This is a genomic window from Amycolatopsis sp. NPDC034160 (genome assembly GCF_055575355.1).
This window is the reverse complement of record NZ_JBVISU010000034.1, coordinates 1-51,897: the sequence shown is the minus strand read 5'-3', so window position 1 is coordinate 51,897 and position 51,897 is coordinate 1. Positions and strand designations below refer to the sequence as shown.

Sequence of the window (51,897 nt, the reverse complement as noted above, 5' to 3'; positions counted from 1 at the left end):
CCAAGGCTGAGGTGACCAAGGCTGAGGTGACCAAGGCTGAGGTGACCAAGGCTGAGGTGACCAAGGCTGAGGTGACCAAGGCTGAGGTGACCAAGGCTGAGGTGACCAAGGTCTTTTGATCTTTTGGAGTCGCGCGTTTTGGCCGTCAGGCCCCGGAAACGCGGCTGCGGGCCGCCTTCATGTTAACGGGCCGTGCCTCGACAAGGCACGGCCCGTAGACGCGTTTCCGGCCGCGCGATAAACAAACTAGTCCTCTTTGGACGGTCGGGCCTCCGGCGGGAGTACACCCCAGTCGATCAGCTGCTCGGTGAGCTCGCCGGGGGTCATGTCGTAGATGATCGCCAGCGAACGCAGGTCTTCCGTGCGGATGGAGAGCACCTTGCCGTTGTAGTCGCCGCGCTGGCTCTGGATGGTGGCGGCGTAGCGGGCGAGCGGCCCGACCTTTTCCGCCGGGAGCTGCTGGAGACGCTCCAGGTTGATGACGATCTTCGTGGCGGGTTCGGCGCCCGAGGGCACCCGGCCCTCCGGCAGCAGTTCGACCACCGGCACGCCGTAGAAATCGGCCAGCTCGGCGAGCTTCTGCACGGTCACGGCGCGGTCGCCACGCTCGTACGAACCGACGACGACGGCCTTCCACCGGCCTCCGGACTTCTGCTCGACCCCGTGCAGGGACAGGCCCTGCTGCTGGCGGATCCCGCGGAGCTTGGCCCCGAGCGCCTTGGCGTAATCGCCCATCTGGTGGTTCTCCGTTTCCTCACCCCCAACCGGTCGGCGTGACCGGTCCAGGGGACTCTAGAGTCGAATACTCAGAGTAATGGTTACGCATAGTTGTCACCAGGTCAAGCGGGTGCTTTCGCGAGGCCTTCGTCACCTGGGGCGCGCCACCCGTAAGAAGGAGGGCCCGCTCCTGCTAGTGTCGGTTCGATTTCCTCGCCAAGCAGGAAGTCGAGGTCTTTAAGGACCCGTCCAGAGAGGCGGGGAAGGAGGTCCGCCTTGTCGTCACGTCCACGTGGCGCGGCGGAACCGGCGGGAGAGCGTGAGCTGCTCTCGTCCGGCGATGTCGCGCGCACGATAGCCCGAATGGCCCATCAGGTCATCGAGAAGACCGCTCTCGGTGCCGGTGGCTCGACTCCACCCGTGTTGCTGGGCATCCCGACCAGGGGTACCCCGCTCGCCCTGCGGCTCGCGGACAAGATCGCCGAGTTCTCCGGCATCCGTCCGCCGACCGGCGCGCTGGACATCACGCTCTACCGTGATGATCTCCGCCGCCGCCCGCCCCGCGCGCTCGAACATTCGCAGCTGCCGCCGACCGGTATCGACGACGCGGTGGTGATCCTGGTCGACGACGTGCTGTTCTCCGGCCGCACCATCCGTGCCGCCCTCGACGCCCTGCGCGACCACGGCCGCCCGCGCGCGGTCCAGCTGGCCGTGCTGGTCGACCGCGGCCACCGCGAACTGCCGATCCGCGCCGACTACGTGGGCAAGAACGTGCCCACCTCGCGTGCCGAGGGAATCGAGGTCCTGCTGTCCGAAGTGGACGGACGGGACACGGTTCTGTTGCGGGCGCAATCAGAAGGAGACCGATCGTGAAGCACCTGCTCGCCACCGACGGGCTCGACCCGGCGCTCGCGACAGCCGTGCTGGACACCGCGGAGGAGCTCAAGCACACCCTGCTCGGCCGCGAGGTCCGCAAGCTCCCGACCCTGCGGGGCCGCACCGTCATCACGCTGTTCTACGAGAACTCGACCCGCACCCGCGTCTCGTTCGAGATCGCCGGGAAATGGATGAGCGCCGACGTGATCAACGTCTCCGCGTCCAGTTCTTCGGTCAACAAAGGCGAATCGCTGCGGGACACCGCGCTGACGCTGGCCGCGGCGGGCGCCGACTGCGTCATCATCCGGCACCCGGCTTCCGGGGCGGCGCAGCGGCTTTCGGGCTGGCTCGCCGAAGCCGGGACGGCGGTCGTCAACGCCGGCGACGGCACCCACGAGCACCCGACGCAGGCGCTGCTCGACGCGGCGACGTTGCGGGAGCGGCTCGGTTCGCTGGAAGGCCGCCGCATCGCGATCGTCGGAGACGTCCTGCACAGCCGGGTCGCGCGGTCGAACATCCACCTGCTGTCGGCGCTGGGGGCGGAGGTGGTGCTCGTCGCGCCACCGACGCTCCTGCCCGCCGGGGTGGAAAGCCTGCCGGTCACCGTGTCGCACGAACTCGACGCCGAACTGCCCGCGGTCGACGCGGTCATGATGCTGCGAGTGCAAGCGGAACGGATGACAGCCGGGGGGCCAGGGCAGAGCTTTTTCCCCTCTGCGCGCGAGTATTCGATCGCCTACGGCCTCAACGAACGACGGATGAAGCTGCTGCCCGAGCACGCCGTCGTCCTGCACCCCGGTCCGATGCTGCGCGGGATGGAGATCGCTTCGGCGGTCGCCGACTCCCCGGCCTCGGCCATCACCGAACAGGTCCGCAACGGCGTCCACGTGCGCATGGCGGTCCTTTATCACTTGCTTGCCAGCGAAGGAGCCGCCGCGTGACCACCGTCCTGATCAAGGGCGCCCGACCCTACGGCGAGGGCGATCCGGTCGACGTGCTCGTCGAGGACGGGGTCATCACCGACATCGGGTCCCTCGACACCCAGGCCGACGACACCGCCGTCGAGGTGATCGAAGCGGGCGGCCAGGTGCTGCTCCCCGGTTTCGTCGACCTGCACACCCATCTGCGCGAACCCGGCCGCGAAGACACCGAGACCATCGCCACCGGTTCGGCCGCGGCCGCGCTCGGTGGCTACACCGCGGTGTTCGCCATGGCCAACACCGACCCGGTGGCCGACAACGCGGTGATCGTCGACCACGTGTGGCGGCGCGGCCAGGAGGCCGGGCTCGTCGACGTGCACCCGGTCGGCGCGGTCACCGTGGGCCTCAAGGGCGAGAAGCTCGCCGAACTGGGCACCATGTCGAAGTCCGAGGCCCAGGTGAAGGTCTTCTCCGACGACGGCCTCTGCGTCGCGGACCCGCTGCTCATGCGCCGCGCGCTGGAGTACTCGACCGCGCTGGGCGTCGTCATCGCCCAGCACGCCGAAGAGCCGCGGTTGACCGTCGGCGCGCAGGCGCACGAAGGTGAGCAGTCCGCGCGCCTGGGCTACACCGGCTGGCCCGCCTCGGCGGAGGAGTCGATCGTCGCCCGCGACTGCCTGCTGGCCCAGCACGCGAACGCGCGGCTGCACGTCTGCCACGTGTCCACCTCGGGCACGGCCGAGATCCTGAAATGGGCCAAGGAGCGCGGCACCAAGGTCTCGGCCGAGGTCACCCCGCACCATCTGCTGCTGACCGACGAGCGGCTCGCGACCTACGACCCGGTCAACAAGGTCAACCCGCCGCTGCGCACCCAGTCCGACGCCGAGAAGCTGCGCGCCGCGCTGGCCGAGGGCGTCATCGACTGCGTCGCCACCGACCACGCGCCGCACGCCGTCCAGGACAAGGACTGCGAGTGGAACTCGGCCCGCCCCGGCATGCTCGGCCTGCAGACCGCGCTGTCGATCGTGGTCGAGACCATGGTCCGCACCGGACTGCTGGACTGGCGGGGTGTCGCGCGGGTGATGAGCGAACGGCCCGCCGAGATCGGGAACCTGTCCGATCACGGCCGTCCGATCGAGGTCGGCGAACCGGCCAACCTGACGCTGATCGACCCGGACACCGAATGGACCGTACGAGGAGCAGAGTTCGCGAGTATCGCGGCCAACACCCCGTACGAAGGAATGCGGCTCCCCGGCGTGGTGACGGCGACGTTGCTGCGCGGGCGGATCACCGCGCGGGAAGGGAAGATCGCATCATGAGCGACCGGATTCTGCTGACCCTCGCGGTCTTCGTCTTCTTCCTGTTCTGCGTCTTCCTGATGTGGCGCGGCTGGCGGCGGAAGTCGCGGACTCAGAGCGTCCAGGTGCCGCCGTTCGCCGAGATCCCGGCGGAGCCCGGTGAGGCGTTGCTCGAATCGACCGGTCTCTACGTCAGCACGACGACGGCGGGGCACTGGCAGGACCGCGTGGTCACCCGCGGCGCCGGCCTGCGCACCGGCGCGGTCTGGCGGCTGCACGAAGACGGCGTCGCCATCGAACGCGGCGGCGCCCCGGACTTCTGGATCCCGCGGCCGGCGATCACCGGCGTCCGCAAGGACAAGGGGATGGCCGGAAAGGTGATGGGCATCGACGCGCTGCTCGTCATCACCTGGCTGGCCGGGGACGTCGAACTGGACACCGGATTCCGCGGCGACGACGTCGACGACTATCCACAGTGGATCGAAGCTTTGCAAGACACTCGCAACGACATCAAGGGAGGTGCCTGATGAGCACCGCTAACGGCACCCGTAGCGCGGCCGCACTGGTCCTCGAAGACGGCCGGATCTTCCGGGGCTCCGCGTACGGGGCACGGGGACGCAGTCTGGGCGAGGCGGTGTTCTGCACCGGCATGACCGGCTACCAGGAGACGCTGACCGACCCCTCCTACCACCGCCAGATCGTGGTCCAGACCGCGCCGCAGATCGGCAACACCGGCTGGAACGACGAGGACGACGAGTCGGCCCGCATCTGGGTCTCGGGTTACGTCGTCCGCGACCCGGCGCGCACCCCGTCCAACTGGCGCTCCAAGCGCACGCTGGACGAGGAACTGGAGCGCCAGGGCGTCGTCGGCATCTCCGAGGTGGACACCCGCACGCTGACCCGGCACCTGCGCGAGCAGGGCGCGATGCGATCCGGCGTCTTCTCGGGTGACGCGCTCGGCACCGACGAGGAGATGCTCGCCGAGGTGAAGGCCAGCCCGCAGATGAAGGGCGCCGACCTCGCCGGCGAGGTCACCACGAAGCAGTCGTATGTGGTCGAGGCGCAGGGGGAGACCCGCTTCCGCGTGGCCGCCCTCGACCTGGGCATCAAGTCCAACACCCCGCGCATGATGGCCGCGCGCGGCATCGAGGTGCACGTCCTGCCCTCGTCGTCCACTGTGGATGAACTGCTCGCGGTCGAGGCGGACGGTGTCTTCCTCTCCAACGGTCCCGGCGACCCGGCGACCACCGCGCATGCCACGGAGCTGACGAAAGCGGTGCTGCAGCGGGAAATCCCGCTGTTCGGCATCTGCTTCGGCAACCAGATCCTCGGCCGCGCGCTGGGGCTGGGCACCTACAAGATGCGCTACGGCCATCGGGGGATCAACATCCCGGTGATCGACGTGGCGACGAAACGCGTCGCGATCACCGCGCAGAACCATGGTTTCGCCCTCGAAGGCGAACCGGGCCAGCGGTTCGAGACGCCGTTCGGCGCCGCGCAGATCTCGCACTACTGCCCGAACGACGACACCGTCGAAGGTGTCCGCGCGTTCGACGTCCCCGCGTTCTCGGTGCAGTACCACCCCGAGGCCGCCGCCGGCCCGCACGACGCGGCCCCCCTGTTCGATGAGTTCGTCGCTTTGATGGAGAAGGCCAAGTAATGCCGAAGAGGACAGACATCCAGCACGTGCTGGTCATCGGCTCCGGGCCGATCGTGATCGGCCAGGCCGCCGAGTTCGACTACTCCGGCACCCAGGCCTGCCGTGTGCTCCGCGAAGAGGGCCTGCGGGTCTCGCTGGTGAACTCGAACCCGGCGACGATCATGACCGACCCCGAGTTCGCCGACGCCACCTACATCGAGCCGGTCACGCCGGACTTCGTCGAGAAGGTCATCGCCGTCGAACGTCCCGACGCGATCCTGGCGACCCTCGGCGGGCAAACGGCGCTCAACTGCGCCGTCGCCCTGCACGAGCGCGGTGTGCTGGAGAAGTACGGCGTCGAGCTGATCGGTGCCGACATCGACGCCATCCAGCGCGGCGAGGACCGGCAGAAGTTCAAGGACATCGTCCGCGCGATCGGCGCCGACGTGCCGCGCTCGCGGGTCTGCCACGACATGGACGAGGTCCGGGCGACCGTCGCCGAGGTCGGCCTCCCGGTGGTCATCCGGCCGTCGTTCACCATGGGCGGGCTCGGCTCGGGCATGGCGCACACCGACGCGGAACTGGAGCGCCTGGCGTCCACCGGTCTCACCGAGTCGCCGGTCACCGAGGTGCTCATCGAGGAGAGCGTCCTCGGCTGGAAGGAGTTCGAACTCGAGCTCATGCGCGACCGGCACGACAACGTGGTGGTCGTCTGCTCGATCGAGAACATCGACGCGATGGGCGTGCACACCGGCGACTCGGTCACCGTCGCGCCCGCGATGACCCTGACCGACCGCGAGTACCAGCACATGCGCGACGTCGGCATCGCGGTCCTGCGCGAGGTCGGCGTCGACACCGGCGGCTGCAACATCCAGTTCGCGATCAACCCCGAGGACGGCCGCATGGTCGTCATCGAGATGAACCCGCGCGTGTCCCGCTCCAGCGCGCTGGCGTCTAAGGCGACCGGCTTCCCGATCGCCAAGATCGCCGCGAAACTCGCCATCGGCTACACCCTCGACGAGATCCGCAACGACATCACCGGCGAGACCCCGGCGGCCTTCGAGCCGACGCTGGACTACGTCGTGGTGAAGGTGCCGCGGTTCGCCTTCGAGAAGTTCCCCGGCGCGGACCCGACGCTGACCACGACGATGAAGAGCGTCGGCGAGGCGATGTCGTTCGGCCGCAGCTTCCCCGAGGCGCTCGGCAAGGCACTGCGGTCCATCGACACCAAGGCCACCGGCTTCTGGACCCGCCCCGACCCCGAAGGCGCGACCAAGGAGTCCATTTTGGACGCCTTGCGCACGCCGCACGACGGGCGGATCTACGAGGTCGAGCGGGCGCTGCGGTTCGGTGCCACCGTCAAGCAGATCCACGAGGCGTCGGGGATCGACCCGTGGTTCATCGACCAGATCGCCCTCATCGGCGAGGTCGGCTCGGAGGTCCGCGACGCGCTCGTGCTGGATGAGCCGCTGCTGCGGCGTGCCAAGCGCACCGGTCTCTCGGATTGCCAGATCGCCGCGCTGCGGCCGGAACTGGCCGGGGAGGACGGCGTCCGCGCGCTGCGGCGCCGTCTCGGCGTGCGGCCGGTGTACAAGACCGTCGACACCTGCGCGGCCGAATTCGCGGCCAAGACGCCGTACCACTACTCGGCCTACGAGACCGATCCCGCGGCGCAGTCGGAGATCACCGCGCAGACCGACAAGCCGAAGGTGCTGATCCTCGGCTCCGGGCCGAACCGCATCGGGCAGGGCATCGAGTTCGACTACTCGTGCGTGCACGCCGCGATCGCCTTGCGCGAGGCCGGTTTCGAAGCGGTCATGGTCAACTGCAACCCCGAGACCGTCTCCACCGACTACGACACCTCGGACAGGCTCTACTTCGAGCCGCTCTCGTTCGAGGACGTGCTGGAAGTGGTCAACGCCGAACAGGAGTCGGGCACCGTCGCCGGTGTCATCGTGCAGCTGGGCGGCCAGACCCCGCTCTCGCTCGCGAAGCGCCTCGCCGACGCCGGTGTGCCGGTGATCGGTACCTCCCCGGACGCGATCCACCTCGCCGAGGACCGCGGCGCGTTCGGCGAGGTCCTCACCGACGCCGGGCTGCCCGCGCCGAAGTACGGCACGGCGACCTCGTTCGAGGGCGCCAAGCGGATCGCCGACAAGATCGGTTACCCGGTGCTGGTGCGGCCGTCCTACGTGCTCGGCGGACGCGGCATGGAGATCGTGTACGACGAGGAATCCCTCGCCGGCTACATCCACCGCGCCACCGAGGTCACCCCCGAGCACCCGGTGCTGGTGGACCGATTCCTCGACGACGCGATCGAGATCGACGTCGACGCGCTCTTCGACGGCGACGAACTGTTCCTCGGCGGCGTCATGGAACACATCGAGGAGGCCGGGATCCACTCCGGCGACTCGTCGTGCGCGCTCCCGCCGATCACGCTGGGCCGGACCGACATCGAGACGGTGCGCCGCTCGACCGAGGCCATCGCGCGCGGCGTCGGCGTCCGCGGGCTGCTGAACGTCCAGTACGCGCTCAAGGACGACGTCCTCTACGTCCTGGAGGCCAACCCGCGCGCCTCGCGGACGGTGCCGTTCGTGTCGAAGGCGACCGCGGTGCCGCTGGCGAAGGCCGCGGCGCTGATCATGACCGGGTCGTCAATCAAGGACCTGCGCGCCTCCGGCGTGCTCCCGGCCGAAGGGGACGGCGGCCACATGCCCGCCGATTCGCCGGTCGCGGTCAAGGAGGCGGTCCTGCCGTTCCACCGCTTCCGCACCCCCGAGGGGCACGGCGTCGACTCGCTGCTCGGCCCGGAGATGAAGTCCACCGGTGAGGTCATGGGCGTGGACGTCTCCTTCGGCAAGGCGTTCGCCAAGTCGCAGGCCGGCGCCTACGGTTCGCTGCCGACGTCGGGCAAGGTGTTCGTCTCCGTCGCCAACCGCGACAAGCGTTCGCTGGTGTTCCCGGTGAAGCGGCTGGCGGACCTCGGCTTCGAGATCCTCGCCACCTCCGGTACCGCGGAAGTGTTGCGGCGCAACGGAATCCCCTGCACCGTCGTGCGCAAGCACTACGAAGGTTCGGCCGAAGGGGAGCAGAACGTCGTCGACGTCATCCTCAGTGGCGAGGTGCAGATGGTGATCAACACCCCGTACGGCAACAGCGGGCCGCGTATCGACGGCTACGAGATCCGCACGGCCGCGGTGTCGCGGGACATCCCGTGCATCACCACGGTGCAGGGCGCGGCGGCGGCCGTGCACGGCATCGAGGCCGTCATCAAGGGCGACATCGGTGTGCGGTCGCTGCAAAGCCTCCAGGCGGCGCTCAAGGCCAAGGCATGAGCGAACGGTTCGGGGCGAGGCTGGCGCGAGCGGTCGCGGAAAAGGGACCGCTTTGCGCCGGGATCGACCCCCACCCCGGGTTGCTTCAGGCGTGGGGTCTTCCGGCGGACGCGGGCGGTTTGGAGAAGTTCGCCCTGACCGCCGCTGAGACGATCGCGCCTGAGGTCGCGGTGATCAAGCCCCAGTCGGCCTTTTTCGAGGCCTACGGGCCTCCTGGGGTCGCCGTTCTGGCCAAGACGATGAAGGTGTGCCGGGAAGCGGGCGCGCTCGTCCTGCTGGACGTCAAACGCGGCGACATCGGTTCGACGATGGCGGCGTACACGGCGGCGTTCCTGCCGTCCGGCGCGGAACTCGAGGCCGACGCCATCACCGTGTCGCCGTACCTCGGCTTCGGTTCGCTGGCGCCCGCGATCGACGTTGCGCAGACGCAAGGCAAGGGGCTGTTCGTCCTCGCGCGCACCTCCAACCCGGAGGCGCAGGGACTGCAGAACGCCTTGCTGCCCAACGGAAAGACCGTCGCTCAGGACATCGTCGACACCGCCGGCGCGTACAACGCCGGTGTCGGGCCGCTGGGTGACATCGGGGTCGTCGTCGGCGCCACCATCGCGCCGGGAGAGCTCGATCTGAGCGCGTTGAACGGTCCCGTCCTGGCACCCGGTTTCGGGGCCCAGGGAGCCACCGTGGCCGATTTGCGGGGTCTTTTCGGGTCAGGACTGCCGGGTGTGCTCCCGGCGTCTTCTCGCGACGTTCTCAAGCACGGACCGGACCCCGAGGCGTTGCGTGCGTCCGTTCGGCGGACACGGGATTCCCTCACCTCCCTGGAAAACGGCCAATAGCAGGCCCGGGAATCGGTCATGACCAGCCACCCCCGCATTGTGGGCCGAGGTAACGGGTGGGTACCGTCGCCACACCCACCCAGATTTGAGAACTACCGGAGGAAAACGTGGCACTTCCCCAGCTGACAGAGGAACAGCGCGCTGCGGCGCTGGAGAAGGCCGCCGCCGCCCGCCGCATCCGTGCTGAGCTGAAGGAGCGGCTGAAGCGGGGCGGTACCACTCTGGTCGACGTGTTGAAGCAGGCCGAGGAGAACGAAGTCCTCGGCAAGATGAAGGTCTCGGCTCTGCTCGAGGCTCTTCCGGGCGTCGGCAAGGTCCGTGCCCAGCAGACCATGGAACGACTGGAGATCGCACCCAGCCGTCGTCTTCGCGGCCTCGGCGACCGGCAGCGCAAGGCGCTGCTGGCCGAATTCAGCGGCGAGTGAGCGGCGACGGTCAGGACCACCCGGTGAACCCGGGCGCTGACCGCGGCGGTGAGCCGGTGGCGGGAGTTTTTTCCCGGCACCGGCTCACGGTCGTATCGGGGCCATCGGGAGTCGGGAAGTCGAGCGTGGTGGGGGAGCTGCGCAAGCTGGATCCGGAGATCTATTTCAGTGTCTCGGTGACCACCAGGAAGCCGAGGCCGGGTGAGGTCGACGGCGAGCACTACCACTTCATCGACCGAGCCGAGTTCGACCGCATGGTGGCCGAGGGCAGGCTGCTGGAGCACGCCGAGTTCACCGGCAACTGCTACGGCACCCCGCGCGAGCCCGTCGAGCGGGCTCTGGCGGCCGGGCGCAACGCGGTACTGGAGATCGAACTCCAGGGCGCGCGGCAGGTCCGCAAGGCGATGCCGGAGGCCCGGCTGGTGATGCTCATGCCGCCGTCCTGGGCGGAACTGGTCGGCAGGCTCACCGGGCGCGGCACCGAGAGCGAGGCCGCCGTCCAGGCGAGGCTGGCCGAGGCCGAGCGTGAACTGGCCGCCGCCGGGGAGTTCGACGAGCGCGTCGTCAACGCCGACGTGCGGGATGCCGCCGAGCAGTTGCTAAACTTGATAACCGGCGACCAGAACTTTGAAGATTCGGAGCACCACGAGTGACCCAGGCCATCCTGAACGAAGAACTCGAAGGCATCACCAACCCGCCCATCGACGACCTGCTCGAAAAGGTCAGCTCGAAGTACGCGTTGGCGATCTACGCGGCCAAGCGCGCTCGTCAGATCAACGACTACTACGCCCAGCTGGGCGAGGGCCTGCTGGAGTACGTCGGCCCGCTGGTCGAGCCGGGCCCGCGCGAGAAGCCGCTGTCCATCGCCCTGCGCGAGATCCACGGTGGCCTGCTCGAGCACACCGAGGGTGAGTAGGTACTCGATGGCCACGGCGGCTGTCAAGGCGACAGCAGGTCGCGGTGCCGCGCGGAACCGCCGAGAACACCGTTGAGTAAACCCAAGATCGTCCTGGGTGTGGGCGGCGGGATCGCCGCTTACAAGGCCTGTGAGGTCCTGCGCGGACTGACCGAATCCGGTCACGACGTCCGCGTGGTCCCCACCGAAGCCGCGCTGAACTTCGTCGGCGCGGCCACCTTCGAGGCGTTGTCCGGGCATCCGGTGCACACCGGCGTGTTCACGGAGGTGCCCGAGGTCCAGCACGTCCGCGTCGGCAAGGAAGCCGATCTGGTGCTGGTCGTGCCCGCCACGGCGAACCTGCTCGCCAAGGCCGCGCACGGCATCGCGGACGATCTGCTGACGAACACCCTGCTCACCGCCCGGTGCCCGGTCGCCTTCTTCCCGGCGATGCACACCGAGATGTGGGAGCACCCGGCCACCCGCGACAACGTGGCGCTGCTGCGCTCGCGCGGGCTGGTCGTCGCCGAACCCGCCGCCGGCAGGCTCACCGGGGCCGACACCGGCAAAGGCCGCCTGGCCGACCCGGCCGAGATCGTCGACCTCGCCCGGCTCCTGCTCGCCGTGCCGAACGCCCTCCCGCGCGACCTCGAAGGCGTGCGCGTGGCGATTTCGGCGGGCGGCACGCGTGAACCGCTGGATCCGGTCCGGTACCTGGGGAACCGCTCGTCGGGCAAACAGGGCTACGCGCTGGCCCGCGTCGCCGTGCAGCGCGGCGCCGAGGTCACCCTGGTCACCGCGCACACCGTCGCGTTGCCGGAACCGGCGGGCGCGAAGGTCGTCCACGTGTCGACGGCCGAGGAGATGCGCCAGGCGATGCACGCCGAGGCCGCCTCCGCCGACGTCGTCGTGATGGCGGCCGCCGTCGCCGATTTCCGGCCGTCGAACCGGGCCGAGCACAAGATCAAGAAGTCCGACGACTCGCCGGATCCCGTCGTCGAACTCGCCCGCAACGCGGACATCCTGGCCGAACTGGTGCGGAATCGGACCGAAGGCCGGTTGATCGTGGGGTTCGCCGCGGAAACAGGGGACGACAAGGGTGGCGTTCTCGATCACGCTCGGGTCAAATTGAAGCGCAAGGGTGCTGATCTGCTGGTGGTGAACGCCGTCGGCGAGGGAAAGGCGTTCGGGACCGAGGACAACTCGGGTTGGCTTCTGGGGGCCGACGGAACCGAGATCCCGATCCCGCTCGGCGCCAAGGCGGAACTCGCGTCCACATTGTGGGACGCAGTTGTGACCTTGATGAAGCGTTGACCGCGCCTTGAACGATAGTCAGTACGCTTGAGTGCAAGCTAAGGGGTGCCTAACTTTCTGGGCATCAGACGTCTAGGTGAGGAAGTGACGGCCACCGTGACCGCGTCCACGAGCAGACTGTTCACATCGGAATCGGTGACCGAAGGTCATCCCGACAAGATTTGCGACGCCATCAGCGACTCCATCCTGGACGGCCTGCTGGCGAAGGACCCCCGCAGCCGGGTGGCGGTCGAAACCCTCATCACCACCGGACAGGTGCATGTCGCCGGCGAGGTGACCACCGAGGCCTACGCGGACATCCCGACCATCGTCCGCGATGTGATCCTGAAGATCGGCTACGACTCTTCGGCCAAGGGCTTCGACGGCAACTCCTGCGGCGTCAACGTCGCCATCGGCTCCCAGTCGCCCGACATCGCGCAGGGTGTCGACACCGCGTACGAGTCCCGCGTCGAGTCCGACGAGGACGAGATCAACCGCCAGGGTGCCGGCGACCAGGGCCTGATGTTCGGCTACGCCTGCTCGGACACCCCCGAGCTGATGCCGCTGCCGATCGCGCTCGCGCACCGGCTCTCGCAGCGGCTGACCCGGGTCCGCAAGGAGGGCGTGCTGCCGTACCTGCGCCCGGACGGCAAGACCCAGGTCACCATCGAGTACGCCGGTGACCAGCCGGTGCGGCTCGACACGGTGGTCGTGTCCACCCAGCACGCCGACGGCATCGACCTCGAGCAGATGCTCGGCGTCGACGTCCGCGAGCACGTGGTCGCGCCGGAGCTCGCCGAGCTCGGCCTCGACACCTCCGACGTGCGGCTGCTGGTGAACCCGACCGGCCGCTTCGTCATCGGCGGCCCGATGGGTGACGCGGGCCTGACCGGCCGCAAGATCATCGTCGACACCTACGGCGGCATGGCCCGCCACGGTGGCGGCGCGTTCTCCGGCAAGGATCCCTCCAAGGTGGACCGCTCGGCCGCGTACGCGATGCGCTGGGTGGCGAAGAACGTCATCGCCGCCGGGCTCGCCTCACGCGCCGAGGTCCAGGTCGCGTACGCGATCGGCAAGGCGGCCCCGGTGGGCCTCTTCGTCGAGACCTTCGGCACCGAGACGGTCGACCCGTCGAAGATCCAGGCCGCCATCACGGAGGTCTTCGACCTGCGTCCGGCCGCGATCATCCGCGACCTTGACCTGCTTCGCCCGATCTACGCGCCGACGGCCGCGTACGGTCACTTCGGTCGTCCCGAGCTGAATCTCCCGTGGGAGAGCACGGCGCGGGCGGCGGACCTGAAGTCGGCCGCGGGCGCCTGATCCGTCCGCTCCTTCCGTGAAGGCCTCCTTGCCTACCCTCAAGGTAGGGAAGGAGGCCTTCACCACGTCACGGGCCTGCAGTGGCGATGGGCCTGTGCCTGCCGCGAGTACATGAAGGGGCCTTCATGTACTCGGGAAGTCGGGCAGGAGCGCGTGCGACGCGACGGACCGTTCATCGCACGCGGTGACAGGCAGTGGCGGCGGAGTCTGGTAGAGATCACCGGGTGAGCAGCAGTTCCGAACCGACCCCGCTGTGGGAGCTTCCAGAGCCGCCGAAGGCCGAGCCGTCGCGGAAGGCCAAACCGTCGCGCGCGAAAGCCGCCAGCCGCCGGGGAGCGCAGAACCCCGCGCCCGAGAACCCGGTCGCCCGTGTCGTCGTGGACATCCCGCTCACGCACCTCGACCGGACCTTCGACTATCAAATCCCGGAGAAGCTGCACGAAGCCGCCGTGCCCGGCTGCCGGGTGCGCGTCCGGTTCGCGGGCCAGCTCGTCGACGGGTATCTCGTCGAACGCGCCGACACCACGGAGTTCACCGGGAAGCTCGCGTACATCGACAGGGTGACCTCTAGCGAGCCGGTGCTGCCTCCGGCGTTGCACACGCTCTGCCGGTCGGTCGCGGACCGGTACGGCGGCACCCTCAGCGACGTCCTGCGGCTGGCCATCCCGTCCCGGCACGCGAAGGTCGAGGGTGAGCCGCCCGCCGAGCCCGCGTCGACGCCGGAGGCACCCGAAACCACGGCGTGGGAGAAGTACCAGAGCGGGCCCGCGTTCCTGGAGGCCGTCGCGGAACGGCGTCCCGCCAACGCCGTCTGGCAGGCGCTGCCGGGGGAGGACTGGCCGCGCCGCCTCGCCGAAGCCGCCGCGGTGGCGGCCGCGGCCGGACGCGGTGTGGTGATGGTCGTCCCCGACCATCGTGACCTCACGCGGTTGTACGACGCGTGCGCCGAGCTGATGGGCGCCGATGCCGTCGTCGCGCTGATCGCCGGGCTGGGTCCGGCCGAGCGCTATCGTCGCTGGCTCGCGGTGTTGCGCGGCGCGGTCCGCGTCGTCGTCGGCACGCGCGCGGCGATGTTCGCGCCGGTGGCCGATCCGGGGTTCTTCGTGGTGTGGGACGACGGTGACGACGTCCACCTCGATCAGCACGCGCCGTATCCCCACGTCCGCGACGTGCTGATGGATCGCGCGCACGCCGCGAAGGGGTCGATGCTCGTCGCCGGTTTCGCGCGGACCGCAGAGGCGCAGTTCCTGGTGGAGTCGGGGTGGGCACAGCCACTCGTGGCGGCCCGGCCCGAATTGCGGGCCGCCGCACCGCGCGTCACGCCGGTCGGCGAGGACTTCGACGTCGCCCGGGACGAAGCGGCGAAGGCGGCACGGCTCCCGTCCGTCGCGTTCGAAGCGGCGCGGCAGTCGCTGGCAGGCGGATTCCCCGTGCTGGTGCAGGTTCCGCGTCGGGGGTATGTGCCCGGGCTCGCCTGCGGCAACTGCCGGACGTCGGCGCACTGCCGTCGGTGCGCGGGTCCGCTTTCCTTGCCGGGTGGCTTGATCGACGGCTCACCGAGGCCGCCGGCCTGCCGGTGGTGCGGCGTCCCCGAGACGAACTTCCATTGCGCGGCTTGCGGTTCCGTCCGGCTGCGGGCGGTCGTCGTCGGCTCCAAGCGGACCGCGGAAGAACTGGGCCGCGCCTTCTCGGGATTCCCCGTGCGGACGTCGGGCGCGTCGGAGGTTTTGGCCTCCGTGCCCGGGAAACCGGCGCTGGTGGTGTGCACTCCCGGAGCCGAGCCGATCGCGGAAGGCGGCTACGGCGCGGCACTGCTGCTGGACGGCTGGGCGTTGCTGGGGCGGCAGGACCTGCGCGCGGGGGAGGAGACTTTGCGCCGCTGGATGGCGGCCGCGGCGCTGGTGCGGCCGGGAACCGAAGGCGGACGTGTGTTCGTCGGCGCCGAAGCGGGTCTCGCGGTCGTGCAGGCGCTGGTGCGCTGGGATCCGGGCTGGCACGCGAGTCAGGAACTGGCCGAACGGCGCGAACTCGGCTTCCCGCCCGCGATGCGGATGGCGAGTATCGAGGGCACCCCGGACGCGGTCGCCGGACTGCTCGACGACCTCGCCCTGCCGGAGACCGGCGAGGTGCTGGGTCCGGTGCCGCTCGGCGACGTCGACGAGGACGGCAACGCCGAACGTGAGCGCGCCCTGGTCCGGGTCGCGCGTCCGCACGGGAAGGCGCTCGCCGCCGCCGTCCACGCGGCCGCCGCCCGGCGGGACGCGCGCAAGGCGTCCGAGCCCATCCGAATCCAACTGGACCCCCTGGAGCTCATCTAGGCCCCGGAAAACCCGCGTTTCGTCCTCTAAATGCGGTCCTTGCACACGCAACTACCGCATTTAGAGGACGAAATGCACGGTTAGAGGGTCGTGCCAGGGATCGCGAGGACGTCGGCGCGGGGCGAAGCGCCCGGAGTGGGCGTAACGGGTGTGGTGGCCGGGCCACCGATAGCGGCGGTGAGCAGCGTGACGATCTGCGCCGAGATCGCCGCCCGCCGCGCCTCGAAATCGGCGTCGGTCAGCGCCGAGGGATCAGCGGGCGTGCCGAGTACGGGCGTGTGCAGATGCCCGCCCGCGACACCGTCCAGACCGAGGCCCGTCCGGAGCCGGTTACTGCGGTACATCGACTCATTGGACAGGTAGTTGCCACCCCCGCCGGAAGCCGCGACCTCGCCGGGCTTCGGCGCGTCCGTCCGGCAGACCGCGGTCCCGGTGCCCGGCTTCGTGCTGTCCGGCCAGACACAGAACGCCTGGTTGTACAGCACCTGATAAGCCCCGGCGGGCGCGGCGAGCATCTTTTCGTACGGCAGCGTGGTTTCGATGAACTGGACGTCGGGCTGCGGCCACCCGGCGGCCGGCGGGACCTGGCCGGTGACGGCATCGTCGAGGTTGTCCGGGAAACCGCCGCGCCACGCACCGGCCCACCGTTCGATGTCGAACCGGCCGGGACGGCCCTGGCTGATCGTCATGATCAGTTCCGGGCGGCGGAAGCGGTCCTTGAACGCCTTGCCGTAGGCCGCCTCGACGATGCCCGCGTCGAAGTAGCTCCACACCACCGGGAACGACACCGCCTGCACCAGCGCGGGACCGGTCGGGGTCTGGATCACCTTGCCGTCCAGGTGCAGCGCGGCCGCACCCGCCGGGTTCGCGATGCGGACGCCCGCGCCGTTGAGGGTGAACGGGTCGAAGCCGCTCACCAGCACTCGGCGCAACGACGGGCCGAACGGGAAGCGGGAGTCGTCGAGGCCCCGGGCACCGACGTCGAATGTCTTCAGCAGCTCCACGCGGGCGGGGGCGGACAGCGGGAAGCGCGGCGTCCACTGGCGCAGCGCCTTGCTCATCCGCAGACGCGCCCAGTACAGCGGCCGATCGTCGGCCTTGTCGATGCTGCCGAGGTCGGGACGGCGGCCCTGCGCGCGGTCGACGGCGGTCCGCCACAGCCCGTCACCGGCGGTTTCCGCGAGCTTCTCGGCGCGCGCGGCGGTCTTCGTGGCGCAGAGACGCGTCGTGAAGTCGGAGACGAGCTCGTCGAATCCGGCGAGCCGGACCAGTTCCGGGCCGACGGCGGGGCCACCTGACGGCATCGTCGCGGTGAGGCGGCGTTCCTCGACCGTGACGGCCGCCGAGTCGTCGAAACAGGCACGCGTGGTTTCCGCCTGCGCGACGCCGGGGACCGCGAGTACGGGAAGGGCGACGAGCAGCGGAAGGACCGCGCTCCATCGCCTGCCGGGAGTCTTCATGGACCGCATTCTGCTCATCGTGGCAAGACCGCACTACCGACCTTCGCAGGGCCGCGCGACACTTGTCCGAGGTGGACAGGCGGGGCAGACTCGCGCCATGGCCGCGCACAGAAGCACTCTGGGACGCATCACCGCAGTCACCGCGATCGCCACCCTGGTCGGCACAGCCGCGCCGGGTATCGCGGCCGCGGCACCACCGACACCCAAATCCCCGACCGCCGTCGGCTATCTGGGCGCGGTGTCGAGCATCGACGCGGACGCGACCGCGATCGGCACGAAGATCCTGCGCGAGGGCGGCAACGCCGTCGACGCGGCCGTCGCGACCGCAGCCGCGCTCGGCGTCACCGACCCGTTCTCCGCCGGGTTCGGCGGTGGCGGCTTCTTCGTCTACTACGACGCGCGCACCGGCAAGGTGCACACCCTCGACGGCCGCGAGACCGCGCCGTCCACCGCGAACGAGAACCTCTTCGTCGAGAACGGCAAGACGATCCCGTTCGCCGAAGCCGTCACCAGCGGACTCGGCGTCGGCGTGCCCGGTACGCCCGCCACCTGGCAGGAAGCCCTGCGGAAGTGGGGGACCAGGTCGCTGGCGAAGGCGGTCAAGCCCGCCGAAGACCTCGCCCGCAAGGGCTTCACCGTCGACCAGACCTTCACCAGCCAGATCGCCAACAATGCCGCCCGTTTCTCGGCGTTCCCGTCGACCCGGTCGCTGTATCTGCCCGGTGGCGTGCCGCCCGCGGTCGGCACGACGTTCAAGAACCCCGACCTCGCGGGCACGTACGCGCAACTCGCCGCGAAGGGCACCGACGTCCTCTATCACGGGCCGATCGGCGCGGACGTCGTCAAGACCGTGCGGACGCCGCCGGTCGACCCCGCCTCGACGCTGAAGGTGCGTCCCGGCGACATGACCGCGGCCGACCTCGCCAAGTACCGCGTCGTGGAGCGCAAGCCGACCAAGACCGAGTACCGCGGCCTCGACGTCTACGGCATGCCCGCGCCGTCGTCCGGCGGGCTGACCGTCGGCGAGGCGCTGAACATCCTCGAGAACACGAAGCTTTCGAAGCTGGAGAAGGCCGACTACCTGCACTACTTCCTAGAGTCGACCCGGTACGCCTTCGCCGACCGTAACCGGTGGATCGGCGACCCGGCGTTCGTGGACGTCCCCGCGAAGGAACTGATCAGCCAGAAGTTCGCCGACAGCCGCGCGTGCCTGATCGACCCGGCGAAGGCCGGGACGAGCCCGGTGGCGCCCGCCGACCCGCGTAAGCCGACTCCGTGTGTCGCGGGGACAAACCCCGCGCCGACGCCGTACGAGGGCGAGAACACCACGCATCTCACGGTCGCCGACCGGTGGGGCAACGTCGTCGCCTACACGCTGACCATCGAGCAGGAGGGCGGCAGCGGCATCGTCGTCCCGGGCCGCGGGTTCCTGCTCAACAACGAGCTGACCGACTTCTCGTTCACGCCGGTGACGCCGGGCGTGCCCGATCCGAACCTGCCCGGTCCGGCGAAACGGCCGCGTTCGTCGATGGCGCCGACCATCGTGCTCGATCACGGCAAGCCGCTGCTCGCGGTCGGTTCGCCCGGTGGCGCGTCGATCATCACCACGGTGCTGCAGATCCTCACCGGCCGCATCGACCGCGGGCTCAAGCTGGTCGACGCGATCGCCGAACCGCGCGCCTCGCAGCGGAACTCGGCGGCCGCGCAGGTCGAGCAGGCGTTCCTCGACCAGACCGAGGTGCTCACGGCGCTGAAGGCCAAGGGACAGGGCTTCTCGACGGCGCCCGCGGAGATCGGGGCGGCGACCGGTGTCGAACGGCTGCGGGACGGGCGCTGGCTCGCCGCCGCCGAACCCACGCGGCGAGGTGGTGGCGCGGCGGCCGTCGTGCTGCCCTGGCCCTGGCCACGCCAGTAAGGACCGACCTTAGGTGACCGGCAGTATGTCTCCCGGGAGCGCGTCAGCGCGACGGGAGACTTCACCGTCGCGCGCCTCTTTTGGCCGAAGGCCACGGCAACATTTTGCGGGGCGCCCCCTGTGCAGGGGTGACGTGATAGCGGTGTCGCGCCCTGCGGAATGTTTCCGTCAGCGCGCGACATAGAATCACCGCGATGCGCCTCGTCTTCGCCGGTACCCCCGAACCCGCCGTCCCGTCGCTGCGCGCGCTCCTCGCGTCCGAACAGCACGAGGTCGTCGCCGTCGTGACCCGTCCGGACGCGCAGGCAGGCCGCGGCCGCCGGGTCGTCCGCTCCCCGATCGGCGCGCTGGCCGACGAGCACGGGATCGAGGTGTTGACCCCGCCCAAGGCGAGCGACCCCGCGTTCCTCGCCCGGCTCGCGGAGATCGCCCCCGACGCGTGCCCCGTCGTCGCGTACGGGGCGCTGCTGCCCCAGGCCGCGCTGGACATCCCGAAGCACGGCTGGGTCAACCTGCACTTCTCGCTGCTGCCCGCGTGGCGCGGCGCCGCGCCGGTCCAGGCCGCGATCCGCGCCGGGGACGAGATCACCGGCGCCTCGACGTTCCGCATCGTCAAGGAACTCGACGCGGGCCCGGTCTTCGGGGTGATCACCGAGCGGATCGGCGAGACCGACACCGCGGGTGAAACTTTAGGCAGGCTGGCGGAGTCCGGGGCGAAGCTGCTCGTGTCCACGATGGACGGAATCGCCGACGGCACGCTGCGCGCGGTCGAGCAGGCCGGTGACGGCGTGAGCTACGCGCCCAAGGTGACCGTCGAGGACGCGCGGGTCTCGTTCGCCGACCCGGCCACCGCGGTCGACCGGCAGATCCGCGCGGTCAGCCCGGAACCCGGCGCGTGGGCGGAGTTCCGCGGCGAGCGGCTGAAACTCGGGCCGGTGACGGTCGTCGACGAACCGGGGCCCCCGCCGGGCGAACTGGTCGTGGAACGCAAGCGGGTCCTGGTCGGCACGGCGTCGAAGCCGGTGCGGCTGGGCGAAGTGCAGGCGCAGGGGAAGAAGCGGATGGCGGCCACCGATTGGGCGCGCGGTACGAGGATCGAACAAGGAGAGCGCCTGCAGTGAACGAGCGTAGGGAACGTCGGCCGTCGAGGCCGGAGCGAGGCCGCCCTGGTCCGCGTAAAGAAGGGCCCAGCCGCCCGCCGCAGATCGATCCGGCCCGGCAGGTCGCCTTCGACGTCCTGCGCGCGGTCCGGGAAGACGACGCGTACGCGAACCTGGTGCTGCCGCAACTGCTGCGCACCCGCCGGATCTCCGGCCGTGACGCGGCGCTGGCCACCGAACTGACTTACGGGACCTGCCGCGCGGTCGGCATGTTGGACGCCGTCATCGAAGCCTGCCTCGTCGACCGCCCGCTGGCCAAGGTGGACGCCGTCGTGCTCGACGGGCTGCGGCTCGGGGCGTACCAGCTGCTGCGCACCCGGATCCCCGAGCATGCCGCCGTCACGTCCACTGTGGACCTCGTCCGCGCCGAAGTCGGTTCCTGGATCGCGGGTTTCGTCAACGCCGTGCTCCGTTCGGTGTCCGAAAAGGACGAAGAGGCCTGGCTGGAGCAGCTGGCCCCGGACGAGGCCGTCGACCCCATCGGCGCGTACGCGCTGCGGACGGCGCACCCGCGCTGGGTCGCCCGGTCGTTCGCGGAAGCGCTGGGGGACAAGGGAGCCGAACTGAAGGCGGCGCTCGAGGCCGACGACGACCGGCCCGACGTGCATCTGGTCGCCCGCCCCGGTGAGATCAGCGCCGACGAGCTGGCCGCCATCACCGGCGGCGACGTCGCCCCGTATTCGCCGTACGGCGTCCGGATGCCCGCGGGCTCCGGCGACCCCGGCGACGTCGAGCCGATCAAGGAAAAGCTGGCCGCAGTCCAGGACGAGGGCAGCCAGCTGTGCGCGGTCGCCGTCACGAAGGTGCCGCTCACCGGCTCCGACGAACGCTGGCTGGACCTGTGCGCCGGCCCCGGTGGCAAGGCCGCGCTGCTGGGCGCGCTCGCGTCGATCAGTGGCGCGACCGTCGACGCCGTCGAAAAGGCGCCGCACCGCGCGAAGCTGATCGAGAACGTCGTCCAGGGCCTTCCGGTGACGGTCCACGTCGCCGATGGCCGGGAGTCCGGTCTCGAACCGGGTTACGACCGTGTCCTGGTCGACGCGCCATGCAGTGGCCTCGGCTCGTTGCGGCGTCGTCCGGAAGCGCGCTGGCGCCGTCAGCCCGGCGACATCTCGGACCTGACGAAACTGCAGGGCCAGCTGATCACCGCGGCGCTGGACCTGGTCCGCCCCGGCGGCATCGTCACCTACGTCGTCTGCTCGCCACATCTGGCCGAGACCGAAGGAGTCGTGGGGGAGACCGCGCGCCGCGCGGGCGCCGAGGTCGTCGACGCGCGGGAGTTCTTCCCGGGTGTCCCGAAACTCGGCAACGGCCCGTACGTGCAGCTGTGGCCGCACCGTCACGGCACCGACGCGATGTTCTGCGCCGTCCTGCGGAAGCCGGATTCCGCCGGGTGAGCAGGGTTCTCGGCCTGGTCGCGAGCTCGTGCGGCGGACTGGACGTCCGGTTCGCCGCACAGCTCGCGCGACCGGCCGCGGACCGCGGCTGGGAGCTCGCGATCACCCTCACCCCGACCGCGGCCCGCTGGCTGGAGAAGACCGGCGGGCTCGGTGAGCTGGAGAAGCTCACCGAGCTGCCGGTCCGCAGTACCTCCCGGCTGCCGGGCGAACCACGCCCGCATCCGGATCCCGCGGTGTTCCTGTTCGCGCCCGCGTCCGCGAACTCCGTGGCGAAACTGGCCTTGGGCATCGCCGACAACCAGGCGCTGACCCTGCTCGGCGACGTCCTCGGCACGCCGGGCATCACGATCGCGGTCGGCTATCAGATCCAGGACACCCGGGTGCACCACCCGGCGTGGCGACGGCATCTCGACACGCTCGCGTCAGCGGGTGTCACCACTGCCCGGCTGACGCCCGAAGCGCCCTGGACCTCCGTGCTCGATCTGCTCCCGGCGCCTTAGCGGGCGCAGAACCCGGTGTCCAGCGCCTTCGCGAGGTCGTCCGACGCCTTGTCCGGCAGCGGGTCCTGGTTCACGACCACGTTCACCCGCCTGCCGTGCGGGACGGCGCCCGACAGGTTCGCGAAGCCGACGATGTTCCCGCCGTGTCCCCAGAACCTGCCACCGCACGAAAGCGGCACGGACGCGATGCCGAGCCCGTATTCCGCGCCGGGAAGGCCGACAGGCGCCGGAACGGTCCGCCGCATCTCCGCCTGCTGTGCCCGCGGAAGGAGATGTCCGTCGACGAGCGCGCCGAAGAAGCGGTTCAGGTCCTCACCGGTCGAAACCAGCCCACCGGAGGCTCCGGCCGCCGACGGGTCGAATTCGGTGAAGTCGACCGGCCCCGGCGCATAGCCCCTGGCGTGGGGTGACGGCAGGCGCTCGTCGCCGCGCACCGGCAGGTACGTGTCGCGCAGACCGAGCGGTGCGGTGATCCGGCCGCGGATCTCGGCGGTGACCGGGCGCCCGGTGAGCTTCTCGATGAGCATTCCGGCGACGATGTAGTTCGTGTTGGAGTACGACCAGCTCGTGCCGGGCGCGAACAACGGCGGATGCGCGAGGCCGATCGCCACCAGTTCTTCCGGCTCCGCACCGCGGTGCCGCCACTCGTCGATATCGAGGTCACGCACGTAGTCGTAGAGACCGCTGGTGTGCTGGAGCAGCTGCCGGACGGTGATCTTCGTGCCGTCGTTGCCGTTCCCGCGCACGAGACCGGGCAGGTACCGGTCGATCGGCGTGTCCAGCCGGACCTTCCCCTCGGCCACCAGCTGCAGCACCACGACGGCGACGAAGGTCTTGGTGACGCTGGCCGCCCGGAACTTCGCACCGTGCGGGAACGGCGTCCGGGTCTCGACGTTCCCGACGCCTTCGCGTTCCGACCACGTCCGCCCGGACGCGCTCGTCACGGTCGCCTGAGCGCCGGGAACTCCGTCCTGCACCAGTGTTTTCAGTGCCTTGTCGACTTCGTCGCGTGGCTTGGCCACGGCGAGCGCCGGTGCGGCGGTCGTGGTGCCCAGCAACGCGACCAGTGCGCCGATCGCGATGATCTTCCTGCCTGGCAAGGTTTTTCGCATCAACCAAAGCTAGGGGCGCCGCGACCGGGCGGCCATGGGGCAGACCCCACGCCGAACCGGGGGCCTGCCCCACCTGTTTGTGAAGGCACTCTTCTCTACCTTGAGGGTCACGGGTCCGCGAAGTCGAGAAAGTGGGGGCCTGATTCTGGGCGCCGACGTGGCTTCAGCGTCCACAGCGGACGTTCTGTGTGGGGTCGTGAGTGGTAATGAGGGTTATTGAGGGTAAGGCGAACGTGGCGTGGTGCGTGCGATCTCGGCTCGTGCCGCGGTCTGATGTCTCCAATGCGGCATTGGGGATATGACCGGCTCTCTCAACGAGGCAACAGCGCTCGCGCCAAGAGGTCAGCGCAGGCTGTGCCCCGGCGAGACGACGCCGGTCTCGTAGGCGAACACCACCGCCTGGCTGCGATTGGCCGCGCCCAGCTTCCCGAAGATGTTGCCCACATGGGTTTTGACGGTTTCGAGGCTGATCACCAGCTGAGCCGCGATGTCCACATTGGACATCCCGGTCGCGATGAGGCGCAGCACCTCGGTCTCCCGTTTCGTCAGCGACGACGGCCGGGGCGCGAGACCCGATTCCGCCGGGCGCGCGGCGACCATCCGCCGGATCGCGTCGGGGAAGAGCAGCGTCTCCCCGGCGGCGATGGTCCGGATCGCGTGCGCGAACTCCTCCTTGCGCGCCCGCTTCAGCAGGAATCCGCTCGCCCCGGCGAGAAGCGCGTCGTAGACGTAGTCGTCGTTGTCGAACGTCGTGATCACGAGGACCTTCGGCGGTTCGGGCACTTCCGCCAGCACGCGCCGGGTCGCCTCGATCCCGTCGACGCCCGGCATACGGACGTCCATCAGGACCACGTCGGGATGTGTCCGACACACCAGGTCCACCACCTCGCCGCCGTCGCCGGCCTCGCCGACCACGGTCAGGTCGGGCTGGTTGTCCAGCAGCGACCGCAGCCCGGCGCGCAGCAGCGGTTCGTCGTCGACGATCAGGACCCGCAGTGTCATGAGCGCGACCGTAGCGGGATCGTGGTCACCAGCCGCCACAGCGGTTCCCCGTCGATGGCGGGTCCCGCGATGAGCTCGCCGCGCAGCGCCTCGACCCGTTCGGTGAGACCAGGCAGCCCGTTGCCGCCGCGACCGGAGTCGGCCGTCACCTCCCGGAGCGGGTTCACGATCTCGATCCGCAGCGCGTCGGAGAGCACCGCGACCCGCACGGTCACCGGGCCGGGATGGGCGTGCCGCAGCGCGTTCGTCAGTCCTTCTTGGACGATCCGGTACGCCTCACGGGAGAGGGTCGCGGGCAATTCGGCGGCGGGCCCGGTCAGTTCGTAGTCGATCACGGCGCCGCCGGAGCGTGCCCGTTCGGCCAGCGTCGCGACCTCGACGAGCCGTCGTTCGGGCTCGCGGGACGACCTGTCCTCACGCAACAGGCCGAGGACGTGGTCGAGGTCTTCGAGCGCCATCCTCGACGACTCCTCGATGGTGCCCAGCGCCTGCCGGGCCAGCTGCGGTTGCGACTCGACCAGCTCGGCGGCCGCGGCGGCCTGGATGGTCGACGTCGTCAGGGTGTGCCCGATGGAGTCGTGCAGTTCGCGGGCCAGCCGGTTGCGCTGCTCGAAGTGGTTCGCCCGGACTTCGGCCGCGGCGACGCGTTCGGCGGCCGACGGACCCAGCAGCGCGACGGCGCTGTACTGGAAGAGCTTGGTGAAACCGATCAGGACGTACGCGATGAGAACGAGCGTGACCAGCGCGATCGGCAGCGTCCACAGCCCGCCGGTGCCGGATTCGATCGTCACCCGCTCCCCGAAGACCTCGATCGGGCTCCCGCCGCCTCCCGCCCACACCGCGGCGAACACGAAGCCGAGCATCAGGAAGGAGCCGAGGCCGAACAGCACCCAGCCGAACGCGGTGTGCACGAGCAGCCAGCCCGCCGACCGCCACCGCTCCGCCCAGGCGAGTTTCGTATGCGGCGGGGGCTGCGCGATCCGCGTGCCCAGCATCTGGTTGGAGAACCAGATACCGACCCGCCGCATCGGCCCCGGCAGCCCGGCGAGCGCGATCAGCACGCCCATCGCGAGTACGCCGTAGAGCATCTTCACCTTCGTGTCGCCAGGAATGAGGACGGCGGGGATGAGCGCGAACGGGAACGGCACCGCCGTCATCGCCATACCGAGGAAGCCGAACGGCACGCTGCGGTAACTGCCGATCCGCACCAGGGGTTTGAAGGGGTTGACCATGACCGGAACGCTATTCGGCGACGCGTGCGCGCACCTCCCACTGCGGTGCCATTTCGCGTCATCCTCAAGACCGGGCGGCCGGTCACAGCCGGTTAGCGGACGTTAGCGGCGCCCTCCTACACTCGGGCGCGTGGCTCACCGACCTTTGATCGCACCCAGCATCCTCTCCGCGGACTTCGCCCGGCTCGGCGAAGAGATCCGCGCCGTCGCGGGTGAGGGGGAAACCCGCGCGGACTGGGTCCACGTCGACGTCATGGACGCGCACTTCGTGCCGAACCTGACCCTCGGGCTTCCCGTGGTGAAGTCGCTGCTCAAGGCCACCGACGTGCCGATCGACTGCCACCTGATGATCGAGAACCCCGACAAGTGGGCCATCGGGTACGCCGAGGCGGGCGCCTACAACGTCACCGTGCACGTCGAGGCGGCGCACGACCCCGTCGCGCTGGCGAAGAACCTCCGCGCCGCCGGGGCGAAGGCCGGTCTGTCGATCAAGCCGAACACTCCGCTCGAAGACCACCTCGAGACCCTCAAGCATTACGACACGCTGCTGGTGATGTCGGTCGAGCCCGGCTTCGGCGGCCAGTCGTTCATCGCCGATGTCCTGGAGAAGGTGCGCACCGCGCGGCGCCTGGTCGACACCGGTCACCTCAAGCTCGTCGTCGAGATCGACGGCGGGATCAACGCCGACACCATCGAGCAGGCCGCCGAGGCCGGGGTGGACTGCTTCGTCGCCGGTTCCGCCGTCTACGGCGCCGAAGACCCTGGTAAGGCCGTCGCGGCGTTGCGCGAGCAGGCGGCCCGGGTCCGCGGCTGATCCCGTCTCTTGATCCGCCATCGGGTCAGGAGAAGGAATCGGACCGGATGGGTGTTGGATGAAGGGAGCACCGTTTCCAGCGACGGTGCGACCAGGAGGAGGGCAGCAGGAGTGTTCACCGGCATTGTCGAGGAACTCGGCGAGGTCACCGCGGTCGAGCAGGTACCGAACGCCGCGCGGCTGACCGTGCGGGGGCCGCTGGTGACCAGCGACGCCGGCCACGGCGACTCCATCGCGGTGAGTGGCGTGTGCCTCACCGTGGTCGCGGTGGCGGGCGGTGAGTTTACCGTCGACGTCGTGCACGAAACCCTGCAGCGCTCCAGCCTCGCGAAGGTGAACGTCGGCGACGTCGTGAACCTGGAACGCGCGACGCCGGCGGGTGGCAGGCTCGGCGGGCACATCATGCAGGGCCACGTGGACGGCACCGGCGTCTATCTCAAGCGGGACGAGCAAGGGCTCACCACGTTCGCCCTGCCCGGAAAACTGTCACGTTACGTGGTCGAGAAGGGGTCGATCGCGGTCGACGGGGTCTCCCTCACCGTCGCTTCGGTGACCGACGAGGAGTTCTCCGTCGCCCTGATCCCGACCACCCTCGAACTGACCACCCTCGGCCGTAACCAGCCGGGTGACCTGGTGAACCTCGAGGTCGACGTGGTCGCCAAGTACGTCGAGAAGCTGGCCATGCCGCACCTGCGCACGCAGGGGGACAATGGTGGCGCGGAGGAGCGGGCGTGAGTGAGACGAGTGCGATTCCGGGGTCGGCGGATCTGACCCCCTGTGGAGGCGGGGTGGCAGTGAACGCCAATGCCATCGAGGCGGCGATCGCCGATATCAAGGCGGGCCGTCCGGTCGTCGTGGTGGACGACGAGGACCGCGAGAACGAGGGTGACCTGATCTTCGCGGCGGAGAAGGCCACGCCGGAACTGATGGCCTTCATGGTGCGCTACACCTCGGGGTACGTCTGCGTGGCGCTGACCGAGGCCGAGGCGGACCGGCTCGACCTGCCGCCGATGTACCACACGAACCAGGACCAGCGCGGCACCGCGTACAGCGTCACGGTCGACGCCGCCGAGGGCATCACCACCGGTATCTCCGCGGCCGACCGGTCGCACACCGTCCGGCTGCTCGCCGACCCGGGGTCCAAGGCGTCGGACTTCCGGCGGCCCGGCCACGTGGTCCCGCTGCGGGCCAAGCAGGGCGGCGTCCTGCGGCGCCCCGGGCACACCGAAGCCGCCGTCGACCTGGCCCGCCTCGCCGGGCTTTCCCCCTCCGGCGTGCTCTGCGAGATCGTGTCGCAGAAGGACGAAGGCGACATGGCCCGCCGTGACGAACTCGAGGTCTTCGCCGCTGACCACGACCTCAAGATGATCACCATCGCCGATCTGATCGCCTACCGGCGTCGCACCGAGAAGCAGGTCGAGCGGGTCGCCGAGGCCCGCATCCCGCTGTCGGCCGGCACGTTCCGCGCGGTCGGGTACGACAGCCTGCTCGACGGCATCGAGCACATCGCCTTCGTCTACGGCGAGATCGGCGACGGCGAGGACATCCTCGTGCGCGTGCACTCCGAATGCCTCACCGGCGACGTCTTCGGCTCGCTGCGCTGCGACTGCGGCCCACAGCTGGAGGCGGCTCTCGAAGCCGTGGCCAAGGAAGGCCGCGGCGTCGTGCTCTACATTCGCGGCCACGAGGGCCGGGGCATCGGCCTGCTGCACAAACTGCAGGCCTACCAGCTGCAGGACGCCGGCGCGGACACCGTCGACGCGAACCTGCAGCTCGGCGTCCCCGCCGACGCGCGGGACTACGGCACCGGCGCGCAGATCCTGTGCGACCTCGGCGTCCGCTCGATGCGGCTGCTGACGAACAACCCGGCCAAGCGCGTCGGGCTGGAGGGCTACGGCCTGCGGGTCAGCGGCCGGGTGTCGCTGCCGATCTCGCCGAACCCGGAAAACCTGCGTTACCTCAAGACCAAACGGGACCGGATGGGGCACGACCTGTCCCAGCTGGAACATTTCGACCAGGTCGGCGCCGAGGTCGACCAGGGCAACGGAGGTGGCACGCGGTGAGCGGCGAGGGCCGTCCGGACGTCGAACTCGACCTGTCCGACTGTAAGAACATCCGGCTCGGGATCGTGGCCACACGCTGGCACACGAAGATCACGAGCGCCCTGCTGGAGCGCGCGCTCGAGGCGGCCAAGGCGGCCGACCTGGAGGAAGAACCGACGGTCGTGCGCGTCGCGGGCGCCGTCGAACTGCCCGTCGCCGCGCAGGCACTGGCCCGTACGCACGACGCGGTCGTGGCGCTGGGCGTGGTCATCCGGGGCGGGACCCCGCACTTCGAGTACGTCTGCGACGCGGTCACCGCGGGCCTGACCAGGGTGGCGCTCGACGAGAGCACCCCGGTCGGCAACGGCGTGCTCACCTGCGACACCGAACAGCAGGCCCTCGACCGGTCCGGTCTGCCGGGCTCCGTCGAGGACAAGGGCTACGAAGCGACCGTCGCCGCGCTGGACGCCGCGCACGCGCTGCGGAACCTGCGCCAGCCGTGGACCGAGCGGGGCTTCGTGTGAGCGTCGAGGCGGATGTGATGACAGAGCCCGAGATCGTGGTGGTGCGGCCCCGCCGTGCCCTGGTGATGTGCTCGGTGCTGGCGGTGCTCCTGCTGGCGACGTTCGTGGTCGTCGCGGTGCTGCTGCGCGGCTCGGACACCGGCGTGATCTTCCAGCCGTCCGACCAGGTGGCGATGATCGGCATCGGCGTCCTGCTCGCGGCGGGCACGATGCTGTTCGCGATGGCGCGCGTGAAGGCCGACGCCGACGGCATCGAGGTCCGGAACGTGCTCATGACCAAGCGGTTCGCGTGGTCGGAGGTGCTTTCGGTGAGCTTCCCGGATGGCGCTTCGTGGGCGCGGCTGGAACTGCCGGACGACGAGTACTACTCGGTCATGGCCGCGCAGGCGGTGGACCGGGAGCGGGCGGTGGCCGCGGTGCGGACGCTGCGGCGGCTGCACAAGGCGGCTTGGAACGGCTGACGGCCTTCGGTTCTCGTGAGTGGTAATGAGGGTTCTAACCGTCATTACCACTCACGAGGCTTGACCGGCTCGCTGCCAGAGTCTTGGGCCCGAGCGAGTACATGATGGCCCCCTTCCTTGCGCCAGGCGCAAGGAAGGGGGCCATCATGTACTTGGGAAGGAGGCCTTCACGGATCGGCCGCTACCCGGGCTCACCCCCAGTAGGTACCTAAACCACCGTTGGCCAGAGCCCGAATCGCCACTCACGACCACCCCCTTCATCGCGCGCGTGCGCACCCGAAAGCGACGCTCAAAGCGACAGATCCACCACGATCGGAGCGTGGTCCGAAGGGCCCTTCCCTTTCCGCGCTTCACGGTCCACATAGGAATCCGTCACCGCACCGGCCACGACGGCGTCGGCGTACACGAGGTCGATCCGCATCCCCTTGTTGTTCGGGAAGTTCCCGGCCCGGTAGTCCCAGTAGGTGAACGGGTGGTCGTACTTCAGCGGCCGTGGGAACACGTCGGACAGCCCGAGGTCCCGCAGCGCCGCGAGCGCCTTGCGTTCCGGCTCGGTCACGTGCGTCGACTCGGCGAACAAGGCGATGTCCCATACGTCCGCGTCGGTCGGCGCGATGTTGAAGTCGCCGAGCACCGCGAACGGCAGCCCGCGCGCCTGCTCTTCGCGCACCGTCGCCTCCAGCGCCGAGAGCCAGGCCAGCTTGTAGTCGTAGTGCGGGTTTCCCAGCTCACGGCCGTTCGGCACGTACACCGACCACAGCCGCAGCCCGCCGCAGGTGGCGCCGATGGCCCGCGCGTCGGTCTTGTCCTCGAAGGTGGGCTCGCCGGTCAGCCCCCGCGTCACGTCCTCCAGCCCCACCCGCGACACGATGGCGACGCCGTTCCAGCGGCCGATGCCGTACGCGGCCGTCTCGTAGCCCAGTTCCCGTACGGCGTCGACGGGGAACGCGTCGGTGCCGGATTTGAGTTCCTGCAGGCAGAGCACATCCGGCTGTACCGAGCCGAGCCAGTCCAGGACCCTCGGCAGCCGGGGCCCGATCGAGTTCACGTTCCAGGTCGCGATCCGCATGCCCGCGAGCGTCCCACATCCCACCGACACGTCCACGCGAAAGGGCCCCTGTCGCGACGGGTCACGTCGCGACAGGGGCCCGGCCGGGGTTGGAGGTCAGACCCCGGTGGTCGAGCGGATCCAGGAGCGCGCCGAAGCGACGCTGCCGTAGTTGTTGGTGCCGCGGATGTTGGAGCCGCTCTGGTTCTGCACGGTCGAAGCGACGCCGACCTGGACGCCGTTGGAGACCTGGGGGCCGCCCGAGTCGCCCTTCCACGCCGAACCGTTGATGCCGACGCTCTGGATGGCGGGGCCGCCGTAGGCGTCGGTCGAGCTGCCGGTGACACGGACGTTGGCCACCTTCAGCGCCGAGGCGGGCGGGCCGGTGGGGGTCTCACGGCCCCAGCCGTAGAGCTGGTTGGTGCTGCCGACCGACGGGTTCGAGCCGGCCAGCGGGATCGGCGTGACACCGGCGTCCGAGGCCAGGTGCAGCAGCGAGATGTCGGCGCCGTTCGGCGAGGACACCTTGCGGTCCACGGCGATCACGCGGCCGCCCTGCAGCGCGTTGCTGCCGACGCGGACCCGCATGCCGCTGCCGTCGGAGTCGAGGCAGTGCTTGGCGGTCAGGACCCAGCGCTGGGCGATGACGCTGCCCGAGCAGTTGAAGCCGTCCCACTGGCGGCCGGGGGTGTTGACGTAGATCTGGGCGCCCCAGCTCACGGTGGGGGCGGTGCCGCCGCCCACGATGTTGGGCTGGACCCCGGTCGGGGTGCCCGCGGAGGCGACCGCGCCGGCGGTCATGGTGAGGGCTGCGGCGGCGAGGGTGGCGGCGCCCAGCGTGCGAAGACGGCTCACGGTGCAGGAGTCCTTTCGAGCGTCATGAGGACGAAGAACCGAGTGAAGTGAAACTGGGACGGAAAGTAATCACCCGGTTCACCCGCTAGGAACCAACGAACGTCTGGTCCGGTCGAATACCCGACTTAGGTCGGTATGCGTAATGAAACACGGACCGGATCGTGGTAGTCGCCACCCGTACGAGGGTTAGACCATGGGGGCTCGTAAGACTGTCGGTGGGGCACCATAGGCTTGACGGTGTGGCTGACCCGACCACCTACCGTCCCTCGCCGGGGAGCATCCCGGACGCCCCTGGCGTGTACAAATTTCGTGACGCCACGAAGAGGGTCATCTACGTCGGCAAGGCGAAAAGCCTCCGAAGCAGGCTGAACTCGTACTTCGCGGACATCACCGGCTTGCACCCGCGCACGCGCCAGATGGTGACGACGGCGGCGAGCGTCGAGTGGACCGTGGTCGGTACCGAGGTCGAGGCGCTCCAGCTCGAATACAACTGGATCAAGGAGTTCGACCCGCGGTTCAACGTCCGTTACCGCGACGACAAGAGCTACCCGGTCCTCGCCGTCACGATGAACGAGGAGTTCCCCCGGCTGCACGTCTACCGCGGCGCGCGCAAGAAGGGCGTCCGGTACTTCGGGCCGTACGCGCACGCCTGGGCCATCCGCGAGACGCTCGACCTGCTGTTGCGGGTCTTCCCGGCGCGCACCTGCACGGCCGGGGTCTTCAAACGGCACGGCCAGATCGGCAGGCCCTGCCTGCTCGGCTACATCGGCAAATGCTCCGCGCCGTGCGTCGGCAAGGTCTCCGCCGACGAACACCGCGCGATCGTCGAAGACTTCTGCGACTTCCTGGCCGGCCGTACCGACGCGTTGATCCGCCGCCTGGAACAGGAAATGGCAACCGCGTCCGAAGAGCTGGAGTTCGAGCGCGCGGCCCGGCTGCGTGACGACCTCGGCGCGCTGCGGCGCGCGATGGAGAAGCAGGCCGTCGTGCTCGGAGACGGCACCGATGCCGACGTCGTCGCCTTCGCCCATGACGAGCTCGAAGCCGCGGTCCAGGTCTTCCACGTGCGTGGCGGCCGGGTCCGCGGTCAGCGCGGCTGGGTGATCGACAAGGCCGAGGAGATGGACGTCAAGGACCTCGTCGACCACTTCCTCACGCAGTTCTACGGCGAAGAGGCCGAACGCGCGGACGATCCCGACCTCGGGTCGCCGGTGCCGCGCGAGGTGCTCGTCCCCGAACTGCCCGCCGACGCCGAAGCGGTGGGCGAATGGCTTTCCGGGCTGCGCGGTTCGCGGGTCAGCCTGCGGGTGCCGCAGCGCGGGGACAAGCGCGCGCTCGCGGAGACGGTGACCCGCAACGCCGGCGAGGCGTTCACCCAGCACAAGCTGCGCCGCGCCGGGGATCTCACCGCGCGATCCGCCGCGCTGGCGGAACTGCAGGACTACCTGGCGCTGGAAACCGCGCCGCTGCGGATCGAATGCGTCGACATCAGCCACATCCAGGGCAGCGACGTCGTCGCGTCGCTGGTGGTGTTCGAGGACGGGATCCCGCGCAAGTCCGAGTACCGGCGTTTCGCGCTGCGCGAGGCCGCGGAGGAGGGCGACGTCGCCTCGATCGCCGAGGTCGTCCGCCGACGTTTTCACCGATATCTCAAGGAAAACGCCGAGGGTGCCGCCGTCGATCCGGACCGGCCGGGCATCGACCCCGACACCGGTAAACCGCGCAAGTTCGCCTACGCGCCGAACCTGCTCGTCGTCGACGGCGCGGGTCCGCAGGCCACCGCGGCCGCGGACGTCCTCTCCGAACTGGGCATCACCGACATCGCCGTGGTCGGCCTGGCGAAGCGGCTGGAAGAGGTGTGGCTGCCCGGCGATCCCGATCCGGTGATCCTGCCGCGCACCTCCGACGCGCTGTACCTGCTGCAGCGGCTGCGCGACGAGGCACACCGCTTCGCCATCCGCTACCACCGGGAGAAGCGGTCCAAGCGGTTGCAGGTGTCCGCATTGGACGGTGTGCCGGGATTGGGGCAGGCTCGCCGTACCGCGCTGATCAAGCATTTCGGCTCGGTGAAGAGACTCCGTGAAGCACGGATCGAGGAGATCGAGGCGGTGCCCGGTTTCGGCAGGCGCACCGCGGAAGCGGTCGTCGCGGCGCTCGCAGGGGAGCCCGTGGCGACGGGGGAGTCAGGGACGACGTGATCGGGGAAAGGACCATCGTGAGTGCGCAAGAAGAAGGCCGCGGTTCCGGGATGGAGGTCGCGGTCGTCTCCGGGTTGTCCGGGGCGGGCCGCAGTACCGCCGCGAAATGCCTGGAGGACCTGGGCTGGTTCGTGGTGGACAACCTGCCGCCCGAACTGATCGCCACCATGGTCGAGCTCGGCGCGCAGGCGCGGGGCGCGATCACCAAGGTCGCCGTCGTGATGGACGTGCGGTCGCGCGCGTTCACCGACGACCTGGCGTCGGTCATCAAGGATCTCGACGCCCGTGGGTACAAGCCGCGCGTGCTGTTCCTGCAGGCCACCGACGCGGTGCTGGTGCGCCGCTTCGAGGCCGTCCGCCGCGGGCACCCGATGCAGGGTGACGGCAGGCTCGCCGACGGCATCACCGCCGAGCGCACGCTCCTGGAGCCGTTGCGGGATGAGGCCGACCTCGTGCTCGACACGTCGTCGCTTTCGGTGCACGACCTGCGCGCGAAGATCGAGGACGCGTTCGGCTCCGAGTCGAGCACCCAGACTCGCGTCACCGTGCTCTCCTTCGGCTACAAGTACGGCCTGCCGATGGACGCGGACCTGGTGATGGACGTCCGGTTCCTGCCGAACCCCTTCTGGATCCCGGAACTGCGCGACCACACCGGCCTCGAGGGCGAGGTCCGCAACTACGTGCTCAGCCAGGAAGGCGCGGACGAGTTCCTCGACCGCTACCACCAGCTGCTGCGCCTGATCGGCGCCGGCTACAAGCGCGAGGGCAAGCGGTACCTGACGCTGGCCGTCGGCTGCACCGGCGGGAAGCACCGCAGCGTCGCCATTTCGGAGGAACTCGCCCAGCGTCTGTCCAATGAGGACGGTATGGCCGTGAAGGTGGTGCACCGCGACCTTGGCCGCGAGTAGCGCACCGCGCGCGGTCGCCTTGGGTGGCGGGCACGGTCTGCACGCCACCCTCACCGCGTTGCGCCGGGTGACCTCGCAGGTCACCGCCGTGGTCACCGTCGCGGACGACGGGGGCTCGTCCGGCAGGCTGCGCCGGGAACTGGGACTGCTGCCGCCGGGCGACCTGCGGCAGGCTTTCGCCGCGTTCGCCGCCGAAGACGGCGGGACCTTGTGGGCGGAGGTATTCCAGCACCGCTTCGGCGGTGACGGCGCGCTCGCCGGGCACGCGGTCGGGAATCTGTTGCTGGCCGGGTTGTTCGAGGTGCTCGGGGATCCGGTCGCCGCGCTCGACGAGGCGAGCAGGCTCATGGGGATCTCCGGCCGGGTCCTGCCGATGTCACCCGAACCGCTGGAAATCCAAGGTGAGGTTTCGGGGCTGGACGCCGAGAATCCCGAGGCGCTCAGGCGGATCCGCGGTCAGGTGGCGGTGGCGACCACGCCCGGTCAGGTGCACCGGATCAGCCTGCACCCGACGGGTCAGGCCGACAGGCCGCCGCGAGGCTGCGCGGAGGCGATCGAAGCGGTACTCGACGCGGACGTGGTGTTCCTCGGCCCAGGGTCGTGGTTCACCAGCGTGCTGCCACATCTGCTGGTGCCGGACCTGCACGACGCGCTGGTCCGGACGAAGGCCACGAAGGTCGTCATTCTCAATCTGATCCCCCAACCGGGGGAGACAGCGGGCTTCTCTCCGGAGAAGCATCTGGACGTGCTCTTCGAACACGCCCCGGAATTGCGGGTGGACGCGGTCATCGCGGACCGTGACTCGGTGCCCTCACCAGCCCGGTTACGGGAAGCGGCCGAGAGACTCGGCGCACGGGCGTTGCTGGGGGCGGTGGCTGACCCGGTCGTGACGGGGCGGCATGATCCTGATGCGCTCGCGAGCTGTATGCGAGACGCTCTGGAGTCTCACCGGGGGAGGAGCTGAAGGTATGGAGGGGCAGCGATGGCGATGACCGCCGCCGTGAAGGACGAGCTGAGCCGGCTGGAGATCACCAAGATCGGCCCGCGCCGCGCGGAGGTCGCGTCGATGCTGCGATTCGCGGGCGGGCTGCACATCGTGGCCGGCCGCGTCGTGGTGGAGGCCGAACTGGACACCGGTTCGGTGGCGAGGCGGCTGCGTAAGGAGATCCACGAACTGTACGGACACCAGTCCGACGTCCACGTCATCTCCTCCAGCGGATTGCGTAAGGGCACGCGGTACGTCGTCCGGGTGGTCAAGGACGGCGAGGGCCTCGCCCGGCAAACCGGTCTGATCGATCAGCGGGGCCGCCCGGTGCGCGGGCTGCCCGCCGCCGTCGTGTCCGGCGGTGTCGCCGACGCCGAAGCCGCTTGGCGCGGCGCGTTCCTGGCGCACGGTTCGCTCACCGAACCCGGCCGCTCGTCGTCGCTCGAAGTCACCTGCCCCGGCCCCGAGGCCGCGCTGGCGCTCGTCGGTGCCGCCCGCCGGATGGGCATCCAGGCCAAGTCGCGCGAGGTGCGCGGAGCGGACCGGGTCGTGGTGCGCGATGGCGACGCCATCGGCGCTCTGCTGACCCGGCTCGGCGCGCACACGAGTGTGCTCGCGTGGGAAGAGCGGCGGATGCGCCGCGAGGTGCGCGCCACCGCGAACCGGCTCGCGAACTTCGACGACGCCAACCTGCGGCGTTCGGCTCGCGCGGCCGTCGCTGCGGCGGCCAGGGTCGAACGGGCGCTGGACATCCTCGGCGAGTCCGCGCCGGACCACCTGCTCGCCGCGGGCAAACTGCGGCTGTCGAACCGGCAGGCCTCGCTCGAAGAACTCGGCCAGCTGTCCGAGCCGCAGATGACCAAGGACGCCGTCGCCGGCCGCATCCGCCGCCTGTTGGCGATGGCCGACAAGAAGGCGAAGGAACAGGGCATCCCGGACACCGAATCCGCCGTGACCCCGGACATGCTGGAAGAGGACGAGGCCTGAGCACGCCTCGCGTTTAGTCCTCTGAACGCGGTAGTTGCGCGTGCATCGATCGCAACTAGAGGACTAAACGCGGTGTTCGCCGAAGACGTCGCAGGTGGCCGGGTCGCCGTCGAGCGCGGCGGTGGCCAGCAGGACGGCACCCGCGGTCCACGTGGTGCGCTCGTCCGGCCAGAACTCGTCGTCCGCGAACTGATAGCCGGTCCAGTACGAACCGTCTTCGTGCCGTAGCCGGGCAACGCACGCGAGGAGTTCGGCGGCGCGGGTGCGTTCTCCGCGGGCGGCGAGGGTCAGGCAGAGTTCGGCGGTCTCCCCGCCGGTGACCCACGGTTCGTGATGCACGCAGCGCACCCCCAGCCCGGGTTCGACGAACCGGCTCCAGCCCGAGGCCAGCCGTGCCGTGGCGTCGGGGCCGGTCACCACCGAGCCCAGAACCGGGTAGTACCAGTCCATCGCGTGCGGTTTCGCGGCGAACAGTCTCGGCTCGCCGATCAGTGCCTCGCGGAGATGGCGAGCCGAGTCCCGCCAACGCGGACGGCTCAGCCCCAGCGATGCCGCGAGGGCGATCGCCTGGGTCAGCGCGTGATGGATGCTGCTGCATCCGGTGACCAGCCGGACGCCGGGATCGGCCCGCCAGGCGATGGCGCCCGACGGTTGCTGCCGCGCGAGGACGGCCTCGATGGCCTTGTCCACCACCGGCCACATCCGCTCCAGGTACGCGTGGTCTTCGCGTAGCAGAAAGTGGTGCCGGACCCCGACCGCGACGTAGGCGGTGAAATTCGTGTCCATAGTGGACGTACTGATCCCGTCGCCGCGGTACTCGGCCGCCCACGAGCCGTCGGAACGCTGGTTCCGCGCCAGCCAGTCGTAGGCGGCTTCGGCCTCGGCGTGCAGCCCCGCGACGTCCAGTCCCATGGCGGCTTCGACGTGGTTCCACGGATCGAGGTGACCGCCGGACCGCCACGGGATCCCACCGTCCGGCCGTTGCACGGCGGCGATGGTGGCCGCGGTGACCTTCACGGCTTGCGGGCGTAGACGACGAGGCTTTTGCCGACTACCGGGTTCAGCACGCGCTCGGCGAATCTCACCGGTCGAGGACTCCGCATGATGTCCCACACCAGGAACCGGTGGTACAGCGTGCAGAGCCGATGGTCTTCGTCGGGGCCGACCGCGCATTTCAGCCACCAGTAGGGCGAGTGCAACGCGTGCGCGTGATGACCACCGGTCGGCCGCAGCCCCGCTTCCCTGAGCCTGCCGAGGAGTTCCCGGCGCCGGTAGATCCGGATGTGCCCGCCCTCGACCTCGTGGTAGGAGTCCGAGAGCAGCCAGCAGATCCGCTCCGGCCACCAGCGGGGAACGGTCGCCACCATCCGGCCACCGGGCGCCAGCACGCGGCTCACCTCCGCGAGCGCCGCCCGGTCGGCGTGGAGGTGTTCCAGCGTCTCGGCCACGATCACCCGGGTGAAGGAGCCGCTCGGGAACGGAAGCCGCAACGCGTCGGCACGGACGGCCAGCGCCGACGCCGAAGGCGGTGCCTCGCCCGCCTCCGCGAGGTTGGCGAACATGTCGCGCACGTACTTCAGCGCGGTGTCGTCGAGGTCGGCGGCGACCACGTCCGCGCCGCGTTTGTAGGCCTCGTACGCGTGCCGTCCGTCCCCGCAGCCGAGGTCGAGAACCCGGTCGCCGGGGCCGACGGGGAACCGGTCGAAATCGACGGTCAGCACTTGGCACGCTCCTGCCTGAGAAGGCGCCGGTAGTGCGCGGCGGTCTCCTCGGCGGTACGCCGCCAGCTCAACGCCCGCGCCGTTTTCAGCCCCCGGGCCGCGAGATCGGCACGCAGGTGTTCGTCGCCGAGGACCTTGCTGAGGACCTCCGCGAGCGCGGGCGCGTCACCCGGCGGCACGAGGATTCCCGCGTCACCCACGACTTCGGGAAGGGCCCCGCCGGTCGTCGCGACCACCGGGGTGCCACAGGCCATCGCTTCGACGGCCGGCAGCGAGAACCCCTCGAACAGCGAAGGCACACAGGCGATCTCGGCCGAGCAGAGCAAGCGCGCCAGTTCGTCGTCGCTCAGTCCGGTGACGAAGCGGACGTCGGCGCCGGGGCCGAGCCTGGCGAGCGCCCGCGCGGCCGGGCCGTCCGGTTTCGGTTTGCCCACGATCACCAGTTCGCCGTCGATCCGGTCCCAGGCCGCCAGAAGGTGTTCGAGTCCTTTCAACGGTTCGTCGGCGCTGGCGGTGGCCACCACCCGGCCCGGCACGCGCTCGATTTCCGGCCGTGGCCTGAAGAATCGCGTGTCCGCGGCGAGCGGGACGACGTGGATCCGCTCCTGAAGTACGCCCATCTCACGGCTGATCGCGGCGCGGGAGGCCTGTGACACGGTCAGCGTGGGGAGCCGCCGCGCGACGCGGTGCTGCATGTCGACGAAGCCGTACCACCGCTTGACCTTCGTGGCTTCCCGGCCGGTGACGGTGGCGAGTTTCAGGTCCCGATCCACGGCGATCGGATGGTGGACGGTGACGACGGTGGGAAGTCCACAATGGAGCGTTCCATAGCCGAGACCTTGGTTGTCATGGACGATATCGAACTCGCCCCGGCGCTTCGCGAGATGACGGGCGACACGCAGGGAGAACGCCAGCGGTTCCGGGAAACCGCCGCGTCGCATGCCGAGGAACTCGACCCACGACGGCAGGTCACGCAGTTCTCGCGGCCGCGGGGTCCGGAACGGATCCGGCTCCGCGAACAGGTCGAGCCCCGGAATCTTCGTCAACCGCACGCCGTCATCGACCTCCGGATAAGGCGGCCCGGACAGGACCTCGACCCGATGTCCCAGTGCGGCGAGTTCGCGGCTCAAGTGCCGGACGTACACCCCTTGACCGCCGCTGCGAGGATTTCCCCGGTAGGTCAGGAGCGCGATCCGCAGCGCGCTCACCGCTCACTCCCTGGCGCCCCAGTATTCGAGCTGCGCACGGATCTTCCGGGTTTCCTGATGCCGTTCGCCGCGGACTTCGACGGAATCGTCGAGCAACCGGGTCCAGGCCGAGAGGGCTTCGGTGACCTGACCGGCTTTGGCGAGCGTGAGGGCGAGGCCGAATCGGAGGTCGAGAACGTCGGGATGCCGGTCATTCAGCCGTCCCGTCGCTTCGTCGAGGAGCTGTCGATACTCCGAAACAACGGGGGGGGGTGCTCGATTTCGGCGCTCCAGAAAGCGATGTTATGCCGGATGTGGCCGACGATCTCGTCGTCGCCCAAGGCTTGTTTCGCCTGCGGCAGCAGGTCTCGTGCCAGCCGGAGGGCTTCCTCGCCGTTCCCGGTCTTGCCCGTCGCCACCGCGAGGAAATGGCGAGCGTGCAGCGTTTCGCGATGGTCGGGGCCGAGTGCGCTGGTGGCGTCGGAGACCAGGGCTTCGAACGCCGCCCGGGATTCCTCGAGACGGCCGAGTTCAGCGAGGAGGTGCCCGATGTTGTTGCGGACGCTCAGAACGTCTTCGTCGCCTTCACCCAGCGTGGCGGTAACGGTCGGCAACAGCTCCTCGAACCGCGTGAGAGCCGTGGCGGCGTCTCCCGCCTTACCTGTCCAGGTCGCGTGCCTTGCCTTGCAGCGCAACGTGATCCGGTCGGTCTCCCCGAGTCGTCGGGCCGCGCGGTGTGCCCACGCCGCCCAACGCTCCCGGTTTTCGACGGGAATGGGGGAGGCACGGCGCTCCAGGGCGCGCAACGCGTCTCCGTGCAGATCGGCGAGCCAGAAGTACTCGGCTTCGTTGGCGCCGGCATAGCTCTGTTCGAGGGTCGGCTCGTCGTCTCCGGTCACGGGCGCCACCTCCGAGGCGGCCTCCGCCAGCCGGAGTCGCAACCGCCTCGCCACGTCGGGGAACGGTGAAGACAGGGCGCCCGTCCACAGCACGGTTTCGTCGGCCAGACCCGCCTGCGTCCGGCTGACGGAGTCACCGAGTTCGGCGAGGATGTCGCGGACGTGGACCTGCTTGTCCGGGCCCCCGCTCGCCGCGCTCGCCCTGGCGAGGATCGAGATCGGGATGGGGCCGCGTGCCGCGGCCACTCGCAGCAGGTCCAGGAGAACCGCCCGCGCGGGCTGGGGCGCGGCCGTCGCGCCGGTGTCCTCATCGGACTCCGGCCAGGCTTCCTCCTGGGTGACGCTGATGAAGGTGACCGTCGAATCGCCGAGCCGGACGACGTCGCGGTGGGTCAGGACGGCGTTCAGCACGCGGCGCCCGTTGACGAAGGATCCGTTGGCGGAGTCGAGGTCGGTCAGCCACGCTGTCTCGCCGTCCCAGCGGATCTCGCAGTGGAGCCGGGAAACCCGCGAGTCGTTGAGGCGGAGCGCGGCCTTCCTGCTGCGGCCGAGGGTGATGAGCCCGTAGGACAGTTCGTGCTTCACCGGCGGCTGGCCGGGGACGTCGATGATCAAGGTGCCGGGCGTGAGCTTCGGTGAGGTGGGCGAACTGTCGCCCGGTTGCCTTTGTCCCGGCGTCGGCCGCGACTCGACGATCATCGGCTGGCTCTGGTCCGGATCCGGGTGTGTACCGCGCACCCAATCACGTCCCGTGGGGTACATGTCGACAGTGACGGCACCCGCCGTGAGGCTGCTCCGCTCACGCGTCGCCATCACCGTCTTGACCCACTCCAGCGCCGGATCGGCCGACAAGCTCCGGAGAAAGTCGCTCAGCCGGACGCTGACGTGCGCGTCGAGGTCGTCGAGCCCGTCGACCGCGATCCGCACGTGGTCGTCCGTCCACTGTGGAGCGAGGGTGCGCAAGGGGCCGAGAAGGGCCAGATCGAAAGCGCTCGCGCCACTGCGCGCCTCATCGTCGAGGCCGTGCGAAAACGTCTCACCCGCTTCGCTGAAACCGGGAACGGTGCGCCGCAACTGGCGGGCCAGCTCCCGTGCGAGCTGCTCCGCGGTCTGGCCGCGGGCGGCGAACAGTACGGCGTGCAGGAAGTTCGGCGGCACGTACGCGCCGGCCACCGACGGTCGCGCCAGCGCGGCGAGCATGGTCGACTTCCCGGACCGCTCGCCGCCGGTGATCGCGACCAGGCGCGCCCCGGTGAGCAGGTGCCCGACGGTTTGCCCGAGCCGGGGGTCCGGCCGGTAGCCCGCGGTCAGCCGCTCGATCAGCGGGACGGCGGGGTTGCCTGCCAGCGGCGATCGGCGCCACGTGGGGGAGGAGTTGAGCGCGATCCAGAGTCCCTGATCGGCCTCGGTCACCTCGCGGGTGCCGTCGAAACCCAGGTGCACCGCGGTCTGCATGGGGCACAGCCCGGCGATGACCCGTTTGAGATCCGCGCAGCGGACGCGCTCGCCGAGGCTGTCGTGTCCCGAGCGCAGCACGGTGACCAGCGAGCGGCTGAAGCAGCCATTGGCCGCGACGCGGTCGTCGGACGCGGTGAGCAGGTCGAACCGTTTCCCCGCCTCGCCGACGATCCGCAGCCAGCGTCTGCCCGCCTGCAACGCTCCGATGCCGGCGTGGCAGGTGTCGAGCAGGATCACCAGGCCGTCCAGCATCGAGTAGCGGCCGAGGAGTTCCTTGATCCGCTGCGCGAACAGGAACGACCTCCGGCTGTCCACCGGCAGGCTGGTGTCCTTGGTGAGGAAGTAGAAGTCGTCGTCGGCGTATTCGCCGTGGCCGACGAGAGAGAGGAAGAGCGTCGCCTCGTCCTCCGACGCGCGCTCGAACGCTTCGACCAACGCGTCGTCGAGTTCGACCATGGTCGGGTCGACGAGGAGTCCGCGTCCGTCCGCGAGAGCGGGTACGCAGCCGCCGATCCCGGGATCGAGCAGAGCCGCCGAGACCTGACGGCCCGCGTCCGGGAGGAACGACAACAGATTCAACGCCTCGCACTGCGACGCGACGACCAGTGACCTCCGTTCTCCCACGGAGATCACTTTGTCTCATCGAAGGGTCACCGGCAAGGGCATGCGCGATACTGTGCGTGTCGATACGGAAAGGGGTGCCGGTGGCTCGGATCGTTCTGGTGCACGGCATCGCCCAGGAACAGAAGTCCGCGGACACCCTCGAAGCGGAATGGCTCCCGAGCCTGGCGGGCGGGGTCCGGCTCGCCGGCGACCCCGCGCTGGCCGACGACCTCTGGCGGGACGCCCGGCCCGGCGCGGCGCGGATGGCCTTCTACGGCGACCTTTTCCGCCGTGACGGTCAGCAGGGTGGCGCGGACGAGCTGACCGCCGAGGAAGGGAAACTCGCCGAGACGCTGGCCGAGGAATGGCTGCGGAACGCGGCTTCCTCAGCCGCCCGCGAGGCGGACCGGCACCGGGCTCAGGCCGAATTGGCCCGGTTGACGCAGGATCGCGGGGAAGAACAGGGCGTGCGCGCCGCCGCCCGTCCGGTGCTGAACGCGCTGGTGCGACTGCGGCCGTTCGCCCGCCTCGGGGTCGCGTTCGCCGAACGCGTGGTGGTCAAGGCGCTCAAACAAGTGACGCTGTACCTCACCGACGAGACGATCCGGAAACGGGTACAGGACCGCGTCGCCGAGCACATCGGCCCGGAGACCGAAGTCATCATCGGGCATTCGCTCGGTTCCGTCGTCGCCTACGAAGCCGCTCATCTGCACGGCCGCCCGCTGCCGCTGCTGCTCACCCTCGGCTCGCCGCTCGGCCTGCGCACGGTGGTCTACGAGCGGACCCGGCCGCAGCCGCCGTCCGTTCCGCCCGGTGTCGCGCGCTGGGTGAACCTCGCCGATCGCGACGATCTCGTCGCCGCACGCCCGGATCTCACGCCGCTGTTCCCCGGCGCGGACGGCGTCCTCGACAGCGGTTACACGGTCGACAACGGGGCCAAACCGCACGAAGCGGCGTTCTATCTGACCAAGCGCCGCACCGGCGAAGTCCTTTCCGCCGCGCTGAGGTCGTGAGTGGCGATTCGTGTTCTAACCCGAATCGCCACTCACGACCGTTACCTGCACCCGGAAGGCGTAACGCGGCGGTTTCCGCGGCGACGGCGGATGGAAACAGCGTCCCTCGAAGCTCACTGCCGAGGTGATCTTCGACGGAAGGGGCAGCCATGCGGGTATCGGCGGAGGTCGGCACGTGGCTCACCCGGCGCAGCAGCCGGGCCGGCGACTGGCGGGCGGCGGATCTGGCCGCCGCCAAACGCGGCACGCGGGTTTCGGTGGTGATCCCGGCCCGCGACGAGGAGGAGACCGTCGGCGCGATCGTCGGCACCATCCGGCGCGAACTCGTCGAACGCGTTCCCCTGGTGGACGAGATCCTGGTGGTGGACAGCCATTCCACCGACGCCACCGCCGAGGTCGCGCGGGCGGCCGGAGCGGAGGTCGTCACCCAGGACGCGGTGTTCCCGCAACTGGACAGCCTGACCGGCAAAGGGGAAGCGCTCTGGAAAGGCGTCGCCGAAACCACCGGTGACCTCGTCGTCTTCGTCGACGGGGACCTCCGTGATTTCACCGCCGACTACGTGACCGGGCTGCTGGGGCCGTTGCTGACCGACCCGGCGATCGCCTACGTCAAAGGTTTCTACCACCGTCCGCTGATCGGAACGGCGGGCACCGAACCCGACGGCGGCGGCCGGGTCACCGAACTGGTCGCCCGGCCGCTGCTCAACATGTACTGGCCGGAACTCGCCGGGTTCGTCCAGCCGCTCGCCGGTGAATACGCCGGACGGCGCGAAGTGCTCGAAGGCATCCCGTTCGTCACCCACTACGGCGTCGAGGTCGGCCATCTGATCGATCTGCTCGAACTGCACGGGCTGGACGCGCTCGCGCAGGTCGACCTCGGCCACCGGACCCACCGGCACCAGGGGACGCAGGCACTCGGCCGGATGGCCGCGCAGATCATGCTGACCTTGATGGACCGGCTGGAGCGTGGTGGCCGCGTGATCTCTGCGGCGCCGCCGTCCACCTCGCTCGCCCAGTTCAGGCGGGGCGAAGGGGAAGGCGTCGAGCGAGAGCTGGTGCTCACCGACGTCGCCCTCACCCAGCGGCCGCCGCTGGAGAGCCTTCCGCCGGAGATCCGGCCGGAGAACTCACCCGCGTTGCGGAGGACGGCTTAGCGTCCGGCGGAGACCGGCGTCTTCGCGGGCCGCCAGCCGGGCGGGCCGAACACGTAACCGAGTTTGTCCCGCCACGATCCGGCCGCGCGGACGTCGCGCAGGATCGATCCGTACTCGTGGAAGCCGACCTTGAGCAGGTTGTAGGTCTCGATGTTCTTGGTCAGCCCGTAGGTCGGCCGCTTGCCCTCGGGCACGAAACTGCCGAACATCCGGTCCCAGACGATCAGGATGCCGCCGTAGTTCGCGTCGAGGTACTCCTTGTCGCTGCCGTGGTGCACTCGATGGTGTGAAGGCGTGTTGAACACGTACTCGAACCAGCGCGGCAGCTTCCGGATCTTCTCGGTGTGCACGAAAAACTGGTAGACGAGGTCGATCGACAAGCCGGTGAGGATCATCCACGGGGGTATGCCGGCGAAGGCCAGGATCGACCAGAACGGCAGCTGGAAGTACGGGGTCCACTTCTGCCGCAGCGCGGTCGAGAAGTTGTAGTGCTCGCTCGAATGGTGGACCTGGTGGCCCGCCCACATGAGCCGGACGCGGTGGCTGGCCCGGTGGTAGGCGTAGAAGACGAGCTCCTGGCCGAGCAACATCAGTACCCAGGTCCACCAGTCGTCCGGGCTGAATTTCACCGGTGCCACCTGGTAGAGCGCGGCGAACACGAACAACATCGCGATGCGGAAGACGCCGTTGATCACGACCGCCACCGCGCCCATGGCCATGCTGGTCCGGGTGTCTTCGACGCTGTAACCGATGACGTTGTCGTCGTGCCCCAGTACGTGCAGCGCGAGGATCTCGATCGCGACGAACAGCAGGAACACCGGTGTCGCCATCAGCACCGGGTCACTCAGATGGGCAAGGAAATCCGCCACCGCACCGCTCCCTCTACTCGCCGTCACGATCTGACCTTGCGGTAACTTACCCTAGGGTCATTTACCTCAGGGTAAGATAGCCGCCGTGACAGAAGCAAGGGCCGTCGGCACGAAGGGCGTGCCCCGTGAAGAGCGGGAAACGCAGATCGTGCGTGCCGGTACGGAGGAGTTCGGCAGGGCCGGGTACGCCGGGGCGTCGATGGTGGAGATCGCCCGCCGGGTCGGCGTCACGAAACCCTTGCTGTATCAGTACTTCGGCTCGAAAGACGGGCTGTACCTCGCCTGCTTGCACCGAGCGGGGGACAGGCTGACCGAAGGCGTCGCCGCGACGATGGAACGGGAGAGCGAGCCGCCGGAGCGGATGCCGCTGGCGGTGCTTTCGGCCATCTTCGAGACGTTCGACCACGACCGCTATGCGTGGAAGCTGCTCCGCGACCCGACAGTGCCTTCGACGGGGGAGATCGCCGGGGTCGCCACCGGCTACCGCTTCCGGCTCGACGGGTTCGCGCTGATCGGCGCCGGCCAGCTGATGCGATCACGCGGGCTCGACGACGAGCGTGACATCGAGGCCATCGCCCAGGTGTGGACCGGCGTCGTCGATTCCCTGATCAGCTGGTGGATCGACCAGCCCGATCAGGACGCGGCGGCGATGACCGAACGGTGCGCGCGGATCATGCGGAACCTGTTCGGCTGGTGAGCGCGGCCGCGGCGGCCTCGCCGTCGGCGAAGGCGAGCGGAGGACGGTCGTTCAGCGGGAACCAGGCGTATGCGGAATTCTCTTCCGACAGCCCGATTTCGGCGTCCGGCGGGAGTTCGCAGGTGAAGGCCAGCCCGATCGTCCTCAGGCCGGTGTCGCCGTAGACCGACGGATACGATCCGGCGAACCGGAGGTTCCGGAGTTCGCAGCCGATTTCTTCGAGTCCTTCGCGGAGGAGGTTCTCCTCGGCGGTTTCGGCGCCGGAAAGGAAGCCTCCGACGGTGTCCCAGCAGCCCTTCCGGGGCTCATGGGCCCGGCGCAACAACAGGATCCGGTCGCCGTCGAGGACGAGCCCGACCGTGGTCGGCAGCGGGTTGTCGTATTTGGTGAAGCCGCAAGCGGAACACTCGACATGGGCGTCTGCACCAGCCCCGGCGAGCCGGGTGCCCGCGCCGCAGCGGGGGCAGAACTTCCAGTCCTTCACCGGCCGAAGCCTAGTGGCCGGTGAAGGACTGGAAATCAGTACGGCACGCATCGCCAGTACGAAGGTCGGGGCAGACCCATCGGTGTGGCGACAATCGCGCCGTCCGAGGTCAGATCGGCGTTTGCGCTGAATGGCTGGGGTGAGTCTGCGAATTGTGGTCTTGGGCCGGCGAGGGTGGCCTCGTGCACCCCATCTCGCCAGACCTCCGCCGAGCCTCCGCCGTAGGCCCCGGTGATCCCGAGGACGAGCCCCTGTGGGTTGGCGGCTCTCGCGGTCGCGTTGGGAATGGTCGAGACCACGTTTCCCATGGCATCCCACACCACGGCCACTCGTTCGTCGTTCACATCGGTGCCGTAGCCGGCCGTCATACCCTCGTTGAACTGCCCTGCGGCGATCCCGGTGAGACCGGCCGGGGCCTGGAGCCTGCCACGGGTGCCGTCGGCGTGGTAAATCTCGCCGGACCCGGAGACCACACGCCCAGTCCCGTCAATTCCTACCGGGAAGCCGTCCCCGAGGATTTCGTAACCCGTGCCACCCGCTCGCCAGTAGACGATCTTCGTGGCGCCGTCGACATCCATGAAACCGGTGATGTCCCCGCGATCGTTGAGCCAGGTGGCGTAGGTGCTCCCGGTCGCCGGTTTCGGCAGCCAGCGGTAGAACGTCTTGTACACATAGGGTTCCGGCTTGCCGGACGGGCCGAACTTCACTCCGGTCACGGTGCCGTTCGCGTTGATGTCTCGGGGCCGGTTCTGGCCGCCGTCGCGGAACCGCAGCATGATTCGAGGCTGTTCGTTATGCCAAATGATGCCGTAGTCGGGATCGGGATAGTTGCTACCGCTCGCGACAATCCACTCCGTGCCGGCGGAGCCGCCGACGTAGGCGAAGTCGATTCCCTCCGGCATCGGAAGGTGGGTCTGCCGCCAGTAGCAGTCGGCGGCGTCTTGGATCGACGCGGCTTGGGCTGCCTGGACTCCGGTCGTCGCGATGGTGAAGGCCGCGCAGAGTAGTGCAAGACTCCGCGCGGCCGCTCGTATCAGAACCACCACTGGTTCTTGGCCGCCGGCACGTACTCCCAGAGCTGCACGATGCCGCCGTCACGCCCCGCGGTGCCGAGGTCGGAGTCGAGGTACCGGCCGCTGCGCACGTTCTGCAGCCGCAGGAAGCCCTCGGGGTTCTCGGTCACGGTGAACCACTGGTTCGTCCCGCCCGCCATGTAGTCCCAAAGCTGGACCTTGGTGCCGTTGCGGTCGATCGAGCCGAGGTCGGCGTCCAGGTACCGTCCGCTGTGGACGTTCTGGAAGCGGTAGTGCCCCTCGGGGATCTGGGTGATGTACCAGGCCTGGTTCGCCGGGATCGTGTTGTCCGGGCCGATGAGGCAGGTCCAGAGCTGAACCTTGGTGCCGTTTCCGTTGATGGTGCCCAGATCCGCGTCCAGGCACCGGCTCTCGTCGGAGGCGGGGCCGAGCAGGTACGCCTGCTGCTGGACGCTGAAGCCGGCACCGCGCACGTTCGCCGGGCGCAGCGACAGCTGCCCGACGTCGACACGCTGCTGCTCGTCCGCCGCCTGCGCGGCGGGTGCGCCGAGCAGTGCCGAGAATCCGGCCAGCACGGTCACGGACACGAGAAATCGCTTGAGACTACGCATTTAGCTCCCCAGATCGCCGCAGGTGTCTCAACTGGGCCCCGACCAGGACAACCTGCTGACCATGATCTTGCCGTTCGGCCGCCGCCACGTCAATGAGGTTCTTTCCCACGAAAACGCCACCCCGACGGGAAATCCCGGACGAGGTGGCGATCGTCGACGTGCACGGTGGATACGGCTGGGGTGCCCGGCGCCGCTCCGGGCACCCCAGCCGCGTTTCAGGTCGCGGCCTTGGAATTGCCGCGCAGTTTGACGTTGGCCGTCGAGGCGTTCTTGATCGCCGTCTCGATCTGCGCCATCGTCGAGGACGAGGTCAGGCCGGGCACCGTCGCCGTGTTCAGCGCGTAGAGCGTGAACGTGTACGGGTGGGTGGAGCCGCCGGGGCAAGGGCCGAAGTATTTCTGTGTATTCGATCCGCTGCCCATCGCCTTTTGCTTGGCGCCGTTCTGGTTGGGCACGGTGAAGCCTGACCCCAGGCCTTCCGGCAGTGACGCCGCGGACGCCGGGATGTCCCAGATCGCCCAATGCAGTTTGTTGCCGTTGTTGGCCACATCGGCGAAGACGACCGCGTAGCCTTTGGCGCCCGTGGTCCCGGCACCCCAAGCCAGCGGCGGCGAGGTGTCCTGACCCGCGGTGCCGTCACCGGCGCAGGTGTACTTGTCCGGGATGGACGCGTTGTCGGCGAACGCGGAACTGGTCAGCTTGACCGCGCCGGGTTGGCCGCCGCCGGGAAACTTCAGGCGTACCACCACGTTGTCGATCGCGCTCGGGGTACCACCGTTCTTGTCCGCGTTGGTCGAGGTGACCCACAGACCGCCGTCCGGGGTCTTGGTGACCGAACGGAGCCTGCCCCAGCGACCGGAGAACAGCGACTGCACCGAGCCGACGCCGTTGCCCGCCGCATTGATCTGCGTGGCGAACAGTTGCTGGCTGGTGACGGCCGCGACGTAGATCCAGTCGTTGACGATTTCGATCCCGCTCGGCCCACCGGAACTGGTCGGCCAGGTCTTCTTCGGCGCGACGGTGCCACCGCAGGTGCCCGTGGTGCCTTCACACTGGGGCCAGCCGAAGTTGCCGCCCTTCTGGATCAGGTTGAGCTCGTCCTGGGTGCCGTCGCCGAACTCCGACGCCCACAACTGGCCACGGGAGTCCCACGCCAGACCCTGCGGGTTCCGGTGTCCGAAACTCCAGACGTACCGGGCGTTTCCGCCGGTGGAGAAGAACGGATTGTCACTCGGCGCCGATCCGTCCGGGTTGAGCCGCAGGATCTTCCCGTTGAGCGAACCCTTGTTCTGCGCGGTTTCCTTGTTCTGCCCGTCACCGACGGTGGCGTAGAGCTTGCCATCCGGCCCGAAGCGCAGCCTTCCGCCGTTGTGGTAACGATTCTTGGCGATTCCGGTGAGCACCGGTGTCGACGTCGACGACAGGGTTCCCTTGTCGTAGGTCATCTTCACGATCCGGTTGTCGCCGGACGCCGTGTGGTACAGGTAGATCGCGTGGTCGGTGGCGTAGTTCGGCGAGATCGCGATGCCGAGCAGGCCGCCTTCGCCGTTGGTGCCGACCGCGCCGGGAACCTTGCCCACCGTGGTCTTCTGGCCCGACGGCGTGATCCGCAGGATCTCGAAGCGGTCGCGTTCGGTGGCCAGCGCCGTGCCGTCCGGCAGGAAGTCGACGGACCAGGCGAGGTCGACCTTCGTGATGTCCTTGTCGTACTCGGGAATCCCGCCGCCGGAAGCGCCGCCCGTCTTGACGGAGAGCGCGTTGCCCGCCGCGGACGCGTTGCCGTCGAGGTCCCGTGCCTTCACCGTGAACGTGTACGACGTGTTCGCCGTCAGCCCGGTGATGGTGGCTTCGAGCGAAGGTGTCGTCGCGACCTTTGTGGTGCCCTGATAGACGTCGTAGCCGGCGATGGTGCCGCTGTCATCGGTGGAAGCGTTCCACGCCAAGGAGACACTGTTCGCGGTCACCGACGTCGAACGCAGGTTGCCCGGCACGGTCGGCGGCGTGGTGTCCCCGCTGGGCGGAGTGGTGAACTGCACGACATTGCTTTGCTGCGAAGGGTTTCCGGCCGCGTCGAACGCGCCGACCGAGATGTCGTAGGCGGTGTTCGGCGTCAGGTTGTCGACGGTCGCGGTGAGCGTGTTGCCGTCGACGGTCTTCAGGACGTTGCCGCCGCGCATGACCTCGTACCGGACCACGCCGACGTTGTCGGTCGCGGCCTCCCAGGAGAAGGTGGCGGACCGGGCCTTGACGTCCTTGGCGGCCAGGTTCTTCGGCGGGGTCGGCGCTTCGGCGTCGAGCACTCCGCTCGCGGTGAGCTTGTCCGCGTTGGGCCCACCGTTCGCGGTCGTCGCGGTGGTACGGATCTTGTTGACCCCGGCGGTCAGCGCGACGTCCTTCGTCACGGTCTTCCACGTCGTCCACGCGCCGGTTCCGGGGAAGGACAGGGTGCCGGCGGCTGTGCCGTTGACGCTCACTGAAACCGGCCTGTCGATCGCGGTTCCGTTGGCATAGCGGAAAGTCAGTGTCTGGGTGCCGGCCCGCGCGGCGTTCACGGTGTACTCGACATAGCTGCCGACGACGTTGTCGAAGTTCACGAACCCGGTGCCGGAATAGCCCGCGTGGTTCGCTTCGACGGCGCCTTGGGAGATCGTCGCGGCCTCGGATTCTTGGTCCGTCGCCGCCGCGCCGGCGGGCAGGGCCGGCAGGACGGCGAAGGCCATCGCCGTTGCGGCGGCGCAGGTGAACAACGCGCGCCACGGTGGTCGGGGTGCCACTGGTGCCTCCATGCGTGGAGTCGGGGTCGGGGAGGTACAACGGCGGACCGGGCGAGCCCGGCGGGGAGTGGGAGTTTTAGTTAGGAAACCTTCCTATCTATGAGTCAAATCACACACCAGCGCGTGCTTTGTGTCAATAGCTCACCACCATCAACACGGAGCGTCACGCCAGAACGCGTTCAGTCCTCTGGTTGCGGTACTTGCACGTGCAAGTACCGCAACCAGAGGACTGAACGCGTTCTAGTGAGAAGGAGGGGTCAGCCCGCGATGTCGGCCCGCGCGATCACCTTCGTGATCCTCGCGCGCACCAAGGACTCCTCGGGGACGGCGTTGCGCTTGCCGTAGTCCTCGGCCTTGTCCGCGCCCATGTACCGGCCACCGAGCCGGGTCGCCCACTCGAGCATCTCGTCGTAGTCGTCGTGCAGCACGGCCTCGGCGGTGAACTGCACGTACGAGAACGGCGGCTTCTGGTCGTCGACGGCCAGCGAAATCCGGCCGTCGCGGCGGATCGCCTTCCCCTTGAGCGTGTCCGTGCCGGTGGTGAAGATCAGTTCGTCCCCATCGGGGCCCTCATCGAGCAGGAACCACACCGGCGTCACGATCGGCGCGCCGTTGGCCCGGACCAGGCCGAGCATGCCCGTCCGGGTGCCCTCGCTCGCGAACTGCCACCACTCGTCACGGCTCATCTCACGCATGGGCCGAACGCTACCGGGACTTCCCGTCGTGAGCAGTTCCGGTCACCCGCGGGTGAGTCGTGAGTGGCGATTCGTGGTAACTAGTCAGGTCCCGGGTCGTGTGGTGGTCGTCGTTCTGCGATGATCATTACGTGTCCGGGGGTGAGCGTCCGTCGTATGACGAGCTTGCTGCGCTTGTGGTGGCGCAGGCGGAGACGATCCGGGTGTTGCGGGCCGAGAATGA

At 69.3% G+C, this 51,897-nt stretch carries 46 protein-coding genes; 29 read left to right on the top strand and 17 right to left on the bottom strand.

What is annotated here, in order from left to right; translation table 11 throughout:
- Window positions 1-246 precede the first annotated feature (246 nt).
- Window positions 247-735, bottom strand: a complete 489-nt coding sequence (gene bldD / locus ACZ54P_RS38760; RefSeq protein WP_003096372.1) for a transcriptional regulator BldD — start codon at window positions 733-735, stop codon at window positions 247-249.
- Between the two features lie 258 nt (window positions 736-993).
- Between bldD and pyrR the strand changes: the two genes are divergently transcribed.
- The 13 genes from pyrR (at window position 994) to ACZ54P_RS38695 (ending at window position 15,872) form a co-directional block, all read left to right on the top strand.
- On the top strand, window positions 994-1,590 hold the full coding sequence (pyrR, locus tag ACZ54P_RS38755) for a bifunctional pyr operon transcriptional regulator/uracil phosphoribosyltransferase PyrR (RefSeq protein ID WP_465466592.1): 597 nt from the start codon (window positions 994-996) through the stop codon (window positions 1,588-1,590).
- Complete coding sequence (locus ACZ54P_RS38750; RefSeq protein WP_465466591.1) at window positions 1,587-2,534, top strand: aspartate carbamoyltransferase catalytic subunit; 948 nt, start codon at window positions 1,587-1,589, stop codon at window positions 2,532-2,534. Before pyrR ends, ACZ54P_RS38750 begins: the two co-directional genes overlap by 4 nt.
- Window positions 2,531-3,832 carry a dihydroorotase gene (locus ACZ54P_RS38745; RefSeq protein ID WP_465466590.1) on the top strand — a complete coding sequence of 434 codons (1,302 nt, stop codon included), beginning with the start codon at window positions 2,531-2,533 and terminating at the stop codon, window positions 3,830-3,832. The genes ACZ54P_RS38750 and ACZ54P_RS38745 overlap by 4 nt, the downstream gene beginning before the upstream one ends.
- Window positions 3,829-4,338, top strand: a complete 510-nt coding sequence (locus tag ACZ54P_RS38740) for a PH-like domain-containing protein (protein ID WP_465466589.1) — start codon at window positions 3,829-3,831, stop codon at window positions 4,336-4,338. The genes ACZ54P_RS38745 and ACZ54P_RS38740 overlap by 4 nt, the downstream gene beginning before the upstream one ends.
- Entirely contained in the window at window positions 4,338-5,471 is a 1,134-nt protein-coding gene (gene carA / locus ACZ54P_RS38735; protein ID WP_465466588.1) for a glutamine-hydrolyzing carbamoyl-phosphate synthase small subunit, read from the top strand. The genes ACZ54P_RS38740 and carA overlap by 1 nt, the downstream gene beginning before the upstream one ends.
- Window positions 5,471-8,785 carry a carbamoyl-phosphate synthase large subunit gene (gene carB, locus ACZ54P_RS38730; RefSeq protein WP_465466587.1) on the top strand — a complete coding sequence of 1,105 codons (3,315 nt, stop codon included), beginning with the start codon at window positions 5,471-5,473 and terminating at the stop codon, window positions 8,783-8,785. Before carA ends, carB begins: the two co-directional genes overlap by 1 nt.
- On the top strand, window positions 8,782-9,621 hold the full coding sequence (gene pyrF, locus ACZ54P_RS38725; protein WP_465466586.1) for an orotidine-5'-phosphate decarboxylase: 840 nt from the start codon (window positions 8,782-8,784) through the stop codon (window positions 9,619-9,621). The genes carB and pyrF overlap by 4 nt, the downstream gene beginning before the upstream one ends.
- Before the next feature lie 107 nt (window positions 9,622-9,728).
- Window positions 9,729-10,046 carry an integration host factor, actinobacterial type gene (gene mihF, locus ACZ54P_RS38720; protein WP_003096398.1) on the top strand — a complete coding sequence of 106 codons (318 nt, stop codon included), beginning with the start codon at window positions 9,729-9,731 and terminating at the stop codon, window positions 10,044-10,046.
- Window positions 10,043-10,699 carry a guanylate kinase gene (gene gmk / locus ACZ54P_RS38715; protein ID WP_465466585.1) on the top strand — a complete coding sequence of 219 codons (657 nt, stop codon included), beginning with the start codon at window positions 10,043-10,045 and terminating at the stop codon, window positions 10,697-10,699. Before mihF ends, gmk begins: the two co-directional genes overlap by 4 nt.
- Window positions 10,696-10,962, top strand: a complete 267-nt coding sequence (gene rpoZ, locus ACZ54P_RS38710) for a DNA-directed RNA polymerase subunit omega (protein ID WP_037320858.1) — start codon at window positions 10,696-10,698, stop codon at window positions 10,960-10,962. The genes gmk and rpoZ overlap by 4 nt, the downstream gene beginning before the upstream one ends.
- A gap of 72 nt (window positions 10,963-11,034) precedes the next feature.
- Window positions 11,035-12,255, top strand: coding sequence for a bifunctional phosphopantothenoylcysteine decarboxylase/phosphopantothenate--cysteine ligase CoaBC (coaBC, locus tag ACZ54P_RS38705; RefSeq protein WP_465466584.1), 1,221 nt, complete (start codon window positions 11,035-11,037; stop codon window positions 12,253-12,255).
- Between the two features lie 96 nt (window positions 12,256-12,351).
- On the top strand, window positions 12,352-13,554 hold the full coding sequence (gene metK, locus ACZ54P_RS38700) for a methionine adenosyltransferase (RefSeq protein ID WP_465466608.1): 1,203 nt from the start codon (window positions 12,352-12,354) through the stop codon (window positions 13,552-13,554).
- Window positions 13,555-13,778: 224 nt separating this feature from the next.
- On the top strand, window positions 13,779-15,872 hold the full coding sequence (locus tag ACZ54P_RS38695) for a primosomal protein N' (protein WP_465466583.1): 2,094 nt from the start codon (window positions 13,779-13,781) through the stop codon (window positions 15,870-15,872).
- Window positions 15,873-15,952: 80 nt separating this feature from the next.
- Here the strand turns inward: ACZ54P_RS38695 and ACZ54P_RS38690 are convergent, their stop codons facing one another.
- A complete protein-coding gene (locus ACZ54P_RS38690) occupies window positions 15,953-17,341 on the bottom strand; it encodes a pyroglutamyl-peptidase I (RefSeq protein WP_465466582.1) in 1,389 nt (462 codons plus the stop codon).
- A gap of 88 nt (window positions 17,342-17,429) precedes the next feature.
- On the opposite strand from ACZ54P_RS38690, the gene ggt reads away from it, so the two are divergent.
- The 4 genes from ggt (at window position 17,430) to ACZ54P_RS38670 (ending at window position 22,307) form a co-directional block, all read left to right on the top strand.
- Window positions 17,430-19,247, top strand: coding sequence for a gamma-glutamyltransferase (ggt, locus tag ACZ54P_RS38685; protein ID WP_465466581.1), 1,818 nt, complete (start codon window positions 17,430-17,432; stop codon window positions 19,245-19,247).
- A gap of 194 nt (window positions 19,248-19,441) precedes the next feature.
- A complete protein-coding gene (gene fmt / locus ACZ54P_RS38680; RefSeq protein WP_465466580.1) occupies window positions 19,442-20,368 on the top strand; it encodes a methionyl-tRNA formyltransferase in 927 nt (308 codons plus the stop codon).
- Complete coding sequence (locus ACZ54P_RS38675; RefSeq protein WP_465466579.1) at window positions 20,365-21,804, top strand: RsmB/NOP family class I SAM-dependent RNA methyltransferase; 1,440 nt, start codon at window positions 20,365-20,367, stop codon at window positions 21,802-21,804. The genes fmt and ACZ54P_RS38675 overlap by 4 nt, the downstream gene beginning before the upstream one ends.
- Window positions 21,801-22,307, top strand: a complete 507-nt coding sequence (locus ACZ54P_RS38670; RefSeq protein ID WP_465466578.1) for a flavoprotein — start codon at window positions 21,801-21,803, stop codon at window positions 22,305-22,307. Before ACZ54P_RS38675 ends, ACZ54P_RS38670 begins: the two co-directional genes overlap by 4 nt.
- Here the strand turns inward: ACZ54P_RS38670 and ACZ54P_RS38665 are convergent.
- The 3 genes from ACZ54P_RS38665 to ACZ54P_RS38655 form a co-directional block, all read right to left on the bottom strand.
- Window positions 22,304-23,419, bottom strand: coding sequence for a serine hydrolase domain-containing protein (locus ACZ54P_RS38665; RefSeq protein ID WP_465466577.1), 1,116 nt, complete (start codon window positions 23,417-23,419; stop codon window positions 22,304-22,306). The genes ACZ54P_RS38670 and ACZ54P_RS38665 overlap by 4 nt on opposite strands.
- Before the next feature lie 342 nt (window positions 23,420-23,761).
- Entirely contained in the window at window positions 23,762-24,421 is a 660-nt protein-coding gene (locus ACZ54P_RS38660) for a response regulator transcription factor (protein WP_465466576.1), read from the bottom strand.
- Window positions 24,418-25,653, bottom strand: coding sequence for a sensor histidine kinase (locus ACZ54P_RS38655; protein WP_465466575.1), 1,236 nt, complete (start codon window positions 25,651-25,653; stop codon window positions 24,418-24,420). Before ACZ54P_RS38655 ends, ACZ54P_RS38660 begins: the two co-directional genes overlap by 4 nt.
- A 145-nt stretch (window positions 25,654-25,798) precedes the next feature.
- Here ACZ54P_RS38655 and rpe point away from each other — a divergent pair, with 145 nt between their 5' ends.
- The 5 genes from rpe to ACZ54P_RS38630 all read left to right on the top strand — a co-directional run bounded on the left by rpe (window position 25,799) and on the right by ACZ54P_RS38630 (window position 29,494).
- A complete protein-coding gene (gene rpe / locus ACZ54P_RS38650) occupies window positions 25,799-26,467 on the top strand; it encodes a ribulose-phosphate 3-epimerase (protein ID WP_465466607.1) in 669 nt (222 codons plus the stop codon).
- A 111-nt stretch (window positions 26,468-26,578) separates the two neighbouring features.
- The gene (locus tag ACZ54P_RS38645; protein ID WP_037320883.1) at window positions 26,579-27,202 is read left to right on the top strand and encodes a riboflavin synthase; all 624 of its coding nucleotides are present in this window, start codon (window positions 26,579-26,581) and stop codon (window positions 27,200-27,202) included.
- 53 nt (window positions 27,203-27,255) lie between these two features.
- On the top strand, window positions 27,256-28,530 hold the full coding sequence (locus ACZ54P_RS38640; RefSeq protein WP_465466606.1) for a bifunctional 3,4-dihydroxy-2-butanone-4-phosphate synthase/GTP cyclohydrolase II: 1,275 nt from the start codon (window positions 27,256-27,258) through the stop codon (window positions 28,528-28,530).
- A complete protein-coding gene (ribH, locus tag ACZ54P_RS38635; protein WP_034311710.1) occupies window positions 28,527-29,033 on the top strand; it encodes a 6,7-dimethyl-8-ribityllumazine synthase in 507 nt (168 codons plus the stop codon). Before ACZ54P_RS38640 ends, ribH begins: the two co-directional genes overlap by 4 nt.
- Before the next feature lie 17 nt (window positions 29,034-29,050).
- Complete coding sequence (locus tag ACZ54P_RS38630; protein WP_465466574.1) at window positions 29,051-29,494, top strand: PH domain-containing protein; 444 nt, start codon at window positions 29,051-29,053, stop codon at window positions 29,492-29,494.
- 289 nt (window positions 29,495-29,783) lie between these two features.
- Here ACZ54P_RS38630 and ACZ54P_RS38625 read toward each other — a convergent pair whose 3' ends face one another.
- Complete coding sequence (locus ACZ54P_RS38625) at window positions 29,784-30,563, bottom strand: exodeoxyribonuclease III (RefSeq protein WP_465466573.1); 780 nt, start codon at window positions 30,561-30,563, stop codon at window positions 29,784-29,786.
- A gap of 96 nt (window positions 30,564-30,659) precedes the next feature.
- Window positions 30,660-31,397: a S1 family peptidase gene (locus ACZ54P_RS38620; RefSeq protein ID WP_465466572.1), complete on the bottom strand. Its 738-nt coding sequence runs from the start codon at window positions 31,395-31,397 to the stop codon at window positions 30,660-30,662.
- A 239-nt stretch (window positions 31,398-31,636) separates the two neighbouring features.
- Between ACZ54P_RS38620 and uvrC the strand changes: the two genes are divergently transcribed.
- From uvrC to whiA, 4 genes are read left to right on the top strand one after another with little or no spacing between them, the layout of a single operon-like run.
- A complete protein-coding gene (uvrC, locus tag ACZ54P_RS38615) occupies window positions 31,637-33,595 on the top strand; it encodes an excinuclease ABC subunit UvrC (RefSeq protein ID WP_465466571.1) in 1,959 nt (652 codons plus the stop codon).
- A gap of 50 nt (window positions 33,596-33,645) precedes the next feature.
- Window positions 33,646-34,503 (top strand): RNase adapter RapZ, encoded by an 858-nt coding sequence (gene rapZ, locus ACZ54P_RS38610; protein ID WP_465466605.1) that lies wholly within the window; start codon window positions 33,646-33,648, stop codon window positions 34,501-34,503.
- The gene (locus tag ACZ54P_RS38605; protein WP_465466570.1) at window positions 34,490-35,467 is read left to right on the top strand and encodes a gluconeogenesis factor YvcK family protein; all 978 of its coding nucleotides are present in this window, start codon (window positions 34,490-34,492) and stop codon (window positions 35,465-35,467) included. The genes rapZ and ACZ54P_RS38605 overlap by 14 nt, the downstream gene beginning before the upstream one ends.
- Window positions 35,468-35,485: 18 nt before the next feature.
- The gene (gene whiA / locus ACZ54P_RS38600) at window positions 35,486-36,475 is read left to right on the top strand and encodes a DNA-binding protein WhiA (RefSeq protein ID WP_034311722.1); all 990 of its coding nucleotides are present in this window, start codon (window positions 35,486-35,488) and stop codon (window positions 36,473-36,475) included.
- A 63-nt stretch (window positions 36,476-36,538) separates the two neighbouring features.
- Here the strand turns inward: whiA and ACZ54P_RS38595 are convergent, their stop codons facing one another.
- The 4 genes from ACZ54P_RS38595 to ACZ54P_RS38580 all read right to left on the bottom strand — a co-directional run bounded on the left by ACZ54P_RS38595 (window position 36,539) and on the right by ACZ54P_RS38580 (window position 42,364).
- Complete coding sequence (locus tag ACZ54P_RS38595; RefSeq protein ID WP_465466569.1) at window positions 36,539-37,492, bottom strand: prenyltransferase; 954 nt, start codon at window positions 37,490-37,492, stop codon at window positions 36,539-36,541.
- Complete coding sequence (locus tag ACZ54P_RS38590) at window positions 37,489-38,196, bottom strand: class I SAM-dependent methyltransferase (RefSeq protein ID WP_465466568.1); 708 nt, start codon at window positions 38,194-38,196, stop codon at window positions 37,489-37,491. Before ACZ54P_RS38590 ends, ACZ54P_RS38595 begins: the two co-directional genes overlap by 4 nt.
- Window positions 38,190-39,404 (bottom strand): glycosyltransferase family 4 protein, encoded by a 1,215-nt coding sequence (locus ACZ54P_RS38585; RefSeq protein ID WP_465466567.1) that lies wholly within the window; start codon window positions 39,402-39,404, stop codon window positions 38,190-38,192. The genes ACZ54P_RS38590 and ACZ54P_RS38585 overlap by 7 nt, the downstream gene beginning before the upstream one ends.
- Window positions 39,405-39,598: 194 nt before the next feature.
- Window positions 39,599-42,364, bottom strand: coding sequence for an FHA domain-containing protein (locus ACZ54P_RS38580; RefSeq protein WP_465466566.1), 2,766 nt, complete (start codon window positions 42,362-42,364; stop codon window positions 39,599-39,601).
- Window positions 42,365-42,444: 80 nt separating this feature from the next.
- Between ACZ54P_RS38580 and ACZ54P_RS38575 the strand changes: the two genes are divergently transcribed.
- Both ACZ54P_RS38575 and ACZ54P_RS38570 read left to right on the top strand, forming a co-directional pair.
- Window positions 42,445-43,356 carry a hypothetical protein gene (locus ACZ54P_RS38575; RefSeq protein ID WP_465466565.1) on the top strand — a complete coding sequence of 304 codons (912 nt, stop codon included), beginning with the start codon at window positions 42,445-42,447 and terminating at the stop codon, window positions 43,354-43,356.
- A gap of 149 nt (window positions 43,357-43,505) precedes the next feature.
- A complete protein-coding gene (locus tag ACZ54P_RS38570; protein WP_465466564.1) occupies window positions 43,506-44,510 on the top strand; it encodes a glucosyl-3-phosphoglycerate synthase in 1,005 nt (334 codons plus the stop codon).
- Here the strand turns inward: ACZ54P_RS38570 and ACZ54P_RS38565 are convergent.
- On the bottom strand, window positions 44,507-45,379 hold the full coding sequence (locus tag ACZ54P_RS38565) for a sterol desaturase family protein (RefSeq protein ID WP_465466563.1): 873 nt from the start codon (window positions 45,377-45,379) through the stop codon (window positions 44,507-44,509). The genes ACZ54P_RS38570 and ACZ54P_RS38565 overlap by 4 nt on opposite strands.
- An 85-nt stretch (window positions 45,380-45,464) precedes the next feature.
- On the opposite strand from ACZ54P_RS38565, the gene ACZ54P_RS38560 reads away from it, so the two are divergent.
- The gene (locus ACZ54P_RS38560) at window positions 45,465-46,076 is read left to right on the top strand and encodes a TetR/AcrR family transcriptional regulator (RefSeq protein WP_465466562.1); all 612 of its coding nucleotides are present in this window, start codon (window positions 45,465-45,467) and stop codon (window positions 46,074-46,076) included.
- On the opposite strand, the gene ACZ54P_RS38555 is transcribed toward ACZ54P_RS38560, so the two are convergent.
- From ACZ54P_RS38555 to ACZ54P_RS38535, 5 genes are all read right to left on the bottom strand, one after another.
- Entirely contained in the window at window positions 46,051-46,560 is a 510-nt protein-coding gene (locus ACZ54P_RS38555; RefSeq protein WP_465466561.1) for an NUDIX domain-containing protein, read from the bottom strand. The two genes, ACZ54P_RS38560 and ACZ54P_RS38555, sit on opposite strands and share 26 nt — an antisense overlap.
- Window positions 46,561-46,595: 35 nt before the next feature.
- A complete protein-coding gene (locus tag ACZ54P_RS38550; protein WP_465466560.1) occupies window positions 46,596-47,462 on the bottom strand; it encodes a hypothetical protein in 867 nt (288 codons plus the stop codon).
- 131 nt (window positions 47,463-47,593) lie between these two features.
- Window positions 47,594-48,205 carry an RICIN domain-containing protein gene (locus ACZ54P_RS38545; RefSeq protein ID WP_465466559.1) on the bottom strand — a complete coding sequence of 204 codons (612 nt, stop codon included), beginning with the start codon at window positions 48,203-48,205 and terminating at the stop codon, window positions 47,594-47,596.
- Between the two features lie 215 nt (window positions 48,206-48,420).
- Complete coding sequence (locus tag ACZ54P_RS38540; RefSeq protein ID WP_465466604.1) at window positions 48,421-50,925, bottom strand: PQQ-dependent sugar dehydrogenase; 2,505 nt, start codon at window positions 50,923-50,925, stop codon at window positions 48,421-48,423.
- A gap of 311 nt (window positions 50,926-51,236) precedes the next feature.
- Window positions 51,237-51,674, bottom strand: coding sequence for a PPOX class F420-dependent oxidoreductase (locus ACZ54P_RS38535; RefSeq protein ID WP_465466558.1), 438 nt, complete (start codon window positions 51,672-51,674; stop codon window positions 51,237-51,239).
- Window positions 51,675-51,897 lie beyond the last annotated feature (223 nt).

Excerpts from the sequence above, each read along its gene's own strand:
- ACZ54P_RS38740 (WP_465466589.1), top strand. The coding sequence starts at position 3,829 with ATGAGCGACCGGATTCTGCTGACCCTCGCGGTCTTCGTCTTCTTCCTG.
- carA (WP_465466588.1), top strand. The coding sequence starts at position 4,338 with ATGAGCACCGCTAACGGCACCCGTAGCGCGGCCGCACTGGTCCTCGAA.
- bldD (WP_003096372.1), bottom strand. The coding sequence starts at position 735 with ATGGGCGATTACGCCAAGGCGCTCGGGGCCAAGCTCCGCGGGATCCGC.
- ACZ54P_RS38570 (WP_465466564.1), top strand. The coding sequence starts at position 43,506 with ATGCGGGTATCGGCGGAGGTCGGCACGTGGCTCACCCGGCGCAGCAGC.
- pyrF (WP_465466586.1), top strand. The coding sequence starts at position 8,782 with ATGAGCGAACGGTTCGGGGCGAGGCTGGCGCGAGCGGTCGCGGAAAAG.
- ACZ54P_RS38690 (WP_465466582.1), bottom strand. The coding sequence starts at position 17,341 with ATGCGGTCCATGAAGACTCCCGGCAGGCGATGGAGCGCGGTCCTTCCG.
- ACZ54P_RS38655 (WP_465466575.1), bottom strand. The coding sequence starts at position 25,653 with ATGGTCAACCCCTTCAAACCCCTGGTGCGGATCGGCAGTTACCGCAGC.
- ACZ54P_RS38665 (WP_465466577.1), bottom strand. The coding sequence starts at position 23,419 with ATGCGAAAAACCTTGCCAGGCAGGAAGATCATCGCGATCGGCGCACTG.
- ACZ54P_RS38550 (WP_465466560.1), bottom strand. The coding sequence starts at position 47,462 with ATGCCGGAGGGAATCGACTTCGCCTACGTCGGCGGCTCCGCCGGCACG.
- ACZ54P_RS38630 (WP_465466574.1), top strand. The coding sequence starts at position 29,051 with ATGACAGAGCCCGAGATCGTGGTGGTGCGGCCCCGCCGTGCCCTGGTG.
- fmt (WP_465466580.1), top strand. The coding sequence starts at position 19,442 with ATGCGCCTCGTCTTCGCCGGTACCCCCGAACCCGCCGTCCCGTCGCTG.
- rapZ (WP_465466605.1), top strand. The coding sequence starts at position 33,646 with ATGGAGGTCGCGGTCGTCTCCGGGTTGTCCGGGGCGGGCCGCAGTACC.
- ACZ54P_RS38660 (WP_465466576.1), bottom strand. The coding sequence starts at position 24,421 with ATGACACTGCGGGTCCTGATCGTCGACGACGAACCGCTGCTGCGCGCC.
- ACZ54P_RS38625 (WP_465466573.1), bottom strand. The coding sequence starts at position 30,563 with ATGCGGATCGCGACCTGGAACGTGAACTCGATCGGGCCCCGGCTGCCG.
- ACZ54P_RS38535 (WP_465466558.1), bottom strand. The coding sequence starts at position 51,674 with ATGCGTGAGATGAGCCGTGACGAGTGGTGGCAGTTCGCGAGCGAGGGC.
- ACZ54P_RS38545 (WP_465466559.1), bottom strand. The coding sequence starts at position 48,205 with ATGCGTAGTCTCAAGCGATTTCTCGTGTCCGTGACCGTGCTGGCCGGA.
- ACZ54P_RS38540 (WP_465466604.1), bottom strand. The coding sequence starts at position 50,925 with ATGGCCTTCGCCGTCCTGCCGGCCCTGCCCGCCGGCGCGGCGGCGACG.
- ggt (WP_465466581.1), top strand. The coding sequence starts at position 17,430 with ATGGCCGCGCACAGAAGCACTCTGGGACGCATCACCGCAGTCACCGCG.
- whiA (WP_034311722.1), top strand. The coding sequence starts at position 35,486 with ATGGCGATGACCGCCGCCGTGAAGGACGAGCTGAGCCGGCTGGAGATC.
- carB (WP_465466587.1), top strand. The coding sequence starts at position 5,471 with ATGCCGAAGAGGACAGACATCCAGCACGTGCTGGTCATCGGCTCCGGG.